Origin of the sequence: Amycolatopsis sp. NPDC102389 (assembly GCF_044765885.1) — a bacterium.
GTDB lineage: Bacteria > Actinomycetota > Actinomycetes > Mycobacteriales > Pseudonocardiaceae > Amycolatopsis.
On the sequence record NZ_JBIWKX010000008.1, the window covers coordinates 57672 to 111506 of the forward strand.

Genomic DNA, 53835 nt, shown 5'->3' on the forward strand with positions numbered 1-53835 from the left:
CAACCAGGCAATCACCCCGGCAGCGGCCACCACGAGAAGGAACACCTGACCGGTATCTCGCTCAGTGATCCAGCCGACGACTTCGGGGAAGGCCGGCACGTGGTCAGGCAAGAAGACCGGCTTGAACGTCCACACGAGGAGCGGCGGCCCGACGACGAGCAGCACGAGACCCAAGACACCGAGGAGGATTCGCGCGAACCTTCTCATAGCGGTGCTCCTATCCGTCGGAAACCAGATCGGCGGCGCCGTGGCCGCGCACGGAGAACTCCGAGACTCCGATGACGCTGAGGAAGATGGTGGTTCTGGTGATCGTGGTGTCGACGACGATCCGGTTGCCCTGCACGACAACAGTTCCGGCAGTGCCCGTCGCCGCGAGGTAGCGCTCCGCTTCGGCGACGGCTTGCTGTGGGTTGACGTCTGCGGCGTGGCCAGCTGCGAGAGCCTGAACGCGGAGCGCCTGCCCGGCGGCGCGCGCGGCTTCTTCGGCGACCGACGTCGCCTCCGAATGGGCGTGCGCTTTGCGACTACCGTCGACCGCCCATCCGATCGCGATGATCAGGGCGATGCTCAGCCCGACCAGCCACACGGAGACGGACCCGCGTTCACCACGCAAGCGGATCATCGGCGGGCTCCGTAGCGATCGATCGGTGATCGGAACTCGGAAGCAGTGAGTCGTGAGCCTGGGATCATGAGGTCGCCGAACGTGATCTGACAGCTGACGGTGGCGATCACGTAGCCGGTCTCGCCCAGCGGCTTGGCAAAATCTCGAGCATCGACAGCGATCTTGAGCTGGGCACAGTTCAAGCCCTGCTGAGCGATGACAGCTCGTGCCCGTGCCTCGGCTATCGACGCCGCCGCATGGCCATCGCGGGCGATGGAAGCCGCACGTGCGGCAGAGCGGGCGGGCTCGTCCACCGCGGATTCCGCGGTGATGACACGCATTCCAACCAAAGCGAGTCCGAAAAAGACGATCAGCGCCGACACGCCGATCACGACTTCGACGTTCACATCGCCGCGATCCTCGCCCTTCATGGCGTCAGCTGCTCGATCGGCCCGGACGCACGTTGGCTCACCGAGAACCGTGCGAACGGTACGAGTGAGGCGGCCTCCGCGGTAACGATGACGGTGACGTTCCTGCCGTCGCTGGTGGCTTCAGCGTTCACATTGGACAGCCAACTGCTGGTCACCCGGTTGACGTAGTTCTTTGCGTGTTGCTCAGCGGCCGCCACGTCGACGGGCGGCAGCCGAGCAGCGTTGACCCCATCACGCGCCGCTTCCAAGGCCACGTTCCGCCCCAGAAAGAGCACAACGACTTGCAGGACGAACCACGTGACCAAGAGAAGTGCTCCGAGCCCGAGGAAACGCGGCGGAGTTCTCGTACTCGGCCAGGTCGGTGGGATGGGTACGGTCGGGCAGTTGACGACGGTGAGGGCATCGGTCGTGTCGGTCGAGGTCTCCGGCTCGTCTGCGGGTTCGTCCGACGAGCCACTGGGAGGAGCATCGGCGGCGAGGATGATTTCGGACAGTTCCGCCCAGCCAGCCGGAAAGTGAGCTTCGCGGAGATCTCCGCGCGAAGATTATCCCCATCACTCGCTTTGTCCGCTTTGACCAGTACTCGGTCCACGGTTGCGAGCATTTCGGCCTCGTCGTGCCAGGGCAGAGATAGGTGTTGTCGACGCCGTCGAGCACCATGGCACGGATCTTCTCCGGGAACCGGTCGGCGTACAACTGCCCGATCCGTGTGCCGCAGGAGTAGCCGAGATAGTTCAGTTTCTCCTGGCCGGTGACCACCCGCAGGACGTCGAGGTCGCTGACGACGTCTTCGGTGCCCAGGTGCCGCAGCACGTTCTCCCCGGTGTTCTTCAGGCACGCTTCGGCGTATTGGCGGGCCTTCGGGACCTCGGCGCCGATCAGCGGCAGGTAGTCCACGGGCACGGTCAGCTTCGTCCACTTTGGTCACCGGCGCCGGGTTTCCTTGCGACGTACTACGTCCCGCGGGGACCAGGCCGAAAAACATACCCACGAGCAGTGAGATCCAGACCACACGATCGGGTCGTGACGATCTCCGCGCGGCTGGGTCTATGGAGTGTGGAAGCGAAAGAACTTCCACCGCAGGCAACGGAATCCGAACCGAGGAGATCGCGATGACGAACACCGCTACCACCGCCACCACCGCCAAGCCGAACTCGAACTCCACCGCCCCCGCCGAGAACAGCGCGCTCGTCTCCACGCAGGGCGTGACCACGATCGCCGACACGGTCGTGCAGAAGGTCGCGGGCCTCGCGACCCGTGAGATCACCGGTGTCCACGCGCTGGGCGGCGGCGCCGTGCGGGCGTTCAACGCGCTGCGCGAGCGCATCCCGGGCGCCACCGCGTCCGCCGGGCAGGGCGTCTCCGTCGAGGTCGGCGAGCGCCAGGCCGCGGTCGACCTGCAGATCGTCGTCGAATACGGCGTCGCGATCGCGGATCTCGCGAAATCGGTGCGCCGCAACGTGATCGGCGCGGTCGAGCAGATGACCGGGCTCGAGGTCGTCGAGGTCAACATCAACGTGTCCGACGTGCACATCCCGGGCGACGACGACGCCGACGAGGGTACCGAGTCCGGCCGCGTCCAGTGACCATCGGCGCCGGTCCGCGCCAGACAGCAAGGAGAACGTTCATGAACGCCACCCAACTCGGCCTGTTGACCGGTCTCGTGCTCGGCGTGGCCGGCGCGTTCGGCGGCTTCGGTGCCTTCCTCGTCGTGCTCGTGCTCGCCGCACTCGGCCTGCTGGTCGGCCGGTTCCTCGACGGCAAGCTCGACCTTTCGGCCCTGGCGGGCCGCGACAGGGGCTGATCGCCATGACGACCATGACCGCCGCCGCGCCCGGAACGGACGGGCGCGGCGGGCTGACCGTGGCCGACGGCGCCGTCGAACGAATCGCCGCCCGGGCCATCACCGAACTCGAAGGCGTCGGCGGCGCGGCCTCCCGGGTGCTCGGGATCGCGGTCGGCGGCGAGGACCTCGACCAGGGCGCCAAGGTGAGCGCGCACGTCACCGGTTCGACGACCACTTTGGACGTCCGGCTCTCGGTGAAATACCCGCTTTCGGTGCGCGCCACCACCGAGAGCGTGCGAGAGCATCTGATCCGCCGCGTCGGCGGGCTTTCGGGCCTGGCCGTCACGCGGGTCGACATCACCGTCACGGCCCTGCATTCCGCCGAGACCGAAACGAGGAGGGTCCGATGAAACGGCGCCCCCGCCGCAGTGTCCCGGCCGTGCTGGTCGCCCTCGTGGTGCTCGCCGGCAGTGTCCTGGCCGCCGTCGTCGCGGTCCAGACGATCCTCGGGGAGAAACCGTGGATCGGCTACGACGCCGTCGCGTCCGCGCTGCACGGCATCCGGTGGGGTGATCCCCTTCCGGCGATCGCCGGCGGCGTGGTCGCTCTTCTCGGGCTGCTGCTCCTCGTGAGCGCGATCGTCCCGGGGAGGCCCACCGTGCTGCCGCTCGAAGGCGGCACGGATTCAGGCGCCTCCCGGCGCGGCTACCGGTCGACGCTGCGCACCGCGGCATCCACTGTGGACGGTGTCTCGGCGGCGAAGCTGAAGGTGAAGCGGCGCGCGATCGTCTCGGTGGTGACCACCGGGCGGACGAACACCGCCGGGCTCGCCGACGCCGTCCGCTCCGCCATCGAACACCGCCTCGCCCAGATCGGTCCCGCCACCGTTCCCGCCGTGCGGGTCCGGGTCAAGGCCACCAGGAGCGCGTCATGACCGACCTCAACCGTCCCGCCCGGCTGAACCGCACCCTGCTGGTGCTGACCGGGGTCGTGCTGCTCGCCGGTGGCGGATTCGCCGTCGGCACCCATTTCGGCCGGATCCCGCTGCTCGACCCCGGCACCACGCTCGTCCCCGGCACCGCCATGCCACCCGGATGGGTCTGGTACGCCGTCGCCGCGGGCGCGGTGGTCCTCGGCCTGCTGGCGCTGCGCTGGCTCGTCGCGCAGTCCGCCCGCAAACCCAAGTCCCACACCTGGCGCTTCGAGCAGGACACCGGCCGGACCGCGCTGGCCGCGAGCACCGCGGTGGAACCCTTCACGGCGGAAGTCTCGGCCTATCCCGGCGTCCACGCCGCGCACGCCACGCTCGGCGGCACCCAGGACACGCCGGTGCTGGCCGTGGTGCTGAGCGCCGAACAGGACGCCGATCTCGCCGCGATCCGCGAACGGATCACCGAGGAGGGTTTGCCGAGGCTGCGTCAGGCACTGGATCTCGGCGAGCTTCCGATGACCGTCGAGTTCCGCTTCTCCGCGAAGGCAGGGCCCCGCATCCAGTAAGAGGTTTCCGCCGCGGGCTCGCCGGGAAGACGCGTACTACGACCGATGAGGAGAACCGCATGTCCATCGTGACGCGAGCCGCCGACACCGTGCTCGACCGGACCCTGCTCGGGTACGGCAACATCGGATACCTCCTGCGCCGGAAGTGGTGGCCCGCGGATCCCGCGCCGGACGCGCTCGCGGGCAAGGTCGCCGTGGTGACCGGTGCGAAGGCGGGCCTGGGCAAGGCGACGGCCATCGGCCTGGCGAAGCTGGGCGCGACCGTCCGCATCGCGATCCGGGGCGACGGTGACGCCGCCCGCGCCGAGATCGAGCGCGCCGTTCCCGGTGCGCGGATCATCGTCGACCAGTGCGATGTCAGCCTGATCTCGTCCGTACGCGACTACACCAAGAACCTCGACGGCGAGGTCGACGTGCTCGTGCACAATGCCGGGGTCATGCCCGCGGACCGCACGGAGACGGCCGAGGGCAACGAGCTCATGCTGGCCACGCACGTGCTCGGCCCTCATCTGCTGACCGCGTCGCTCCGGCCGAAACTCGCCGGCGGCGCGCGGGTGGTCTGGGTCAGCTCCGGTGGTATGTACGGGCAGCCGCTGCGCGCCGACGATCTGCAGTACCGCCACGACGAGTACAAACCGGCCGCCGGATACGCGCGCACCAAACGGATGCAGGTGGTGCTCGCCGAACTCTGGGCGGACCGGCTGGACGGCTCCGGGGTCACCGTGCACGCCGCCCACCCCGGCTGGGCCGACACGCCCGGGGTCGCGACCTCCCTGCCGGCGTTCCGGAAGGTGACGCGACCGCTCCTGCGCGATCCCGAGCAGGGCGCGGACACGTTCGTCTGGCTCGCCGCCGCCGGGGAACCGGGCGAGTACAACGGCATGTTCTGGCACGACCGTGCCCAGCGCCCGACGCACTACCTCGGCAAGACCAGGGAAACCGCCGCGCAGCGCCAGGAACTCTGGCAGGCCTGCGCGCGGCTGACCGGTCTTTAAGTCAAGTCCACCATGACGACCGCCGGAACGGTCGGCGCGGGCGAGCCGCCGTCGGGTTCCGCGGTGATGCCGACCCGGTCGACGCCGCGCGGCAGGTCCGCGAGCACCGGACGAGTCCGATGTGGACCGTCCGATGCGAGCAGTCCGGCGGAATGCACGCCGCTCGCCCCGATGAGCCAGACCTGGTACTCCTTGCCGGGCGCCAGCGGCGGGAGGTCACCGGCCAGTACGACGATCTTGCCCTGGCTCGACGAGGTCACGACCGTGGTCGTCCCGCGTTCGGCGCCCTTGACCGTGGACGCGTCGGGCGCGGTGAGCACGGCGTTGACGGAGGCCAGTTGCTCTTGCACGGGCTCGGTGTTCGTGGTGACCAGGCCGAAAACCAGCGCCCCGGCGGCGGCCGCCGCGGCACCCCACAGGGCGACCCGCGTCTTCAGCACCCCGCCGCGACGCGCGACCAAGGGCGGCCACTGACGGGTTCGGGCGACCCGCGCGAGAGTCGCTTGCCGCAACCTCGGCGGTGGCGTGGTGGCGAGCGCCGCCCCCAAACGCGCGGTGGTCTCGCGGAGTTCCCGGACCTCCTGGCCGCACGCGGGACAACCCCGCAGGTGCCGTTCGAACGCGGCGGCTTCTTCCTCTGGGACGGCGTCAGCGGCGTATGCCCCGGTCAGCGTGTGCAGTTCCGCCGTCATTGGCCCACTCCCAGGCAGTCACGCAGCCGGATCAGGCCGTCGCGGATGCGGGTCTTCACCGTGCCGGGCGCGGTGTCGAGCACTTCCGCGACCTCCGGGTACGTGTACCCGTTGTAATAGGCCAGCACCACCGATTCGCGTTGCAGCTCGGTCAGCGCGGACAGGCATTGGCGCACCCGCTGCTGCTCCAGGTTGCTGATCGTCGACTCGGCGACCTCGTCGAAGGGGCGCCGGAAATCCAGCCTGCCCGCGCGATCGTCCCGGTCGAGGGCTGCCTGATGCGAACGCACCCGGTCCACCGCCCTCCGGTGCGCGATGGTGAGCACCCAGGCCAGCGTGCTCCCCTTGCCCGGTTTGAACCGCGCCGCCGTCCGCCACACCTCCACCAGGACCTCTTGGGTGACCTCCTCGGCGAACGTGCCGTTACGCACGACCCTGTTCACCACACCCCACACCGGTCCCGCCACGACGTCGTACAGATCGGCGAACGCCTGTTCGTCGCCTGCCGCGACCCGTTGCATCAAGCTCGTCTCGGCGGGCTCCGTCCCGGTGCCGCCGCTTCCGCGCGGACTCGTCCGCACACCCTCGACCATCAAGCTGCCTCCACCTCACCCGACGCCCGGCTACGCGGTTCCATGGCGTCCGGGAGGCATTCGGTGCCGAGAGCGGATCGGACTGGTCCGGGTCTATCCCTGTTCTTCGAGCACTTCGTCCATTGTGGACTTCAGATGCCGCAGAAAGGCCTCGAACCGTTCGATCTCCTGCGCCGGGTACTCCGCCACCAGCGCCGCGAGCCCGGCGCTGAACGGGCCGAAGAACTCTCGCGCGGGCCCCTGGATGTCGGGACCGCTGCGCAGGGTCACCATCCGGCGGTCGGCGTTCTCCCTGGTCCGCACCACGTAGCCGAGGTTTTCCAGCCGGTTCAGCAGGTTCGTGGTCGCGCCGGAGGTCAGCGCGATGCGTTCGCCGAGCCGGGCCGGGGACAACGGCGAGCCGGTGTCTTCGGCGTAGAGGATCTCCACCAGCGCGGCGGCGTCGGTGGCGTGCAGGCCGAGCCAGTCCGCGAAACGCCGGGTGAACTCGGTGTAGTTCGCCCCGAAGCTCCGGAGTCCGTCCAGCAGCGACGCGGTCCGCGCCGCGACGTCATCCGCCATCACCCCTCCTCGATTCCGTGCTTTGACAACCTACCGGCCGCAAATATACCTTCATGGTGAAGCTACTTTCTCATGAAGGAGTTGTAGTGCTCCCCGATCCGTTCGCCGCGACGACCCGCGGCATCACCGAACCCGACCTCGTCCGCCCCGCGCTGCGCGCCGCCGGCCCCCTCGTCGAAGTGGCCGCCCCCGAGGGCGGAAGCGCGTGGATCGTCACCGAGGAGGAGCTGGCCCGCGAAGTCCTCTCCGATCCCCGCATCGCCAAGGATCCGGCGCTGGCCCCCGAGGGCTGGACGGCGCTCGAACAGACCGCCGCCGAGCAGCCGTCACTGACCACATTGGACGGCCCCGACCACATCCGGCTCAGGCGCGCGCACGCGCCACTGCTGAGCGCCAAACGGATCCAGGCACAAGCGGGCCGGATCCACGAGATCGCGCGAGAACTGCTGACGGGACTCGGAAAGGGACCCGTCGACCTGATGGACGGTTTCTCCACCCGGTTCCCGCTGACGGTGCTGCTCGACCTGCTCGGCATCCCGCTGGACCGGCTCGACGCCGCCGTGGACGCCTGCCGCCGGATGTCCAGCCCGGAACCGGGCGCGCAGGGCAAGGCGATCGCCGCGATCGCGGATCTCGCGGCGGCGGGGCTGACGCCGGATCGGCAAGGGCTCGCGGCCGAACTGCGTGACCGCGTCCCGCCAGGGACGACCGAAGACGACCTGAGGTATCACCTGTTCGCGTTGATCTTCGCGGGTCAGCTGACCACCGACGCGGCGATCGGCTTCCTGATCTCACGGCTGCTGAACGGGGACAAGGCGTCCGAGGACGACCTCGTCCGCGAGACACTCCGGGACCATCCGCCCGCGCCGTTCACGCTCTGGCGGTTCACCACCGTCGAACTCGACCTCGCCGGGGTCCGGCTCCCCGCCGGAGCGCCCGTCCTCGTCGACATCCAGGGCGTCAACACCGACCCCGGCCGCCGCCCCGGCCCGGATCTGGCCTTCGGCGCGGGACCGCACTTCTGTGTCGGGGCCCAGCTCGCGCAGCTCGAATTGCGCGCGGTGGCGACGGTTCTTCGCACGGACTTCCCCGAAGCCCGGCTCACCGTGCCGTACGCCGAGCTCCGGCAAACGTTCCTCGGCGGCATCCAGGGCACGCGGCTCACGAGCCTGCCCGTACTTCCGCACGGCTGAAAAACGGGCCGGGGCGCGGAAATCCGTCGCCCCGGCCCGGAAGGACCGCTACTTCTTGAAGGTGTCGCGGATCTTGTCCGCCGCGTCACCGACGGCGTCCTTCACGTTTTCGACGGCGCCCTTGAGACCGGCCTTCGCCTGGTCCGCCTGGCCTTCCGCACGCAGTTCCTCGTTGCCGGTGGCGTCGCCGGCGGCCTCCTTGGCCTTACCGCCGAACTCTTCGGCCTTGTTGCTGATCTTGTCGCCCAACGACATCGGGTCCTCCTCCGTCCGTGGCGCCCGGATCGTGCGCCGTACGAAGGAAGGACAACCGGTCACCGGGATTCGTCATGCGCACGGACAGGTGATCACCCTCACTGAAGCGGGAATCAGCCGGACCAGCCGCTCAACCGGGTCAAAAGCCGTTCCAGGACTTCGGGATCGGCGCCGACCGGCTCGCCGGAGACGGGTTCGTCCACCAGCGTGCGCCGGTCGCCTCGCCTCGGCAGCCGGACCTGTCCGGCGGACAGGCCACCGGGCAGCGGCAGCTCGCACCAGAAGGTCACGCCGCCGCTCTCGCTCGGCGCCACCCCGGTCCGCTCACCCGGTGCGGGCGTCGGCACGGTGAGCCCGTCCAGCTCGTGGTCGACCTCGATGGCCAGCACGTCCGACCGCAGGCGCAGTCTCAGCGTCAGGAACGGCGGCTCCTTCGGATCGGCCGCGTCGACCAGCGTGCCCACCAGTCTGGCGGCGGCGGTCTTCGCCTGATCGAGCAACGGCCGCAAGGACCAATCCGACAAGATGAGACGGACGAAGAGCTCGGAACACAACACGGCGTTCGGTTGTGCCACCAGCCGTAGGTCGTCCATCTGGGAAGTGCGCGCGCTCAAACCAAGGCCTTCCTCGTCGACGTGCGAGCGTGCATCATGCCACTCCATCCGGTGAACGCCTCAGGCCGCCTCACCCAACTCTTTGGTCCAGTGGAGTGGCGCGGGTTTGGCTCTGTCCATCGGGCCAAACAGCGCGCACAGTGATCACGTGAGCATCGCCTTCCTGATCACCACGCTGGTCGTGGTCGCCACGCCCGGCACCGGCGTGGTCTACACCCTTTCCGCCGGACTGGCCCGGGGAAGGCGCGCGAGCGTCATCGCCGCGACCGCCTGCACCCTCGGCATCGTCCCCCACATGATCGCCGCGGTCACCGGCCTCGCGGCGCTGCTGCACGCGAGCGCGGTGGCGTTCGAGATCCTCAAATACCTCGGTGTGGCCTACCTGCTCTACATGGCGTGGGCGACGCTGAAGGACCGGGAAGCCATCGTCGTGGAGGGCGATCCCGAACCCGCGTCGACCCTGCGGACGATCACCTCCGGCGTGCTGATCAACGTCCTGAACCCGAAGCTGACACTGTTCTTCTTCGCGTTCCTGCCCCAGTTCGTCCCGACGGGCGAGCCCGGTTCGATCCCTCGGATGCTGCTGCTGAGCGGGGTGTTCATGCTGGCGACGTTCGTGGTGTTCAGCGTGTACGGCGTCCTCGCCGCCGGTGTGCGGCACCACGTCCTGTCCCGGCCGCGCGTGCTCGCCTGGCTCCGGCGGATCTTCGCCGGTTCCTTCGCCGCGCTCGGCGCCAAACTCGCGTTCACCACCCAGTAGACAGGTCCGAAATGCGACTCCAGCACCACCCAGAGATCCGTTCCGCCCACCCCGGCCTCACCGTCGGCACGCTCCAAGCCACCGGGATCACCCCGGAACTGCCGGTCGACCTCGAGAAGTTCGTCGCGCGGGCGACGCGGCGGCTCGCGGACGGCCCGGAATCGGAATTCCCCGAGATCCAGGCGTGGCGGCGGGCGTTCGCCAAAATGGGCCTGAAGCCGACGCAGTACCGCTGCGCGTCGGAGTCCTTGCTGCGCAGGCTGCGGAAAGAAGGCTCGCTCCCCCGCATCCATCCGGTGATCGACCTCTGCAACGCGGTTTCGGTCGCCTACGCCATCCCGGTCGCGGTGCTCGACATCGCGAAGATCGGCGGCTCGCTGGAGGTCCGTCACGCGCGAGGCGACGAGAAGTACGTGACCTTCGCCGGCACGGTCGAGCAGCCGAACCCCGGCGAGGTGATCTTCGCCGACGAGGACGGTCAAGCCCACGCGCGGCGATGGACGAACCGGCAGAGCGGGCACTCCGCGGTCTCCGCCACGACGTCCGACGTGCTGATCGTTTCCGAAGGGCTGCACGCGACGGCGGCCGAGGACGTCCGGCTGCTGATCGAGGCCATCGCGGGCGAACTCGCGGCGGCAGGCGTCGTCACGAGGCCTTGAGCGCCTTCTCCAGTCCGGCGCGGGTCATCTTCGACCGTCCCTTGATGTCCCGTTCCCGCGCCAGCTTCTCCAGATCCGCCTTCGACAACGAAGACAAGTCCTTCTTGGGCGCGGGCTTCTTCGCCCCGGACTTCTTCTTGGCCTTTCCGCTCTCCACGCTCTTCGAAAGCGCCTCGAACAGGTCGACGACCTTCGTCGGCTCCCCGGGCTCGGTGGCCGGCGTGATGGTGTCGCCCTTCTTCTTGGCCTCGATCAGCTCCCGGACCCGGTCGGTGTAGGTGTCGCGGTACTCCTCGGGCCGCCAGTCGTCGCTCATCGCGTCGATCAGGTTGACGGCCATGTCGAGCTCCTTGCCGCGCGCCTTCGCCTTGCCCGGGAGGCCCGGCAGCTGCTCGGCGGGATCCCGCAGGTCGGCCGCGAAATGGAGGGTGTTGAGCACCATCACGCCGTCCCCGGACCGGACCAGCGCCAGGTACTCGCGGCCGCGCATGACGAACTTGGCGATCCCGGCCTTGCCGGACGAGTCCATCGCCTCGAGCAGCAGCGCGTACGGACGCTCGAACTCGTCCTTCGCGGGCGCGAGCCAATACGTCTTGTCGAAGAACATCGGGTCGATGGCGTCCAGCTCGACGAAGCTCTCGATGTCGAGCGACTTCGACCGGCCGGGGGCGATCTCGTCCAGTTCCTCCGGCTCGACGACGACGTACTCGCCGCCACCGAGTTCGTACCCCTTGACGATGTCTTCGTAGCCGACTTCCTTGCCGGTGCGCTCGTTCACCCGCCGGTACCGGATGCGGTCCTCGGTGCCCCGCTGGAATTGGCGGAAACGCACCGAATGGTCTTCGACCGCGCTGTACAGGCGGACCGGCACCGTCACCAGACCGAGCGAAAGCGAACCGCTCCAGACCGGGCGCATGGGCACACACTCCTCTCCTCCAGCGAGCTGGTACCCGGAATCGCGGAGGATCACACCTGGTCAGAGGCCGAAGGCGAGGAGCTGGAAGCAAAAAAGGGCTACCAGGGCGGTTGGCCACCCCCAGTACGAAGGCCAACCGCCGCGGAGCCCCTACACGGTTCGGCACGCTGCCCCGTCGCGCCGACCCGCCAGCTTCGCCTTCAGCTTTCCAAGGGCCTGCATCGGAATTACATCGGCTCTCCACCGCCGGACATCCGCGCAGTTCAGGGGCGGCGGGGCGTAGAATCGGGACGGTTTCAGGGCAGGCCCGCGCACGTCGGTTAGGCCGAATGCAGTACGGCGTACCCCGCGCCGATCTGGCTGGAGGCCGAAGCGGTGGGTTAGGGTGCCGATCAGCCGGCGAACGGACTGGAGGTAGTGCGTGAGCACGCTCACGGCCTCGGACGACATAGTCGCATATGACCGCTGATCGTTTACCCGATTCGGCGGGATCGCCCCGAATCCCCGGCGATCCGAAGCACCCAGGCCAGCCCGCGCAGCTCGGCTTCTCCGTTCTCGGCCCGCTCGAAGCCGAGGTCGACGGCGTCCCCGTCCGGCTGGGCGGACGCCGTGAACAGCGCCTCCTCGCCGCCCTGCTGATCAACGCGGGCAGGCTCGTCCCGGTGTCGTACCTGATCGGCACGATGTGGCCGGAAAATCCGCCGAAGACCGCGGTCCGTCAGGTCAGCAACGCGATCGCGCGGCTGCGGCACGACCTCGGGGTGGCCAGGTCCGCCGTGGTCACGACCGGTTCGGCGTACCGCGTCGTCATCAGCAGCGCCTCGCTCGACTCTGCCCGCTTCGAAGCCGACTACAACCAGGGCGCCGAACTCCTGGCGGCCGGGCTGATCTCCCAGGCGGCCGCCAAACTGGCCGACGCGCTCTCGCTCTGGCGCGGCCCGGCGTTCGACGGTCTCGAAGGCGACGCCATCGAGCAGACGGCGCGACGCCTCGACGAAGAACGCCTCGCCGCCTGCGAACTCCTCATCGGCGCCAGGCTCCGGCTCGGCGAGACCGAAGCGGCGGCTCGCGAGGCTTACGACCTCGCCGCCTGGCATCCCACCCGCGAGACCCTGCAGTGCCTCACCATGCTCGCGCTCTACCGGGCGGGCCGCGGCGCCGACGCGCTCCGGACGTTCGACCGGACCAGGATCGCGCTCGCCGAGGAGCTCGGCGTCGACCCGAGCGCCGAACTGAGCGCGCTCCACCAGCAGATCCTGCGGGCCGACGCCGAACTGATGGAGGACGGCGCCCTCGTCCGGTACGGCGTCGGCGGGCTACGGGCCGGGATGGACACCGGTGGGCGACGCGAGGACGCGGACGCGCAGAAGGCGCTCTTCCCCCGTCCCGCGCAGCTGCCCGCGGATCTCCCCGCGTTCGGCGGCCGCGCCACGGAGCTGCGGACCGTCCTCGAGATCGGCCAGGACGACTCCTCGGCCGGGCCGCGGCTGATCGCGATCGACGGCATGCCCGGGGTCGGCAAGACCGCGCTGGCCGTCCACGCCGCGCACCGGCTCGCCCCGCTGTTCCCGGACGGGCAGCTGTTCGTGAACCTCGAAGGGTTCTCGCCGGCGGGAGACCCGGTCGACCCGGGGACCGCGCTCGAGGCGCTGCTGCGGTCGCTCGGCATCCAGGGTTCGGACATTCCCGCCGGGACAGAGCAGCGCGCGGCGTTGTTCCGCAGCTGCCTCGCCGGCAAACGGGTGCTCCTGGTGCTGGACAACGCCATCGGGGCGACGCAGGTGAGCCCGCTGCTGCCCGGTTCGGCGAGCTGCTGCGTGCTGATCACCAGCCGCACCCGGCTCGTGGATCTTGACGGCGCCGAACTGCTCTCGCTGGAACCGTTCAGCCGGGCCGACGCGGTGGACCTGCTCGGCCGGATCGTCGGGCCCTCCCGGTTGAAGAGGGAGTCCCCGGACGCGGCCGACCAGGTCGCGAGCCTGTGCGGCGATCTCCCGCTCGCGCTGGCCGTCACGGCGAGCAGGCTGCGCGCGCGGGCGTCGTGGACGCTCGACTTCGTCGCCAGGCAGCTGCGCGACGAGCGGAACCGGTTCGGCGAGCTCACCGCCGGGGAACGCGACGTCGCGGGCGCGTTCCGGGTGTCCTATCTGAACTTGACGGAGACCGAACGCCGGGTGTTCCGCCGGTTGAGCCATCACCCCGGTGCCGCGTTCGATCTCCACTCGACGGCGGCACTGGCCGAAGTCGACCTCAGCGAGGCCCGCCGCCTCGCCGAACGTCTCGTCGACGTGAACCTCCTGCGCCAGCCGTCGATGGACCGGTACGAGATGCACGACCTCCTCCGCAGCTACGGTCGCGAGCTCCTGCTCGCCGAGGAGCCCGAGCACCAGCGCGAGGCGATGATGCGGCGGCTGTTCGACTACTACCGCAGCAGCGTCGCGGCCGCGATGGAGTTCATCGACCCGGACTCCGAAGACGAACCGGGCGGCCTCGAGGTCCCGAAGAGCGAGTTCGGGCAGTCGTTCGCCGACTACGACCAGGCGGCGCACTGGATGGACGCGCAATGGCAGAACGTGCTGCCGGTGGCCGTCGCGATGAACAACCATCAGCAGTACTCGGACCTCGTGCCCTTCTGTTCGGCGGTGTGGCGCTACTTCGACAACCGCGGCTACTACCGGCAGGCCAGGGAGCTGGAGACCCTCGCCCTGTCCGCCGCGCGGGTCACCGGGAACGTGGTCCTCGAGTACCAGGCCCTGCACATGTACGCGCTGACCCTGTGGCGGCTCAACGAGTTCACCGAAGCGAACCGGCTGTTCAACGAGGTGTTCGAACTGGCCGCGACCACCGGCGACGTCCGGATGCAGTGCCGGGCCAGGGGCAACTCGGGCGTCACCCACTGGCTCAAGGGCGAGTCGGACGAGGCGATCGAGCATCTCGGCTGGGTCCGCGAGACCGCCCACGCCCACGGCAGCGTGCTCATCGAAGCCCGCGCCCGGCACCGGATCGGCCTGATCCACACCGAGAACAGGCGTTATCCCGAAGCCGCCGAGGAACTCGACCAGGCACTGAGACTGGCGCAGGAGAACGAATCACCCGATCTCGAGGCGGAATGCTTTCTCGCCCTCGGTATCAATTCGCGCGGACTCGGCGACGGCGCGCTCGCGGTCAGCCAGTTGACGACGGCGGTGGAAGTGCTCGAATCGACCGGGAATCGCAGCATGCTGCCCATCGCCCACAAGGAGATGGCGTTCGCGTTCGACATTCTCGGTGAGCGACTGAATGCGGACCGTCATCGCCGCTTCGCATTGCGGCTCTACACCGATCTCGGCATTTCGGAGTCGCCTGAGGTTCGTGAACTCAAACAGCGTTTGACCGATTACTCGGCGTAATTAGCCGTTCTGCTCCGGTACTCTGTTGGCGTAGGTATATTCGCTTGACCGGAGTAACCGTTCACGGAGAGGATCAACGGCATGCACGATGAAGACGACGACGAGTTCTTGTACGAGCTCGAAGCGGAGTACAAGGCACAGAGCACCTGGGGCGGCTTCGAGCCGCCGCCGCACGGCGGGCCTCCTTTCCGCTCGCGACGCTGAATGACCTGACGTATTCGGAAAGTATTACTGGGGACTGGGGCGCAAGACATTCGATGCTGGTCAGGGTTTCCTCATGCGGAACGCTCTATTGGTCCGATGGTGACGTCGTCTGGGACGACCACCTCGGCCATCGCCAGCTCAAACTCGCCGAAGGAACCGAACGCGTCCTGCGATGGTTCAGTTCTTGGCGAGAACCGGAATCGGTCCGCGAAGCTGATGAGAATCCCGAGATCAGGGAAAGGCTCGTCCGTATCGCGCGCGCGATGATCCGGTACGACGTGTTGGTGGTCAAAGGTTCTCACCGGCACCAACGCGAAGAAGAGATCCTTCGGGATTGGGGTCCATGGGGAACGTCCGCGCGGGCGTTTCACTTCGGCACCCGCTCACTGCGCGAGACCGAGTTCACGACCAGTGAAACGACGGCGAAAACCTTGCTGGAGAAGGCGAAGGTCAGCCCTCCGCCTTCTCCGGTGAGGCCTGCGAGCGAGTACGACGCGATAGCTCTGCCCGAACCGTCACCGGAACCGCTGAACACGATCGGGCTCGGCGACGCGCTGAGCCGGCGCAGAAGCGTCCGCGAGTTCGGCGAAGAACCCTTGCGGCTGCGCGATTTGAGCGCGCTTCTCACGGCGGCCAGGCCGACTAGGCCGGAAACGCATCCCGACATCCCCGCCACCGGCAACGTCTTCAAGACCAGCCCGTCGGGCGGGGCCAGGCATCCGACAGAGGTGTACGTCTACGCGAGGAACGTCGAGGGCTTGGACCCCGGCGTCTATCACTACGACGGCTTCCGGCACGGCCTCACGCCGCTGGACGGCAAGCTCGACGACGACCAGCTGATCGCGCTCGCCGGCGACCAGGAATGGACCGGGAACGCCGGCGCGCTGCTGATCTATACCAGCGTCATCGAGCGGAACCAATGGAAGTACCCGGTGAGCCGCACGTATCGCGTGCTGCTGATGGACGTCGGCCACCTCAGCCAAACCGTGTACCTCCTGGCGACCGCGCTGGGACTGAACGTCACGTTCACCGCCGCGCTTCGCGACGAACTGGTCGAAGACCTCCTCGGCTGCGATCCGGCGAACGAACTGGTGCTCGGCATGTCGGTGGTCGGCAATCGCCTGTGAGGCGTGTGGTCGTTCTTGGGGGTGGTCGTTTTTCGGCGACGGCGCCGAGTAGTGGCCAGCCAGTCAGCGGCACGTGATGACCTCAGTTCCCCTGCGGTCCCAAGCGAACGTTCCCATCGCCGATTATCGGCAACACTGACGACCGCAGCCCCACGACACCGTGGCCGTTTTCTGACGACGGCACCGAGCGTTGGCCAGCCAGTCAGTGGCACGGAATGACATCGGCAACCCTGAGGTCACACGCGGCAACACCGACGACCGCGGACCCAAAACACCGTCGCCACTTCCCGGCAACAGCACCGAGCCGCGACCAGCCAACGGCACGAACACATCGATCACCCCGAGACCTCCAGACGAACCTCTCCGAGCCATCGCCGATTTCCGGCAACCCACCCACAGCACCAGGCACAGTTTCACCGCGACAGCGCAGAGCGGCAGCCAGCCAGTGGCGACGAAGTCAGGGATGAAAGCGCCGATCACGCGGCACCGTAGCCGTTTTTCGGCGATGGACTCAGAACGGTGGCGGTTCGTCCGCCCGGGGTTCGTGCAGCGGCGGTGGCGTGCTGTCGTAGCTCTGCCCTGTAGGCGTGGTGATCGTGAGAGTCCCATCGGAAGTGAGCCGGTAGTTCCAGCCGGGTTCGTCTTTCAGCCGGTGGTCGCGGCGGCAGAGGTCGACCAGCTCGGTGTCGGCGGTATGGCCGCCGTGTTGCCAGGGCAGCGCGTGGTCGAGATCGCACGCCTGCGCGACACGGTGGCAGCCGGGTCTTCGGCACTCACGGTCCCGCACCCGGACGAACTCGTCGAGACCGGCGGTGGGGCGATACCGGTCGCGGCCCAGGTCGAGGACCTGCCCCGACAGCGGGTCGGTGATGATCCGCCGCAGCACCGTGTTCGGCCCGGATGCGATGTGCCGGGCCAGCGGAGCCGGGATGTGGCCGTGCCCGGCCAGCTCCGCGGGGTCGTCGTTCAGCCCGAGATAGGTGTGCAGGTCCATGTACAAGAACACCTCACACCGTTCGCTCTTCCCGCCCTGCCCGCCCAGCAGGAGATCCAACGCGACGTCGGCACGCAACTGGTCCAAAGTCCGGGTCTCCCCGCCGGCCCGCAGCGCGCGGGCTTCACGATCGATCCGGGTATAGGCGGCGGCGACCTTCTCCACCGGGCCGTCTTCGACCTCGATCGACGCCACCCCGGTCTCGCCTTGCCGCAGCGACAACCGGCGTCCGGCGCGGTGTCGTTCCGCGCGGCGGGCGGCGCCGTCACGGTCGGCCATCATCGCCGCATGGTTCGCCGCTTTCCGGATCTGATCGGCGTTCCTACCCGGCAACCGGTCTTCCAATACCGCGTCCACCGCGCGGGCGTCGTCGTCGGACAGCCAGGCGGTGGCCGTGGCGACTTTCATCGCCCCGTAACCGCCCACCTGTCCGCGGTCCAGCAGTCCGAGTGTGCGGGGCAGGCGGGTGGTCAACGCCTGGGCGGTGGAGACCAGCCCGGCCGCGTGACCGTCCACAACAGACAGAGCCAGCGCCACCTCCTGAACCACACTGACAGCGCCGTCGCGATGACGGCTCAGTTGCGACAGAGCACGGAACCGCACCGCCTCCAACCGCGTGATCCCTTCCGACGCCGCGACCGCCGCGGCGACGGCATCGTTGTCCCCCAATGAATCCAGCGAAGCATTGACATCCTGAAACACGTCGGACTCGGTGATTTCCTTGAGTAGCGCCACAGTGGCGTTGAGAGTGTCCACAACACAGAACGTACAACCGACCACCGACAGTTTCCGGAACCCAAGAGGCAACGGCCAGGCTCAATCCACACCCGAAGCCAAAACTGCGGCACAGCAACACAATCCACCTGTTCCGCCAACCAAAGATCCGACTCCTCAACGGAAATCGCCCCCACTCGGACAGCGACCTCCGCCAGCCCGCGAAAGAACGAGTGCCCGCCGAGAAAACCGACGACACCCTCCAGTGCGACGTCACGAAAACCGCACCCGACGAGTAGCCGCCGAAATCCGCGCGCGATCCTGGGCGCGGTGACCACCGAGGCACGGGCACGCACCCCGCGACGACAACGACCTCTACCGGATCGCGATCCTCGACTGCGCGCTCGGGTGCGAGCACGACGACTTCACGCGGTGCGCGCACTTCCGAGAAGCGGTGGCACGGGCCGGGTGAACCAAGCCCGTGCCACCGTCCGGCTCAGCCGAGCAGCCCGCGCATCTCGGTGATCTCGGCCTGCTGACCGTCGATCACCTTCTGCGCCAAGGCCTTCACCTCGGCGTTGCTGCCCTGTTGCAGCGCGGTCTTCGCCATCTCAAGCGCGCCCTCGTGATGTTTGACCATCATTTCCAGCCACTGCTTGTCGAAGGCGGCGTCCTTGGCCTTGCCGAGTTTCGCGAGATCGTCCTCGGTCATCATTCCGGACGCCGAGCCGTGCCCGGAGTGCTCGCCCGACGGCGCCACTCCCCAGCCCTTCAACAATCCGTTCAGCTGCTGGATTTCCGGGTCCTGCGCCTGCCGGATCCGGGCGGCGAGGTCGACGACCTTCGCGTTCCGGGTGCGGCCGTCGACGAGTTTCGCCATCTCGAGCGCCTGCTCGTGATGCGGGATCATCCCTTGCGCGAACGTGACGTCGGCCTGATTGTGGTCCGCCTGCTGCTGGGGATCCGGCGCCTTCACCGTGGACATGTCGTGCCCGGTGGAGGCGGTGTCGGAACTGGCGCAGCCGGTGAGCACGGCGAAGGAGGCCAGGGCCGCGAGCGCGGCCCCGACCAGTTTCCTGCTGGTCATGGTTTCTTCCTCGAGTCTGTTACGGGCAGGGCGGGACGAACCCGCCTGTCACACCCGCAACACGCAAAGGAAGGACAACTTCTCCGGTACCGGTCTCCAGCGCGGCGGATCACGGCCGGACGCCGAACCACCGCCCCGGCGCGACTTCCACGTCGCCACCGTCCGTCCATTCCGGACGAGAAGCCAGGTGACGATCAGCAGTACCGCCGCGGCGAGCACCGCGAGACACAGGTGCAGTCCACTGTGTCCACCGTCGTCGTGTGAAGGTGTGTCCGCACAACATGGATCCGCCATCGCGACAGCGGAGTGCCCCGCACCGTGGCCGGATTCGGCGACGACGTGGTGCATGCCGACCAGACCCAGCGCCACCACGCACAGCAGCAGCCACCGCAGGGCGGCCGGGTACGAGGACTGGGTCATGGCTCCACCGTAGCCGGATTCAGTGCGCCGCCGGACGGTGGGGTTTCGCCGTCGAATGCAGTGCCGGGATGTCGCGATCGATGTGGTCGGCATGGAACAGCGCCTGCGCGAGCAGGCCCCGGACGTGGTCGTTGGCGGCCGAGTAGTAGACGAACGTCCCCTCCCGGCGGCCCTTCACCAGACCCGCGAGCCGCAGTTTCGCGAGATGCTGGCTGACCGCCGTCGGCGCCGCGCCCGCCAGCTCCGCGAGACAGGCGACCGAGGATTCACCCTGCAGGAGCGCCCAGAGGACCTTGATCCTCGTCGGATCCGCGAGCAGCCGGAACGTCTCCGCGGCCAGGTGGACCTGCTCCTCGGTGGGCATCTCGAAATCCGGGACCGACTCGTGCATGCCAGGAGGATAACCGCTACCCTTCCATCTGCGTATCTGCATGACTGCGCAGATATCAGAACAGTGAGGTGAACGATGACCGGCCACGGGCATGGACACAGTCACGGCCACCAGCACGGGAAGAGCCGTCTCCGGCACCTTCTGACGCCGCACAGCCACGACAGTGCCGACCGCGTCGACACCGCGCTGGAGACCAGCAAACGCGGGGTCCGGACGCTGATCTGGTCGTTCGCCGCCCTGTTCGTCACCGCCGTCGCCCAGCTCGCGCTCGTGCTGATCACCGGTTCGGTGGCCCTGCTCGGCGACACGATCCACAACTTCGCCGACGCCTTGACCGCGCTCCCGCTCGGCATCGCCTTCCTGCTCGGCCGCCGCGCCGCGACCCGCCGCTACACCTACGGGCTCGGCCGCGCCGAGGATCTGGCCGGTGTGCTCGTCGTCCTGCTCATCGCCGCCTCGGCCTTCCTCGCCGGGTACGAATCCTTTCAGCGGCTGCTCGATCCGCGCCCGGTCCAGCATCTGTGGGTGGTCGCCGCGGCGGGGGTCATCGGCTTCGCGGGCAACGAACTCGTGGCCCGGTACCGGATCATCGTCGGCCGGGAGATCGGGTCGGCCGCGCTGGTCGCGGACGGTCTGCATGCCCGCACCGACGGGTTCACGTCGCTCGCGGTCGTGCTCGGCGCCGCCGGTGTCGCGTTCGGCTTCCCGATGGCCGACCCGATCATCGGCCTCGCCATCACGGTCGCGATCCTGTTCGTCCTGCGCGACGCGGCCAAGGAGGTCTTCCGCCGTCTGATGGACGCCGTCGACCCGGCCGATGTCGATCGCGCCGAACGCGCGGCCGCCGAGGTCCCTGGCGTGCTCGGTACACGGGACCTGCGGATGCGCTGGATCGGGCACAGCCTGCGCGCGGAACTGGCGGTGTCGGTCGAGGCCGGGCTGACCGTCACCGAGGCGCACCATCTGGCCCATCGTGTCGAGGAACGGCTCCGCGAAGTCCTCCCGCGGCTCGCGGAAGCGGTCGTGCACACCGAACCGGCGCACGCCCATGAGATCGTCAGCGGGTGACACTGTCCGACAACGAGATCCGCGCCGTCCGTGCCCGCGCGCAACTGTTGACCGCGCCGGCCGCGGACGTGCTCACCGTGGCCGGATCCGTCGCCGCCGTCCAGGCGCAGTCGACGCCCGCCGCACGGCTCGCGTTCCGGGCCCGTAGCCGGGGGCTGACCGCGCAGGACGTCGACGCGTCCCGTGAGGTGACGCGCACCTGGCTGATGCGCAAGACGCTCCACTTGGTGCCGACGGCGGATCTCCGCTGGCTGAACCGGCTCTTCGGACCGCGTAACGTCCAGGCGGGCCAGGGACGCCGCAAGCAGCTCGGCCTCACCGAGGAACTCTGCGGACGCGCGCTCGAGAAGCTCCAGGATCTCTTGTCCGGCAAGACACTCACCCGGCACGAGATCCTGGACGGCTTGGCCGCCGACGGCATCGCGCTCGACGCGAGGTCCCAAGCGCCGGCCCATCTCCTGGCGTACGCGGCCAATCGCGGGCTGCTGTGCCGAGGCCGGGACGCCGGAACGGAGCCGACGTACGTGCTCCTCGACGAATGGACCGCCGAAGACCACGACCCGGCGGAACCGCATACGGAACTCGCCCACCGGTACCTGACCGCGTATGGCATCGCGACCGCCGAGGACTTCAGTACCTGGTCCGGGCTCCCGCTCGGCCTCTGCCGCAAGGCTTTCGCCGCATTGGAGCTCGTGCCCGCCGGTCAAGGCTTCGCACTGCCGGAGACCGAGCTTTCCGCTCTCCCTTGTCCTCCGCGTCTGCTCGGCGCCTTCGACACGTACCTGCTGGGCTACCGCGACCGCGATCTGCTCCTCGACCCGGCCGACGCGAAACGCGTGAACTCCGGCGGCGGGATGATCGCGCCGACCGTGCTGGTCGACGGCCGGATCGCCGGAACCTGGCACACCAAGCGGACCGCGAAGCAGACGAAGGTCGTTCTCGAGCCCTTCGCCACGCTTCCGCGGTCCGCCATCACCGGCCTGGAGTCCGAAGTGGACGATTACGGCCGCTTCCTCGGGGAGACTGCCGTCCTCGTCATTTGAGCGACCGGAAGAACTCCCGTACGTCCGCGACCAGGATCTCGGGCTCCTCCAACGCCGCGAAATGCCCGCCGCGATCGACGTCGGTCCACCGCACGATCGTGTGGGCGTCCTCGGAGTACCGCCGGATCCCGACATCGTGCGCGAAGATCAGCGCCGCCGTCGGGACGCCCGAGTTCTTCTCGACGGCTCCCCAGGTTTCCGCCTGCGCGTAGCCGACGTACGCGGACGAAGCCGCTGTGCCGGTCAGCCAGGTGAACATGACGTTGGTCAGCAACCGGTCCTTGCCGACGATCTCCTCCGGCAGGGCCGGGCGCGGATGCGTCCACTCGCGGAACTTGTCCATGATCCAGGCCAGCTGCGCGACCGGGGAATCGACGAGTCCGTAGCCGAGGGTCTGCGGCCGCGTCGACTGGATCGCGATGTAGCCGAACTCCTCCCGCATGAACGCACCGATCCGCTTGATGCGATCGCGTTCGACGTCGCTGAGCGAAGCGAGTTCCTCGTCCGGCAACGACATCGGGGGCATCGGGGTGAGCCCGCCGTTGACGTGCACGCCGATCACCTTGTCCGGCGCGAACCTGGCCACCTCCGGCGACACGGAAGCGCCGAGGTCGCCACCCTGCACGCCGTAGCGTTCGTAGCCGAGCCGGCGCATCAGCTCCGCCCATGTCCGGCCGATCCGCGGCATGGTCCACCCGGAATCCGAGACAGGGCCCGAAAAGCCGAAGCCCGGAAGCGACGGGATCACGAGATGGAACGCGTCCGCCGGGTCGCCGCCGTAAGCTTTCGGGTCCGTGAGCGGACCGATGACGTCGAGGAACTCGACCACCGAACCCGGCCAGCCGTGCGTGAGGATCAGCGGCGTGGCGCCGGCTTCGGGCGAGCGGACGTGCAGGAAGTGGATCCGCTGTCCGTCGATGACCGTGGTGAACTGCGGATGGCGGTTGATCTCGCGTTCGGCGGCACGCCAGTCGTAGCCATCGCGCCAGTATTCGGCGAGTCCGCGCAGCCACGCCACCGGCACTCCGGTGTCCCAGCCGTCACCGGGGAGCGGAGCGGGCCAGCGCGCGCTGTCGAGCTTCGCGTGCAGCTCGTCCAGCTGCTCCTGCGGGACGTCGAGGCGGAAGGGGCGGATCTCGGTGTTTTCCATGAAGCCCACGTTATGAGGCATTGCGGACAGGTTCGGTCCTCGATCAGGAAGGCATTCCGGATACGGGAAGATTCGCTCGTGACGGACAAATACTTGGCCTACGGCCGGCTCATCCGCGACGGGAAGATCCTCTTCATCAGACGGCAGCCTGCGTCGTTCCTGGGCGGCCGCTGGGAATTGCCGGGCGGGACCGTCGAGCCGGGCGAGCGACCCGACGAGACCGTGGTCCGGGAGTTCGCCGAGGAGACCGGGCTGGCCGTCCGTGTCACCGGCGACCGCGGCACCCACAGCTGGGACGACGTCGCGGGCAGGCCGATGCGGATCCACGCCGCGGTGTACACGCTCGCCGAGGCGGACCCGAGCGAAGTCGTGCTCGATCCCGAGGAACACGACGCCTTCATCTGGTGCGCGCGGGAAGAAACCGCCGAACTCGACCTCGCCGAGCACTTCAGGCGAGCACTGGAGGACTGACTTCGAGACCGGGCTCCGGCCTGGTCCACTCCGCCCAGCGGACGGCGGGCGCGGTGAGCGTCCCCGCCAGCAGGAACAATCCGCCGAGCACCACCCAGCCGGCCATTCCGCCGACCAGGATCAGCCCGGTCAGCAGGAGCGGGCCGAGCATGCGGGCGATGGCCGTCCCCGCACCGAAAAGCCCTTGGTACTGCCCCTGTTTGCCGTCGGGTGCGAGGCCGAAGCCGATCTCCCAGGAGCCCGCCGCCTGCGCCATCTCCCCCACCACCTGCAACGCGGCCCCCGCGAGCAGGACCAGCGCCGCCGCCCACCCGGAATCGCTCATGGCGGAGAAGGAGAAGATCAGGCAGGAGACGAAAAGCAGCAGCCCCGCGTACCGGATGTAGCGGGAGGCACTGCGAAGCCCGGTCACGCCGCGCGCCACCCGGACCTGGAAGACCACCACGCTCGCGGTGTTGAGCACCAGCATCGCCGAGACCAGCCAGCTCGGCGCCGCGGTCCGGGTCGAGATCCACAGCGGGAGGACCAGGCTGAACAGCGGCATGTAAAGCAGCATGATCATGTTGAGCAGCGCCAGCAGCGCGTACGGGCGATCGCGGAGGACAGCGACGGACGGCTCGCCCGCCCGCACCGGCACCGGAGCCACCGAAGGCACCTTGCGGAGCACGAAAGCCGCGGCGACGAAGGCCAGCGCGTCGACGACGAACACCGTCAGGAACGCTTCTCGCGTCCCGATCGCCAGCGCGATCCCGCCGAGCGCCGCGCCGATCGCGATCCCCGCGTTGGACAACGCCTGCAACCGGGCACGGAACTTCGTGCGCCCGGCGGGGTCGATCAGGCCCGCGAGCAGCGCCTGCCTCGCCGCGCCGAGACCGCATTGGAAGCAGGCGTAGACACAGGCCGCGATCACGAACGCGAAGACCGAATTTACGAAGAGGAACGCCGTGACCGACGCGGCCGTGCCCAGCGCCAGCAGGACGGCCGTGCCCTTCGGCCCGCGGCGGTCGGCCAGCTGCCCCAGCGCGACCCCGGCCACCGAGCCGACCGCCCAGCCCACGGTGAGGCCGAGTCCCACCTGCGCGGGTGACAGCCCGACGATCAGCGTGAAGTACAGGGCCGAGCTGACGTAGTAGGCACCGTCGCCGACGGAGCTGATCAGCTGGGCCGAGGTCAGTCGCTTCATATGCTCAAGTTAGGCGCCGGATTGGCCACATCCCAGTTCCAATATCCGGCATTCGGATTGGGCCAATATAGGCTCGGGGCGTGCCGTTCCACATCAGCCTCGACGGGCATACCGACCTGGCCGCGCGGATCTACCGCCAGCTCCGCGACGGCATCCTCGACGGCCGCCTGCGCGCCGGGGAACGCCTGCCGCCGACCAGGGAACTGGCCCGCGAGCTCGACGTCTCGCGCAACACCGTCGCGGTCGCCTACGAACGGCTCACCGCGGAAGGCTTCCTCGTCAGCCATGTCGGACGCGGGACTTTCGTCAGCGCCGACCCGGTGGCGCGCTCGAAACGCGCCGCGCCCGCGGGCAGCGGAGTGCGGCCCATCGCCCGCTGGCGTGCGGTGCAGGCCCCTCCCGATGACGACCGGACCTCCCCCGCCTTCGATTTCCGCGTCGGCGCTCCGGATCCGGCTCTGTTCCCGTTGCGGACTTGGCGACGGTTGGTCAGCCAGGCACTCCGGCCGTCGCTGCTGCCGTCATCGGGCTACGCCGACCCTGCCGGGCTCGAGGCACTGCGGGTGGCGATCGCCCGGCACATCGGCGCCGCCCGATCCGTCCGAGCCGGCGCCGAGGACGTCCTGGTCACCCAGGGCGCGCAGCAAGCCCTCGACCTGATCGGCCGCGTCCTGATCGAACCCGGCACCCGTGTCGCCGTCGAAGACCCCGGCTATCCCCCGGCCGAACGGCTCTTCACCGCCCACGGCGCCCGGGTCGCGAAGGTACCGGTGGACGCCGAAGGCCTCGACGTCACCGCGCTCGCGAAGGGCACCCGTTTGATCTATACGACGCCCTCGCACCAGTTCCCGCTCGGCACGCCGATGTCACTCGCCAGGAGGACGGCGTTGCTGGCGTGGGCGGAGCGGAACGACGCGGTGATCATCGAGGACGATTACGACAGCGAGTACCGGTTCTCGGATCGGCCGCTCGAACCGCTCCAAAGCCTGGACCACGACGGCAGGGTGCTCTACGTCGGATCCTTCTCCAAGACCTTGCTTCCCTTGCTGCGTCTGGGTTTCCTGGTCGCTCCCACTTCGCTGCGCCCGGCGTTGCGGCAGGCGAAGCAGCTCATGGACTGGCACGGCGACCTCGTCACGCAATCGGCGTTGGCGAGTTTCATCGACGAGGGCCTGCTGGCCCGCCACGTGCGCAAGGCCACCCGTGAGTATTCGATGCGACGCGACCGGATTTCGGCCTTCGTGCGCGACGAGCTACGGGACTCGCTGGAGATCGTCCCTTCCAGTGCCGGACTCCATCTGTGCGCGCCGGTCTCTCCACATGCGACGGTCACTGTGGACAGTGCGATCGCCGAAGCGGCCCGGGCCGGGGTGGCCGTCGAAAGCCTGTCCAGGTACGGAGGAACGCGTGGCGGCCTGGTGATCGGCTACGGGCTGGTCGGTTCCGACCGCGTCGGCGAAGGGCTCGCCAGGCTCGGCGAGTGCGTTTCGGCCGCCGGCAGGTCATGACAGGTCCGTTCGGGGCACTTTCGGCTTGAACGGACCTGTCACGACATCCGATCGCCACGGGACGCCGAAAACTGTCGTACCCCGGTGGTCTCCTCTTCCCAGGCGACAGCGGGCCCGGCCGGGTCCGCGCGCGGAAGCAGAGGAGGAAAGTCCCATGGCCGGAGAAACGGTGCTCACGGTGATCGGCAACCTGACGACCGACCCGGAGCTGAAGTTCACCCCGTCGGGAGCCGCGGTCGCGAACTTCACGGTCGCGTCGACGCCACGCGTCCTGGACCGCGCGAGCGGGGAATGGCGTGACGGAGACCCGCTGTTCCTGCGTTGCGCGCTGTGGAAGCAGGCCGCGGAGAACCTGGCCGAGTCACTCACCAGGGGTACGAGGGTGATCGTGCAGGGCAGGCTGAAACAGCGATCGTTCGAGACCAAGGAAGGTGAGAAACGCACGGTGGTGGAGCTCGACGTCGACGAGATCGGCCCGTCGCTGCGGTATGCCACGGCGAAGGTGAACAAGGCGGGCCGGAGTTCGGCGGGCACGCCGTCGGACGGCGCGTGGGAGCGAACGCCGGTGGCCGCCGGAAATCCGGAGCCGCCCTTCTGACCGGTCGTCGGCCTTTCGGCGTTCGTGGTCGACCGCGGCGAATAGGTCCACCATGCCCCTGACCAGGGTTACAGTGGCGGAATGACCACCGAAACCCTGGGAAACGTCGAAGGCCGCGACATCGGCTCCGGAGTCTCGATCATCCGCGAACGGACCGACGTCGATGGTTCCGGGCCGCGCCTGCACCAGCATCCGTATCCCGAAACCTTCGTCATCATCCGCGGGCGGGCCAGGTTCACCATCGGCGGCTCCGAACGCGAAGGCGGGGCGGGCGACGTCCTGGTCGTGCCCGCGGAGACCCCGCACAAGTTCGCCGTGATCGGCCCGGAAATCTACGAAGCCGTCCACATCCACGAAAGCGACCACTTCATCACCGAATGGCTCGAATAATTCTGTCGCACGCCAGAAAACCCATCCCCGGTCTAGAATCCGACGACGTGCTCGTAGCCGGCGGGCACCCGAGGCGACGGGGAACCGGGAACTGTGACCGACGTGGCGGACCGCAGCGGTGACGAAACCCGCCAGGTGGACAGATTCGACCAACGGCGCGCGCAGCTGGCGATGTCGGCGCTGGTCACGTTGTCCGAACTGGGCTACGCGCGCACGAGCCTGCGGGAGATAGCGCAGAACTCCGAGTTCTCCCATGGAGTGCTGCACTACTACTTCCGCAACAAGGCCGAGCTGATCACCTATTGCGTCAAGCAGTACAAGGCCGAATGCGTCACCCGGTACGACCGGTTGGCCGAAACCGCGGAAACGGCCGAAGAGCTGAAGACGGCCTTCGGTGCCGCGACGGCCGCCACGCTGCGGGAAAACGCCCGGCTGCACCGGCTCTGGTACGACCTGCGCAACCAGAGCCTGTTCGAGAAGCTGTTCCAGACCGACGTGCTGGCCATCGACGAGACACTCGAACTGATGATCTGGCGGGTCGTTTCCCGGTACGCGGAGCTGCTGGGCAAGCCGACGGATTTCGCACCATCGACGACGTACGCGCTCTTCGACGGCCTGTTCCAGCAAGGCCTGCTGAAACACCTCGCCGGCCGGGAGGACGCGGCGAGGTGCCTTCAGGACTCGGTGGAGCAGGTGCTGGCGCGGCTTTTCACCACTTGATGGTCGGGTACCAGATGACGCCGGTCCGGCCGAGCACCCGCAGGTCCCAGTACAGCAGCGTGAACGTGCCGGCGACCAGCAACGCGGCGCCGGTCACCACGGCGATCCTGGTGGGCTTCGCGAGCATCCATCGCTGCAGCCGCCCGCCCGTGCCGTGAGTGAGCAGAAGGAACAACAGCGCCATCACCAGGATGTTGCCGACCGACTGCAGGGCGAACGCGGCGGCGCCGTAGAAGACGTTGTGGCTTTCGGCGGCGCTGCGGAACATGATCCGGAACAGCGGGAACGGCCTGCCGATCAGGAAACCGCCGATGAGCGCGCCCATCAGGACGAGCGGCGCGGGCGGGAACCGGTGGGCGAGGCCGGCGATCGGATTGCGGACGAGGCCGACGGAAGCCAGGCCCAGCACGATGAACACGATCCCGATCACGCCGTAGACGATCATCGACTGGATGTTGCGCGGCGTGAGCCCGCTTGGTGACGAAACCGTCGAGAACTGCGGCATCCGGGTGCCCACGAGCGCGACGATGACGCCGTACACCACGGAAACCGTCAGCATTCCCGCCGCGATCCAGCCCAGCGGCTTCAGGGTCTGGGTGAATTTGGGCCGCCCCGTGCTTCCTCCCCCGACAAGCGGGGCGACGGCACCGAAGGCGGCGATGTTGCACGCGGTGAACGTTCCGGCGAGGCCCGAGACGAACGCGAAGAACGTTCCGGCCAGCACGCCGCCGATCGGGGTCGCCTTGGCGTCGTGTCCCAGGAGCGTGTTGGCGACGCTGTCGCCGATCACACTGTCCACAAAGGGCGCCGACCAGATCACCGTCAACACGAAACCGGCGAGGACGGCCCAGAGGACCACGCGCCCTCTGTGTTCCGGATACGGTCCCGAGCCGAGGAAATGGGCTTGCGGGGAAACGGGAGCGCGTTCGGTCACGGACATGCGTACCTCCAGCGGCTGATGGCTTCCCCCGATGCTCATCGTTGTTCCGTCATCCGGGTCGCGCCACCTCCAAAGTGCCGATCTACCCTTGGTCCGACCGGCTCCGGGCAATCCGCTGGGTGAGTGGAGTGTCACCGGGTAAAAGGTGAAAGCCGCGGAGTCTCGTGGGATCATCGTCGGACGCGTACGGCTACTGAACCTGCGGAGGGTAATGGACTTCGACGAGGTCGCGGACGAGCTCTACGCCGGCGATCCGGCCGAGTTCGTGTCTGTGCGCAACCAACGGGCGAAAGAGGCCAAAGCGGCGGGCGAAGCCGCCTTGGCCGAGCGTATCCGCGCCCTCCGGAAACCCACGCTCGCGGCCACGATCGTCAATCGCCGCGCCGGCTCCCCCGAGCTGGCGGAGCTGGCCAGGCTGGGCGACGATCTGCGCAAGGCGCATTCGGCGCTGGCGGGCGAGGACCTTCGCAAGCTCGCCCGGCGGCGCCAGGAACTGGTGAATCGGATCCTGCGAGACGAACGGTCGATGAGCGAGTCCGTCACCCGCGACGTCGAAGCGACCCTCGAAGCCGTCGTGGCCGATCCCGAAGTGGCGGCGCTCGCGCTGGCCGGACGGCTGAGCAGCGGCGCGGACAGCTCGGGCGACCAATGGCTGACCAGCGGGTTCACCCCGCAACCGAAGCGGAAACCCGCGCCGGAGCGCGAAAAACCCGCCACTGTGTCGCATTTGGACGATCGGCGGAAAGCGAAGCGCGCGGCCGCCGAGAAAGCCGAACAGGAGCGGATCGACAAGGCCCGCGAAGAGGCCGAACGCGAGCAGGAACGGGTGGCCGAGTTCAACCGGCTCCGGCGCGAGGCGGCCGATCTCGCGAAGGCCCGCAAGCAGGCCGAGATCGATCTTTCCCGCGCCGAACGCCGGGCCGAGAAGGCCACGGAGAAGGCGAACGAACTCCGGCGGCGGCTCGCCGACGCCGAACTCGAGGAAGAAACGGCGAACGGTGAGACCGCGGCCGCGCAGACCGTCTTGGACGATCTGCGCGCCGAGGCCGAGCGGGTCGACGAAGCCCTCGAACAGTTCTAAGCCGGCTGCCGCTCACGAAGCCGCGTGACCGTCACCCGGCGTCCGTACGGTGTCTTGCCGCCCGGCTTGTACACCGACAGCACGGTCATGGTCACGTACATCGTCGTGGACACGATGATCGGATAGAACCCGTCCACGCGACGCCCCGCTTCCACGAACACACCGTCCATTGTGGACTCGGCCGCGGCCGCCAGTTCCCTGATCCCCGGCAGCAGGGAGAACAGCGTCAACCCGGCGGCGATCAGGGTCAGCACGAGTTTGATCGCGACCCACTTGTACCGGATCAGCCCCCATTTCGTGCCGACGCTGAGCACGATTCCGCTGACCAGGGCGGTCAAGCTGACCGGCAGCAGGAGATAGCCGCCGATCTGCTCCATCATCAGGATTGCCGCGTGCTGACGCCGCGCGTCGTCGGTGAACACGGAGGTGAAGGTCAGGACGGCGTTCACCATGGTGATGCCGAGCCAGCCGAGTGACGAAACGACATGGACGACGAGGACGAGCTTCCGCCACCGCGGGGTGAGCGTCATCGGCGGCCGCCGCACTGTGGAAGTACTCATGCGACCAGTGTTTCCGCCGCCCGGGCTCCCGTCGTCCGTCGTGGAGCGGCACCTCGGCTACGTATCGCGGAGTACGAGCCCGCGCACGTACGCCGCTTGCCCGGCGTGCTGGAGATCGTCGGAAAGCACGCTGACCAGGCGAACACCGAGGCTGACGGGCGGATCCCACGCCTCGTCGACGATACGGTCGAGGTCGGCCTCGCCGAGTTTCGCGACCCAAGACGCCGTCGCCTCGTGCACCGCGTCGTAGTACCCGGTCAGCAGGTCGGCGGAGTCGACACGGACCGCCTCGACGTCCTCGGGACGATGCCCGTAACCGGTGTCCGACGCCGGGAAAGGCAATTCGAAGCGGCCGACCCAGTCCTGCGCGGTCCAGATCTGCTCGGTGCCCATCAGGTCGGCCACATGATCGTCCTGCACCCGGGCCAGATGCCAGACCAGCCAAGCGATCGTGTTCGCGCCCGGTGCCGGGCTCGCGGTCAGCTGGTCGGCGTTCAGGCCCTCGACGGCGCCGTGCACGACTTCCTGGACGCGGCCGAACCCGTCGGCCACCACTTCGGGCAGTTTCATCGATTCTCCTTCCGTCCTCTCCCGCCCACGATGCCACCGCGAGGTGACCCCGGCCTTACAACCTTGACTTATATAAGCCCAGGCCGTGATAGTTGCCGGATGCACGCGTTCGACGTCCTCGGGGATCCGGTGCGCCGCCGGATCCTGGAACTGCTGGCGGGCGGGGAACAGAGTTCCGGCGACGTGACCACGGTGGTCCGCGCCGAATTCGGGATCTCGCAGCCCGCGGTCTCCCAGCATCTGCGCGTCCTGCGCGAAAACGGCTTCACCACGGTCCGCGCCGAGGGCGCGCGACGGCTGTACTCGGTCGATCCGGGCCCGCTCAAGGAGATCGACGGCTGGCTGGAGCAGTACCGGCGATTCTGGACCGGGCCGCTCGACGCGCTCGCCACCGAGATCGCCCGCGGCCGCCGCGAACGCCGAAAGGCCGCCGAAGACTAGGCGCGCGGGGACTGTCGGACCCCGCCCCTAGAATCGTCCGGGTGGCAGCCCCCGACATCGGTACCTCGGAAGCCCTGGAAACGCTGAACCGCGTCTTCGGCTACGACGACTTCCGCGGCGACCAGCACGCCATCGTCGACCACGTCATCGCAGGCGGTGACGCGCTCGTCCTCATGCCCACCGGCGGCGGGAAGTCGCTGTGCTACCAGATCCCCGCGCTGGTGCGGCCGGGCGTCGGCGTGGTGATCTCGCCGCTGATCGCGTTGATGCAGGACCAGGTCGACGCGCTGCGCAACCTCGGCGTGCGTGCGGGGTTCCTGAACTCGACGCAGGACCACACCGAGCGGAACAGGGTCGAGGCCGCGTTCCTCTCCGGCGAGCTGGACCTGCTGTACCTGGCGCCGGAGCGGCTTTCGGTCGAATCGACGGTGCGGCTGCTCGACCGCGGCAAGATCTCGCTGTTCGCGATCGACGAGGCGCACTGTGTCTCCCAGTGGGGGCACGACTTCCGGCCCGACTACCTGATGCTGTCCGCGGTGCACGAGCGCTGGCCGGACGTGCCGAGGATCGCGCTCACCGCCACCGCCACCAAGGCGACGCACGCCGAGATCGCGTCCCGGCTCAACCTGGAGGACGCGCGGCATTTCGTCGCGAGCTTCGACCGCCCGAACATCCAGTACCGGATCGTCGGCAAGAACTCGCCGCAGCGGCAGCTGCTGGAGCTGCTGCGCACCGAGCACAAGGGCGACGCGGGGATCGTCTACTGCCTGTCGCGGAACTCGGTCGAGAAGACCGCGGATTTCCTGGTGGAGAACGGGATTCCGGCGGTGCCGTATCACGCCGGGCTCGACGCGCGCACCCGCGCGAAGCACCAGTCGCGGTTCCTGCGCGAAGACGGGCTGATCGTCGTCGCGACCATCGCGTTCGGCATGGGCATCGACAAGCCGGACGTACGGTTCGTCGCGCATCTGGACCTGCCGAAGTCGGTCGAGGGCTACTACCAGGAGACCGGTCGCGCGGGCCGCGACGGGCTGCCGTCGACTGCATGGCTGGCGTACGGCCTCCAAGACGTCGTCCAGCAACGGAAGATGATCGACACCTCGGAAGGGTCTGACGCGCACAAGCGGCAGCTGAGCGCCCATCTCAACGCGATGCTGGCGCTGTGCGAGACGGTCGAATGCCGCCGCGTTCAGGTGCTGAGCTACTTCGGGCAGCGGAGCGAGCCTTGCGGCAACTGCGACACCTGCCTGGCGCCGCCGGAGACCTGGGACGGCACGATCCCGGCGCAGAAGCTCCTTTCGACCATCGTCCGGCTGCAGAACGAGCGGCGGCAGAAGTTCGGCGCGGGCCAGATCATCGACATCCTGCTCGGCAAGTCGACCCCGAAGGTGACCCAGCACCGGCACGACTCGTTGAAGGTCTTCGGGATCGGCACGGAGCTGAAGGAGCCCGAGTGGCGCGCCGTCGTGCGGCAACTCCTGGCACAGGGGCTCGCGGCGGTCGAGGGCGACTACGGCTCGCTCGTGCTGACCGAGGGCAGCGCCGAGGTGCTCAACGGGGAGCGGAAGGTCCAGTTGCGGCGTGAGCCGGAGCGGGCGGCGAAGGCCGCGGCCCGGTCGAGCGCGAAGAAGGCCGCGGCCGCCGACATGCCGGCCGAGGCGGCTCCGGTGTTCGAGCTGCTGCGCTCGTGGCGGGCCGCGGCGGCGAAGGAGCAGGGAGTGCCCGCGTACGTGATCTTCCACGACGCGACCCTGCGCCAGATCGCCACGAAACGGCCCACCACGCTGCAGGAGCTGGGCACGGTCAGCGGCGTCGGCGAGAACAAGCTCGCGAAGTACGGCGAGCAGATCCTCGAGACGCTCGCCGAGGCTTAGGGCTGGTAGGGGCGGCCCGGCGGTCGCCCGGTCATCCCGTCGACCTTGCGCACCGCGCCGTCGATCTGGCTGTGGTACTTGCCCTTGGTCTTGTGGTCGACGAAGGTCGCGGCCTTGTTCACGGCCTTGGAGACCTTCTCGGGGTTCTTCCGCACGTACGCGCGCACGGCCGTGGCGGTGCCGGCCAGGGCGGTCAACTTCCGCAGTAGAGCCACGATGGTCCCTTTCCTCGGGGTCGTCTGGTCGCCTGCTCAACGACCGGTGATGGCTCCTGGGTTCCCCGTGGCGAGCCGAATCACTCATTTCGGATACCGGCCGCCCGAAAACGGGACGCGCGACGAGGGTCGCGGACACTATGTTCGGGCTCATGCGGGATCTTTCTCTGCTGCCCAAGGCCCATCTGCACGTCCACCTCGAGAGCACCATCCGGCCGGACACGCTCCGTGACATCGGCGAGGCGAACGGCATCGCCGTACCCGCGGAACAACCCGTGTTCGACGGATTCCGCGCGTTCGGTGACTACAACGGGCTGCTGCGGTCCTGCCTGCGGAGGCCGGAGGACTTCGAACGGGTGGCACGCGAGTTCTGCGAGGACCAGGTCGCGGACGGCGTCCGCTACGCCGAAGTCACCTTCACGGCGGCTTCGCACGGCGAACGACTGGGCGAGCCGGACATGCCGCTGTCATCCGTCCTCAAAGGACTATCGGCCGGTGCCGCCGAGCACGGGCTCCACTGGCGGATGATCCTGGACCACTCGCGCCGCCGTACGGTCGAACGCGCCCGGCTCACCCTCGACCTGGCCCGTCGGTACGCGCCGGACGGGGTGTTCGCGATCGGTCTCGCCGGGGAGGAGAAGTACCCGCTCGCGCCGTTCGCGGGGATCTGCGACGAGGCCGAGGAGGCCGGGCTGCACCTGATCCACCACGCCGGTGAGGACGCCGGCCCGGCCAGTATCCGCGAGGCCTTGGAAGTCGGGCACAGCGAACGGATCGGCCACGGCATCCGGATCCTGGAGGACATGGCGCTCGTCGCCGAGGTGCGGGAACGCGGTATCCCGCTGGAGGTCTGCCCGTCGTCGAACGTGACGCTCGGGCTCGTGCCGTCGTTCGAGGAGCACCCGCTCCCCCGGCTGGTCGACGCCGGGCTCGTGGTCACCCTCAGCACCGACGTCCCTTCGATCACCGGGACGACACTGACCGACGAGTTCCTGCGCACCCGCGAGGCGTTCGCCTACGACGATCACGCGCTCGCCGACCTCGCCAGGGCGTCCGTCGACGCGTCCTTCGCCCCGGCCGAGCTCAAGCGTTCGGTCCATCAGGAGATCGACGCCTGGCTCGCGTAACGCGTTCAGTCCTCTGAATGCGGTAGTTGCACGCGCAAGGACCGCATTCAGAGGACGAAACGCGGTCGTGGGCCGCATCACCCGGACGGCGGGCCACACAAGTTCTCCACATTCGTCACGTACCGTGGAACCGGTGACCGCTTCGTCCCCTTCGGCCCTGGACCTCATGGACCAGTGGCAACCACCGCCCGAGAAACGCGGCCCGCGCGGCTGCGTGATGCTCGCGCTCCTGGTCGTCGGCGCCTTGGTCGCCGGTGCCGTCTGGGTCGTGATCAGCCTCAACGACCGTGAGCCGGTGCCGGTCAAGCCGGAATTCGTGGTCCCCGCGCTCAAGCCCGCCCCGCGTTCGGCCGTCCCCGGTGACGCCGGGCCGCTGCCCGCGGAGCCCGCGAAGGACGCCTGGATCGCGAAGGTGTCGGAGAACACGGACATCCCTTCGCGCACTCTGCGGGCGTACGTGAACGCGGCCGAGAAGACCGCGAAGACCACTCCGCGTTGCGAGATCACTTGGGCGACCATCGCCGGGATCGGCCGGACCGAGTCCCAGCACGCCCGGCATGACGGTTCCCGCGCCGGAGAGGACGGCGTCGTGACGCCGCCGATCATCGGTATCCCGCTCGACGGCTCCCCCGGTGTGCTGGCCGTCGTCGACACCGACAAGGGCGCCCTCGACGGCGACCCGAAATGGGACCGCGCGGTCGGGCCGATGCAGTTCCTGCCCGCCACCTGGAAGCGGTACGGCGTCCGCGCGAGCGGCGACGGCGCCGCGCCGGACCCGCAGAACATCGACGACGCCGCGATGACGACGGCACGCTACATGTGTGCGAAGGGCGGCGACCTCGGCGAGCCCACCGGCTGGTGGAACGCGGCGCTGACCTACAACAACTCCGCCGCGTACGGGCAAGAAGTGTTCAGCAACGCCGACGCCTACGGCAAGGCAGCACTGAAGCCCTAGGCAGGCAAAAGGCGTGTCACCAGCCGCGTCAACTGGTGCACGTTCCGGCATTCGTGCATCTCGACGACTTGGGCGTACGCATGCGCCTCGGAGTCCCCGGTGGACCACAGCGCGGTCCGCTCGGGATTGAGCCAGTACGTATGCCTCGCGGCGGCGGCGATCCCGCGCACCGCCTCCAGGTTCGGGTCGCCGCCGTTGGTCCTGGCGTCCCCGAGGATGAGCATGGATGTCTTGGGCCCCACGGCATCCGAGTACCGCTCGACGAACTCGCCGAGCGCGTGCCCGTAGTCGCTGTGCCCGTCCCAGCGGGTCAGTTCCGCGTCGGCGAGGATGCGCGCGCCGAGGTCCTCCGGATCTGCGGCGCCGGTGTCGACGAGGTGGGTGATCTCGTCGCAGGCGTCGATGAACGCGAACACCCGCACCTTGCTGAACTGGTCACGCAGGGCCTGCACCAGCAGCATGGTGAAGTTCGCGAATCCGGCCACCGATCCCGACATGTCGCACAGCAGCACGATTTCCGGCCGCCCCGGCCGGTGCCGCCGGTACGACGGCCGCATCGGGACGCCGCCGGTGGACAGCGAACGCCGCAGCGTCCGGCGCAGATCGATCTGCCCGCGCGCGTGCCGCCGTCGACGGGCGGCCAGCCGGGTGGCGAGCTTGCGCGACAACGGCTGGACGACCCGGCGGAGTTCGGCGAGCTGGGCGCGGCTGGCGAGCAGGAAGTCGACGCGGTCGGCGGCGGGCGGGACGGCGTGCCGCGAAACCCGTTCCCTGCCACGGACTTCCGCCACGCGCCGCCGTGCTTCGGTCCGCACGAGACCCCGGAAGCCTTCCACCCGGCGGCGGACGTCGTCCCGGTCCAGCCTGTCGGTGAAATCGTCCAAAGCGCCGGCGCGGATCGCTTCGAGCACGCGGACCACCAGCGTCTGCGGCTGAAGCCGTTCCAGCGTCTGATGGGCCGACCAGCCGCCGCTGCCCGTCGTGCCGCCGTACTCCCCCAGCATGTCGACGGCGAGCCCGGCCAGTTGCGTCAGTTCCGTCTGGTCGTTCGCCGCGAGCGCCGCGGCGAGGCGATCGCGCAGCGCGGCCAGGTCTTCGACGGGGTCCTGCGACGGCGCGCCGATGCCGAGCGGGAAGTAGATGTCGAACGTCGCGTCGAACACCGCGCGCTGGCCGCCGCGCCGGACCAGCGCCGCCGCGAGCCCTTCCCGCATCTGCTCGCGGGAGGCGAGGCCCAGCACTTCGAGTGCCGCGGCGGCGTCGACCGTCTCGCTGGGCCCCGCCGGGATCCCGTGTTCCCGCAACGCTTCCACGAATTCGACGAGCCTGCCCGGCACGCCGCTCACGAGTCGAGGACCTTGCCGAGTTCCAGCCGCGCGTCCGCCTTCACGACGTCGTCCTGGTGTTTGAGGATGACGCCGAGGCTCGCGCGGACGACGTCCTCGCCGAGGGTGTCCGCGCCGAGCGCCAGCAGGGTCCGCGCCCAGTCGATGGTTTCGGCGACCGACGGGGCCTTCCGCAGTTCCATCGCCCGCAGCGCGGTGATCACCTTGACCACGGACGCGGCGAGCGCGTCGTCGACGCCCGGCACCTTGAGCCGCACGATGCGCTGTTCCAGTGCCGCGTCGGGGAAGTCGATGTGCAGGAACAGGCACCGGCGGCGCAGCGCCTCGGAAAGTTCCCGCGTCGCGTTGGAGGTCAGCACCACGAACGGGGTGCGGCCGGCGGTGATCGTGCCGAGTTCCGGGACGGTGATCTGGAAGTCGCCGAGCACCTCCAGGAGGAGCCCCTCGATCTCGACGTCGGCCTTGTCGGTCTCGTCGATGAGCAGGACGGTCGGCTCGTCGCCCTTGATCGCCGTCAGCAGCGGCCTGGCCAGCAGGAACTCTTCACCGAAGATGTCGTTGCGGGCTTCGTCCCACGTCTCGTCCTTGCCGGCGGTGATCCGGAGAAGCTGCTTCGCGTGGTTCCACTCGTACAGCGCACGCGACTCGTCGACGCCTTCGTAACACTGCAATCGCACGAGCCGCGAGCCACTCGCCTGCGCGACCGCCTTCGCCAGTTCGGTCTTGCCGACCCCCGCGGGGCCCTCGATCAGCAACGGCTTGCCGAGGGCGTCCGCGAGGAACACCGTGGTGGCGACGGCCGCCGAAGCCAGGTAACCGGTGTCGGCGAGCTTCGCCGTCACGTCTTCGACGGAAGTGAAGTATCCGGTCCCAGCCACGCGGCCTCCCAGCTCGATCGCCTACCCGGCCGACTCTACGTCGCGGATCCGCTTCGGCAGGAGGAACCCGACCGCGAACGTGAGCATCACCATCACCGCGACCACCCAGAACGTCCGCTGGGCGGCGGCGGTCGGATCGGCGGTCCCGGCGTCGAAGAACACCGTGCCCAGCAGCGCGAGCCCCAGCGCGCCGCCGACCTGCTGGAGCGAGGTCAGCGCGCCCGACGCCGATCCGGCCTCGGCCGGTTCCACTCCGGACAGCGCGATCTCGAAGTACGGCCCCATGATCAGCCCGGAGCCGATCCCGACCACCAGCAACGCGGGGGCGATCAGCCACGGACCGGTCTCCGGGCCGAGGAGCAGCAGCAGGGCGACCACCCCGGCGGTCATGATCAGCGCGCCGGTGTGCAGCACCTTGCGGCCGTGCTTGCGCACCACCTGCACCAGGCCCATCCCGACGATCATCCCCAGCGACATCGGCACCCCGGTCAGCCCGGCCTTGAGCGGCGAGAAACCGAGCCCGAGCTGCAGGTACAGCGTGAAGACGAGACCGAAACCGGAGAACGCCGCGAAGTAGATCGTGCCGGTCGCCATCCCGGCGAGGAAGCTGCGCTTGCGGAACAGGCTCGGCTCGACCAGCGGGTCACCGCCGCGGCGGCTCTTGCGCTTCTCGAACCACGCGAACACCCCGAACACCACGACCGCGGCGGCCATCATCGCGAACGCCCACAGCGGCCAGCCGTATTCACGCCCCTGCACCAGCGGGAAGACGATCAGCAGCGCGCCGGTCGTGGCGAGCAGCGCACCGGGGATGTCGAGTTTGAGCGACCCGCCCGGCCGATTGGCGGGCAGGAACTTCACCGCGGCGAGCACGGCCAGCGCACCGATCGGCAGGTTGATCAGGAAGATCATCCGCCAGCCGGTGCCGAAGAGATCGGCGTCGACCAGCCAGCCCGCGAGGATCGGGCCGCCGACCGCGGCGAGGCCCATCACCGGGCCGAACATGCCGAACGCGGACTGCAGTTCCTTGCCGGAGAACATCTCCTTCATCATGCCGAGGCCCTGCGGGACCATCGCGGCGCCGAACAGGCCCTGCACCACTCGCGCGGTGATGATCATTTCGGGGCTCACCGCGACCGCGCAGAGCAGCGAACCGGCGACGAAGCCGATCGCGCCGATCAGGAACATGCGCTTGCGGCCGAAGATGTCGCCGAGCCGTCCGCCGGTGAGCAGGCCGGACACCATCGCGAGGGTGTAGGCGACGCCGAGCCACTGGATCATCGCCGTGCCGCCGCCGAGCGACGCCCGCATGACCGGCCCGGCGATGCTCGTGACCGTCATGTCGAGCAGTTCCATCACCGAGCCGGTCAGGATCACGAACAGCGCGGGCCAGCGCCAGCGGTAGGACTTCTCCACGTTTTCCGTGGTCACACCGCTCGGGGTGTCCAGTGTCATCGTCATGAGAACAACGCTAAAGTCAATTCCGGCCACTTTCTGACCGGAATCGGAGCGAACCTGGATTCATGGCGAACACGAGTGCGCGGATGCTGCGGCTGCTGTCCCTGCTGCAGACACACCGCTTCTGGTCGGGGATCGAGCTGAGCGACAAGCTCGAAGTGAGCGAACGGACGCTGCGACGCGACGTCGAACGGCTCCGAGAGCTGGGCTATCCGGTCAACGCGAGCCGCGGCGTCGCGGGCGGCTATCAGCTGCGGTCGGGCACGGTCATGCCGCCGCTGCTGCTGGACGACGAGGAGGCCGTGGCGATCGCGGTCGGCCTGCGGACGGCGGCGGGCGGTTCGGTGGAGGGCATCGAGGAGACCTCGGTCCGGGCGCTGACGAAGGTCGTCCAGGTGATGCCGCCCCGGCTGCGCAGGCGTGTCGACGCGCTCCAGGCGTACACGACGCCGGCGGCCGTCACGGGTCCCCGGGTCAACGCCGCGAGCCTGACGGTGATCGCCCAGGCGTGCCGGGACGACGAGCGGCTGAAATTCGACTACTCGGCACGCGGCGGCGAGGAGTCCGCGCGGCTGGTCGAGCCGCACCGGCTCGTCTCACTCGGCCGCCGCTGGTACCTGGTGGCGTGGGACCTCGACAGGGTGGACTGGCGGACTTTCCGCGTCGACAGGCTGAGCGACCCGCGCACCACGGGCGCCCGCTACCGGCCACGCGAGATCCCCGGCGGCGACGCGGTCAAGTTCGTCGAGGCCCAGATCAAGGCGAGGCCGACCACGCACACGCTGGTCGTCCGGGTCGAGGCACCGAAGGACCAGGTCGAATCGGCGGTGCGGTATCTCGGCGGCGCGCTCGAAGCGGTCGACGAGACGTCCTGCCGCCTGACGATGAACGTCGACACCTTCGACTGGCCCGTGCTGATCCTCGCCGCCATCGGGGCGCCCTTCGAGGTCGAGAGCCCTCCGGCGTTCAAAGATCACCTCGCGTCCGTCGCCGCCCTCTTCAAGACGGCTAGCATCGGGCCGTGAGCACCTATGTCGCGGCCGAGGGCCGATACGAGAGCATCCCCTACCGCCGCACCGGGCGCAGCGGCCTGAAGCTGCCCGCGATCTCGCTGGGCCTGTGGCACAACTTCGGCAACGACAAGCCACTGGGCACGCAGCGGGACATCGCGCGGCGCGCGTTCGACCTCGGCATCACCCATTTCGACCTCGCCAACAACTACGGCCCGCCCTACGGCTCGGCCGAGGAGAACTTCGGCAGGCTGCTGGCTTCGGACTTCAAGCCGTACCGTGACGAGCTGGTCATTTCGACCAAGGCGGGCTACGACATGTGGCCGGGCCCGTACGGCGAATGGGGCTCCCGCAAGTACCTGCTGTCCTCTTTGGACCAATCGCTCGGCCGGATGGGCCTGGACTACGTCGACATCTTCTACTCGCACCGCTTCGACCCCGAGACGCCGCTCGAAGAGACGGTCGGCGCGCTCGACACCGCCGTCCGCTCCGGGCGCGCGCTGTACGTCGGCATCTCGTCGTACTCGTCGGAGAAGACCGCCGAGGCCGCCCGGCTCCTGCGCGAACTGGGCACCCCGCTGCTGATCCACCAGCCGTCGTACTCCATGTTCAACCGCTGGCTCGAAGGCGACGAACTGCTCGACACGCTCGAAGCCGAAGGTGCGGGCTGCATCGCCTTCTCGCCGCTGGCGCAGGGCCTGCTGACCAGCCGCTACCTCGACGGCGTCCCCGAGAATTCCCGTGCCGCGCAAGGAAAGTCGCTCAATCCGGACACGATCACCGAGAACACCCTCGGCAAGATCCGGGCGCTGAACGAGATCGCTCGGCGACGCGGTCAGACGCTGGCGCAGCTCGCGCTCGCGTGGGGACTGCGCGACCCGCGGATGACGTCGGTGCTGCTCGGCGCGAGCAGCGTCGCCCAGCTTGAGGACAACGTCGGCGCGCTGAAGAACCTGCACTTCACCAACGAGGAGCTGGCCGAGATCGACCGCTACGCCACCGAGGCCGACATCAACCTCTGGAAGCGCTCGACCGACGCCGGATGAGACCCGAAATCGCGTTGCCCCACCAAGCCCGGGGGCCGAGACTGCGGACATGACTTTCGAAGATCTACTCGCCGAGGGAGAGGCCGTCCCGGTCGAAGGCTGGGATTTCTCGTGGTTCGAGGGCCGGGCCACGGAGGAACGGCCGCCGTGGGGCTACTCCCGGCTGCTCGGCGAGCGGATGGCGGCGGCTTCGGCGGGGCTGGACCTGCAGACCGGCGGCGGCGAGGTGCTCGCGGGCATCCCGAAACCGCCGCCGGTCCTCGCCGCCACCGAAGGCTGGCCGCCGAACGTCGAGGTAGCACGAAGGAATCTCGCGCCGCTGGGCGGCGAGGTGGTCGAGGCCGAGTACGACGCGCCGCTGCCGTTCCCGGACGAGTCCTTCGACCTGGTGAGCAGCCGCCACCCGATCGAGAACCCGTGGCGGGAGATCGCCCGTGTGCTGCGTCCGGGCGGAACCTTTCTGTCGCAACAGATCGGCGCCGGCACCGTGAGGGAGCTGAAGGAGTTCTTCCTCGGCCCGCAGGACTACGGCGGCTGGACGCCCGACGTGCTGCGCGTCGAGGCGGAATCCGTCGGGCTGAGGGTGGAGCGGCTGGAACCGGCGAAACTGCGGATGGAGTTCTTCGATCTGGCCGCGGTCGTCCACTTCCTCCGGAAGGTGATCTGGATCGTGCCGGGGTTCGAGGTGGAGAAGTACCGCGACAAGCTCGCGGAACTCCATCGGATGATCGAGACCGACGGGAAGTTCGTCGCGCACTCCCGGCGGGTGCTCGTGGAGGCCGTCAAGCCCCGCCACACCTTCGGGTGATCGCCGCCTTCGTGTCTTGAGCCGGCCCGCCCGCGGGTGCGATACCTGCGGGCGTGTCCAGCTCCGCACCGCGCCAGCTGGCGCTCACCTCCGCCGCGCAGATCCTCGCCATGGGACTGTGGTTCTCCGCCTCGAGCGTCGTCCCCGCCCTGCGCGCGGAATGGGCGCTCTCCACTCAGGGGACCGTGCTGCTCACCGCTTCGGTACAGGTCGGCTTCGCGGCGGGCGCGCTGCTCTCGGCCGTCACCAACCTCGCGGACCGGCTCCGGCCCGACCGGCTGCTGGCCGCGAGTGCCGCGACAGGCGCCCTGCTGACGTTGCTGCTTCCGTTGTGCGGTAACCACTTCTGGCTCGCCGTACTACTGCGGGCCGGTACCGGGATGGCGCTGGCCGGGGTCTATCCGGTCGGGATGAAGATCGTCGTCTCATGGTTCCCGAACAGCCGCGGTCTCGCGCTCGGCGTGCTGCTGGCCGCGCTCGCGCTCGGCTCGGCGTCACCTCATCTGCTGGCCGGGAACCTTCCGGATTGGCGGACGGTGCTCGCCGCCGCCGCCCTTCTCGCCCTCGGCGCGGCGGCGCTGGCCGCGTTCTTCGTCCGCGCCGGCCCGGCCGCCCGGCGTTCGCCGCCCTGGGAACCGGCGTACCTGATCACGATGGCGCGCGACCGGCGGCAACGGCTGATCGCGCTCGGCTACTTCGGCCACATGTGGGAGCTCTACGCGTTCTGGACCTGGATCCCCGCCTACGCGGCCGCGGCGTCGAAGGGCTCGCCGGGCATGGTCAGCCTGCTCGCGTTCACCGTCATCGGTGTCGGCGGGGCGATCGGCTGCCTGCTCGGCGGCGCGCTCTCGGACCGGTTCGGGCGGATCGACGTCGCGCTCGTGGCGCTGGCCGTCAGCGGGGCGTGCTGCCTGGTCTCGGTGTTCGCCTTCGACGCTCACCCAGCGGTGCTGGGCGCCTTGCTGTTCGTCTGGGGTGTCGCCGCGATCGCCGACTCCGGCCAGTTCTCCGCCGCGTTGAGCGAAGCCGCGGATCCCCGCTACGTCGGCACCGCGCTCACCGCGCAGACGGCGATCGGATTCCTGATCAGCGCGCTGACCATCCAAGGCCTGCCGGTGCTCGCCGACGCCGTCGGCTGGCGGGCCGCGGCGCCGGCCCTGGCGATCGGGCCGCTGCTGGGCGTGGTCGCCATGGTGAGACTCCGCGGCCAAAGACACCTGGGAGCGTTCGCCTCGTGAGCGAACCTAGCGCAGCGGACCCCTCGGCGAGGGCAGATGCGACGTGTCCGGGAACATGTGGAGCGCGCGCAGGGCCGCGCCGAGTTCGGCGATGTCGGCCGGATCGGTCAGCGAACGGCCCAGTTCCTCGGAGATCCGCTTCAGGCGGTGCCGGATCGTGTTGGGGTGACAGAACATCCGCTCCGACGTCAGCTTCGTGGAGCCCTGGCATTCGAACCACGCCCGCAACGTCAGCAGCAGCACGTTCCGGTCGTCGCCGGGCAGGTCCAGGATCGGCCGGAGCACGTGGTGCGCGAGCTGGACCGACGCCTCCGGGGCGCTGGCGACGAGACCGGCGAGCGGGGATTCGTTGAACTGCACCATTCCCGTCGTCCCCGGCATCATGCTGGAGAGCGCGACCCGCGCGAGATGCAGGGCGCGGGAGGTGTTCCCGAGGCCGGTGAACACCGGGCTGACGCCGATCCGGCCGGTCTGGTTCTCCCGCAGCAGCCCGATGATCACCTGGGACGCCGCCGGATCCCGCATCGAGACGACACCGACCTGCAGGTCGGGCGTGAGCCGCCAGGCGGACGCGTGATGTCGTTCGCGAAGCCGGTTTTCGATCTGTGGCAACGGTTCGTGCCCGACACGCGGGGTTTCCGCCGCGACGACCACATACGTCCCGTCGAGCGAGAGTTCCAGCACGCGCGCGATGTCCCACAGCGTGCCTTCGGTGGCCGCGCCGCCGGCGAACAGCGCCTCGACCAACGCCGAGCGCCGGCTTTGGTGCGCCAGCATGACTTCGGCGGTGGTGTCGCGGTAGGTCGTGGTCAGCGCCTCGGCGTAGTCGTCGATCAGCGCCCAGATCGCCGACGTCGCGGCGACGAGGCCGCGGAGGTCCTGATGGTCGCCCGAAGCGGTCAGTTCGACGAACCGGTTCCACACTTCGGTGAGCCCGATCCGATAGGCCCGCAGGAGTTCCGGCAGCGGCGCGCCCTGCAGCGCCCGCGCGCGCCCGGTCGCCCGCGCCTGCGCGAGATCGGGTTCCTCCGTGCCGCGCAGGGTCCGCATGACGAACTCGAGATTGTTCCGCACCGACGTCCGCAGTTCGGCGAGGGTGACGAACCGCGCTTCGCGGTACACCGGCATTTCGGCGCGGATCTGCTCGACGGTGGCGTCGATGAGCCCGGGCAGCTGCTTTTCGACCTCACCCGCCAGTTCGGCGACGATGACGGCCGAGCCTTCGCGGAGCACAGTTTCGTAGTGCATGGACGTCCTCCGGGGCAGGGACTCCTCGTCGAGTCCCTGGGGCCGTCATCTAACACGACTTCCCCGGAGGTGGCCTGTCGAAGCCGCATGGCTCCGCCGGTGCGGCGGGAAATCGGGATTCCCGCCGCACCAGCGGTATTTTCACATCTTCGCGGCCGCGCTCTTGATGGCTTCGCGGATCCGGAAGTAGGTGCCGCACCGGCAGACGTTCTGGATCGCGTCGATCTCGGCGTCGGTCGGGTTCTTCGTCTTCTTCAGCAGCGCCACCGCGGCCATGATCTGCCCCGGCTGGCAGTAGCCGCACTGCGCGACGTCCTGCTCCAGCCAGGCCTCCTGCACCGGGTGCAGGTCCTCGCCGTCGGCGAGGCCTTCGATCGTGGTGACCTCCTTGCCCGAGCAGTCGGACACCGGCGTCACGCACGGGTTGAACGCCTCACCGTCGAGATGACTGGTGCAGGCCTTGCAGACGTTGATCCCGCAGCCGTACTTCGGGCCGCGGACGCCGAGCTTGTCCCGCAGCGCCCACAGCATGGGCAGATCCGCGGGCGCGTCGACGGTGACGGTCTTCCCGTTCACCGTGAAGGTGTAATTGGGCATCGGAACTCCTTGGCGGGGAAGGAAAGTCAGCGAGGGAAGGGTTCGAAGTCGACGGGGAAGTTGATCGGGAAGCTGCGCGGTTTGATCCCGGTGGCGCGCGCGTAGGCGTTCCCGATCGCACCGACCGGCGCGGGCACGCCGAGCTCCCCGGCGCCGCCGATCTCGCCCGTCTCCGGCATCACGAACACCTTGACGTCCATCGGCGAGTTCTTCTGCCGTGCGTAGTGGAACTGCGAGTAGCTGCCTTCCAGCGGCAGCCCCTTGTCGATGTGCAGGCCCGCGGTCAGCGTGGTGGAGATGCCGTCGGTCAGGCCGCCGAGCATCTGCGCCTCGATCCCGCGCGGGTTGATCGGCTTGCCGACGTCGACGGCGATGGTCGCCTTGGTGACACGCGGCTTCTTCGGGTCGCGGGCGTCCATTTCGACGAGGCAGGCAGTGTACGACTTGTATTCGCCGTGCACGGCGACACCCTGCGCGAAGCCCTTGGGCATCTGCTTGCCCCACTCGCCGAGTTCCGCGACCTTGTCCAGCACGGCGCGCTGCCGGTCGTTCTTGATGAACTCGCGCCGGAACTCCACCGGGTCCTTGCCGAGCTTCGCGGCGATCTCGTCGACCATCATCTCTTCAGCGCCGCGCGTACTCGACGAGTACACCGACCGCCAGGCACCGGTGTGGAAGTCCACCGGCACCTCGTTGAGCAGCTGCGTGGTGACGCCGAAGTTGTACGGCGACTTCACGGTCAGCAGGAACACCGTCTGCGCGAAGCTCAGGTTGCCACCGACCGGGAGTTCGGCGGCGAATGCGGTCAGGACCTCTCCTAGCCCGTGGCTCCAGTCGGTCTCCACGCTGGCGACGCGGTGTTCGAAGGTGAGCACCTGGCCGAGGGCGAAGGTGGCACGGATCTTGTGGTGGCTCGCGGCGCGGGCGCGCCCGTGGCGCATGTCGTCGATACGGCTCCACATCAGCCGCACCGGGCGCTTGAACGCCTTGGAGGCGCGCGCGGCTTCGATGGCGCCGTCGGAGAACAGCCTCCGGCCGAACGATCCGCCCGCCTGCTGGACGTGCACGGTGACCTTGTTCTCCGGCAGTCCGAGCTCCTGCGCGATGTTCTGCTTCGCGAGGATCGGCACCTTCATGCCGGACCAGATGGTCGCGCTGTCCTCGCGGACGTCGGCGACCGCCGAGTTGGTCTCCAGCGGGGCGTGGCTCGCGAAGGCGAAGTCGAACTCGCCGTCGACGTACTGGGTCAGCAGCGGCGGTACGACGAATGGCAGCGCCGCGGCCTGCAGCTTCTTCTTGATCGTCGCGTTGTTCTCACCGTCGACGGTGCCGCCGTTCCAGCTGACGTCGAGGGCGTTCTTGCCGTCCAGAGCCTGGCCGAAGGTCTCGGCCATCACCGCGACGCCGGTCTTGATGACGGCGATGTCGATGATGCCGGGCATCGCGCGCACGGCGGCCTCGTTGTTGACCTTCGCGACCGTGCCGTTGATCGTCGGCGGGCGGCGGACCATGACCGGCTTCGCGCCGGGGATGTCGAGGTCGAGCGTGTATTTCAGCTGCCCGGTGACCATCGCGCGGGCGTCCTTGCGCGATTGCGGCGTGCCGACCAGCTTGTGCGTGGACTCCGCCTTCGGGGTCGCGGTGAGCTTGCCGAGGTCGGCGCGCGCGGCGGGCTTGGCCAGGGCGCCGTAGCCGGCACGGCGGCCGTCGGGCGCGATCACCGCGCCGTCCCTGGTGGACAGCCGGTCCGCCTTGGCACCCCACTGCTGCGCTGCGGTCGCCACCAGGCGGGCGCGGGCGGCGGCCGCCGCGGTCCGCACCGGGGTGTAGAGCGAGCGCATCGTGTTGGAACCGCCGGTCAGCTGGTTGAACAGCAGTTCCGACCGGGCGTCGGAGAGGACGACGTCGACCCGGTCGAGCGGCAGGTCCATCTCTTCGGCGACCAGCATCGCGTTCGCCGTGGTGATGCCCTGGCCGACCTCGGTCCGCGGCAGCTCCAGCCGCACCCGGCCGTCTTCGCGGACTTCGAGGACGAGCAGGTTGGCGGTGGGGGCGTTCGACAGGATCAGCACGTCGCCGAGGTCGAGGATCTCGGCCGGGCCGGGCGGCGTCGGGATGACGGCTTCGGCCTCTTCGGGCGCGACGGTGTCGATCCCGATCTTCGTGGCGATCGTGAGGGTGGGCGCCGCGACGAGGAAGGTCAGGAACCGGCGGCGGCCGAGGCCTCCGGGGTCCTGGGTCTCGCCTGGCGTTCCAGTGGTGGGACTGGCCATCGGGAAGATCCCTTCGAGAGCGCGCGGAGAAGGCGGGAACCCTCGCGCGGCCTGGGGTCGGATGGCGACACGCTAGGCATCGGCATTCGGCCTAGTCAACGCGGAGTAGTCGTGTCAGCCCATGTGTGTGACGAGGTGACAGCGGACAAGCCCAAATGTGTGACGCGCCACAGCGAGCCCTAGATGGAGTCGCGCTCCCGGCCCGCTTCAAGCAGGTCTTCGCGGGCGCGCGCGACGCGCGAACGCACGGTGCCGACCGGGCAGCCGCAGATCTCGGCGGCCTCGGCATAGGAAAGCCCCAGCACCTGGGTGAGGACGAGGACCTCACGCCGCTCCGGGTCGAGCCCGTCTAGCAGCATCCGCAGTTCCACCAGGTCTTCGAACCCGGCGAACCGCTCGGCCTGGCGGGCGCCGCGGCGTTCGGCGGTGGCCTCCCAGTCGACGTCGGCGAGCTTCGGGCGCGCCGAAGCCGCCCGGATGCGGTCGACGACCACGCGGCGCGCGATCGACAGGAGCCAGGTCCGCGAGGAGGACCGGCCGGCGAACCGGCGCAGGCTGCCGAACGCGCGCAGGTACGTCTCCTGGGTGAGATCGTCGGCGGCGCCGACGTCGGCGAGGTGCGCGACGAAGCGCCAGACGTCGGCCTGGGTGGCACGCACCCAGTCCTCGAGTGCCCGCCGGTCGCCGCGGGCGGCGGCGAGAGCGAGCTCGGTCACCCGCTCGTCGTCATGATTGCGCGGCCCGGCCATACGAGAAACGTAGCAGCGTCGCGGGAACCGGGGCAGGCCCGCGCCCGACAAATGAGATGTGAAGTGCGAGACCTGCCGCGAGGCCTTGTCGGCCCGGCTCGACGGCGAAACCGAACCCGCCCCGCCCGAGGTGGTCGATCGGCATGTGGCCGGCTGCGCCGCCTGCCGGTCCTGGCTCTCGCGCGCCGAACGGCTGCACCGGACGATGCTGCTGCGCCCGGCGCCCCCGGTCCCGGACCTCACCGCCGTCATCCTCGAACGCACTCCCGCCCCGCCGAGCGAGGGCTGGCCCGCCAGGATCGCGCTCGCGCTGGTCGCCATCGCGCAGCTCGGCCTCGCCTTCGCCCAGCTGCTGGGCGTCGAAGACCACACCGCCGGCCACGGCACGGAATCCCTGATCGGGCACCTTTCCCACGAAAGCAGCGCGTGGAACCTCGCCGTCGGCGTGGGACTCGGCTGGGCGGCCGTCCGCACGAAGGCGGCGGCCGGGCAACTGCCCGCGCTGACCGGTTTCGTCGCGCTTCTCCTGGCGTTGTCGGCAGGCGACCTCGTCACCGGGCAGGTCACCGCCGGGCGGGTGCTCACCCACGGGCTGGTCGTCGCCGGCCTTCTGTTGCTCTACGTCGTCAACCGGCAGCACCGGCTGCGCAACCGCCCCAGCCCGGCGACGACGGCCGACTATCCGGGTTCCCTCACCGCGGAAACGGATCACGAAACCGGAGAAGCCCCCGAACGGCCCCGCCAGCACAGGGGTTTCCGGCGGCCCGCGAGCCGTCACGTGGCCTGATTCTTCTGGTCTAGACCATTACCGGTCACTGGGAGCACGCGTCCGGATACCGGGTGAATCACGGTTTTTCGCGCGCGGCGTGCGCGATTCGTGCCGCGGACACCTTTATCGTCGCCTGGGACCATCGAATGTAAACCTTCTTGCCCATTTGCGGCCGGAGGCGGATAACTTTGGTGGAACACCTTGGTTCGACAGGAGGCGAAGCTCGTGGTTGGCGCAGAAAACCCGCCCGTCGGCACCCCCGCCGGGATGCGGAAGATCAATCAGCGCGCCGTGCTGGACCTCCTGCGCCGCAGCGGCCCGGCGACGCGGCCTCAGGTCGCCAAGGACACCGGTCTTTCGAAACCCACGGTGAGCCAAGCGTTACTGGCCCTCGAAGCGGCCGGCCTCGCCAGGGCGACCGGGCACACCTCGACCGGCACCGGCCGGTCCGCCGTCCTCTACGAAGCGGATCCCACGGCAGGCTATGTCCTCGGTGTCGACATCGGACGCGAGCATCTCCGCGTCGCCGTCTCGGATCTCGGCCACACCGTGGTCGCCCGCCGTGACGAGCGGAACACCTCGCGTTCGGGCACCGCGCTCGTCAGCGCCGTGGGCGCCCTCGCCGCGGCGACCGTGCGCGAAGCGGGACTGTCCCAGGCCGACATCGTCGTGCGGGTCCTCGGCTCGCCTGGCGTCGCCGACCCGGACAAACGCTGCTTCCGGCACGCGCCGAACCTGCCCGGCTGGGGCAAGGCGGGCCTGCTCGACGAACTCGAAGGCGTCCTCGGCCCGGACCTCATGGTCGAGAACGACGCGAACCTCACCGCCGTCGGCGAATGGGAACGCGGTGCCGCGCGCGGCGCGTCCGTGTTCGGCTGCATCACCATCGGCACCGGTGTCGGGATGGGCGTGATGGTCAACGGCCAGGTCTTCCGCGGCGCGACGGGCGCGGCGGGCGAGATCGGCTACCTGCCCTACGGCCAGTCCCACGCGGCGAGTGAGGGCGAGGACGCCCCGCCGGTCCGCGGCCACCTCGAAGAGGCGACGGCGGCGCAGTCCGTCGTGCGCGGCGCGCGTGAACTCGGCCTCGGCACGGCGAAATCCGCCCGCGAGGTCTTCCGGCTCGCCCGCGACGGTGACGAGCTCGCGCTGCGCGCCGTCGAAGCGGAGGCCGACAGGCTCGCGTACACCGTGGCGTCGGTGGCGGCGGTGATCGACCCCGAACTGATCGTGCTCGGCGGCGGGATCGGCACCGCGGCCGATCTGCTGCTCGACCCGATCGACCGCGCGCTGCGCTCGTTCACTCCCCTGGTCCCGTCGGTCGTCCAGGGCGAACTGGGCGACGACGGGGTGCTGACCGGGGCGATCAGCGTCGGGCTGCGCGCCGCCGAGGGCCTGGTCTTCGAACGCAAGGTCGGCGCGGCCTGAGCCGGGCGGAAGTGTTCTAGGGCTGCATGATCAGGCAGGTGCTCGACGCGGTCGCGAGCACCTTGCCCTGCCCGTCGCGGATGTCGCCCTCGGCGAACGCGACGCGCGAACCGGCCTTCACCACCCAGCCGTGCGCGCGGATCTCCCCCACCGAACCGGAAATGGCGCGCAGGTAGTTCACCTTCAGCTCCACCGAGGTGTACCCGACACCGGCGGGCAAGGTCGAATGCACCGCACACGCCACCGCCGAATCCAGCATGGTCGCCGCGACCCCGCCGTGCACGGTGCCGATCGGGTTGTAGAGCGACTCGTCCGGCGTCGCGGCGAGTACGACGTCCCCTTCGGCCACGCTCACCCAGCGCATGCCGAAATGCGCCGAGATCGGCGGCGGCGGGATCCGGCCCTCGGCGATGCCGGACAGGTACTCGAGCCCGGACAGCTCCCGGCCGAGCCGGGCGGTGGGCAGCGGATCCTGCCAGGTCACGGTCTTCTGCCTGGTCTCTCCGGTGACGTCGATGGTCATGGCTGCCTCCTAAGACGGTCGTCCTAGGCTTTCCTAAGACGATCGTCCTAGTCAAGGGCTATGCTGGGACACGTGTCCGACACCACCACTCGCGAGCGGATGATCTCGACCGCGATGACGCTCTTCCGCCGCGAGGGTTACCAGGCGACCTCGTGGCGGCGGCTGGTCGAGCAGGCCGGGACGCCGTGGGGATCGGCGTACCACCACTTCCCCGGCGGCAAGGAGCAGCTCGCGGTCGCCGCGATCGAGCTCGGCACCGCCGTCGTGGCGAAGACGGTCCGCCGCGCCTTCGAGCGCAACGAGACCGTCGAAGACGCCGTGGCCTGGTGGTATCGCAAGGCGGGTGAGGCGCTGGCCGCCGACGACTACCGCGGCGGCTGCCCGCTCGCCACGATCACGCTGGAGATGGCGCACGCCTCGCCCGCGATCACCAAGGCGTGCCAGGACGCGTTCGCCGCCTGGCACACACTGCTCGTCGAACTGCTCAGTGATATCGGTGAGGTCGAGGATCCCGAAGACGTCGCCACGGCCATCATGAACAACCTCGAGGGCGCACTGCTGGTGAGCCGGGTCCGCCGGTCACCGGAACCGCTGGAACGGGCCGCGCGACACGTCGCACTCGTGACCCGCGCGAGTACCGGCGAGCGGGGGTAGCGTTCGGAGGCATGATCGGTCTGCCCGACACCATCACGGCCTGTCTCTTCGACCTCGACGGCGTGCTGACCGGAACCGCGGCCCAGCATCGCGAAGCGTGGAAGCGCACGTTCGACGAGTTCCTGCGCGCCCGCGACGGCGACGCGTTCTCGCCGTTCACCGACACCGACTACGCGGCCTACGTCGACGGAAGGCCGAGGGCCGACGGCGTCCGCACCTTCCTCACCTCCCGCGGGATCGAGCTGCCCGAGGGGAGCCCCGACGACGACATCGACGCCGCCACCGTCAACGGGGTCGGGAACCGGAAGAACCAGCTGGTGCTGAAGATCATCGACGAAGAAGGGGTGACGCCGTACCCGGGTTCCGTCCGGTATCTGGAGGCGGCGAAGGCGGCCGGCTTGCGCATCGGCGTCGTCACCTCGTCGGCCAACGGCGCGAAGGTGCTCGACGCGGCCGACCTGACCAAGTTCGTCGAAGCGCGCATCGACGGAATCGTGATCGCCGAGAAGAACCTGCGCGGCAAACCCGCCCCCGATTCCTTCCTCGCCGGCGCCGAGGCGTTCGGTGTCGCGCCGGAGAACGCGGCCGTCTTCGAGGACGCGCTCGCGGGCGTGCAGGCGGGCAAGGACGGCGGTTTCGGTTACGTGGTCGGGGTGAACCGCGCGCACCAGGCCGGCGAACTGCTCGCGCACGGTGCCGACGTCGTGGTGGACGACCTCGCCGAACTCCTGGAGGACCGCAAGTGACGGAATCGCTTTTCCGCGGCTACGAGGTCGCGCCCTGGGAGCTGCGCTGGCACGGGATGGACGTCGACGCGTTGCAGCGCACCGAATCGGCGTTCGCGGTGTCCAACGGGCACATCGGCCTGCGCGGCACGCTGGAGGAGGCGGAGCCGCGCGGCCTGCCGGGCACCTACCTCAACGGTTTCTACGAACAGCACGATCTTCCTTACGCGGAAACCGGTTACGGCTACCCCGAAGAGGGCCAGACCGTCGTCAACGTGACCGACGGCAAGATCCTCCGGCTGCTCGTCGAGGACGAACCGCTCGACATGCGCTACGGCCAGGCGACCGAGCACGACCGGGTGCTCGACTTCCGCAAGGGCACCCTCGCGCGCGACACCGTCTGGTCTTCCCCGACCGGCCGCCGGGTGCGGGTGAAGACCGAACGCCTGGTCTCCTTCACCCAGCGTGCGGTCGCCGCGATCCGGTACGACGTCGAGCCCCTCGACGACGATCTCCAGCTGGTGGTGCAGTCGGATCTGCTGGCGAACGAACCGATCGAGTCGGACACGCGCGATCCGCGGGTCGCCGCGGCGCTGGAGTCGCCGCTGATCGGCGAATACCACCACGCGGAGGCGTATCACGCGGTGCTGGTGCACCAGACCCGGCGATCCGGGTTGCGGATGGCCGCCGCGATGGACCACAAGATCGACGTCTCCGACGGCGTGCGCACGCATATCGAGGCCGAGGAAGACCTGGCGCGGCTCACCATCGCCGTCGACGTGCCCAAGGGCGGGCGGCTGCGGATCACGAAGTTCCTCGCCTACGGATGGTCCGCGCAGCGTTCGGTGCCCGCCGTGCGCGCGCAGGTGGAGGCCGCGCTTGCCGGGGCCCGGCAGACCGGCTGGAAGGGACTGCTCGCCGAACAGAAGGAGTTCCTCGACGACTTCTGGGAGACCTCGGACATCGAGATCGAAGGTGATCCGGAACTGCAGCAGGCCGTGCGGTTCGCGCTCTTCCATCTCCTGCAGGCCGGAGCCCGCGGTGAGACGAGGGCGTTGGCGGGCAAGGGTTTGACCGGCCCCGGTTACGACGGGCACGCGTTCTGGGACACGGAGACCTTCGTCCTGCCCGTGCTCACCTACAGCATCCCGGACGCCGCCCGCGACGCGCTGCGCTGGCGGCACTCCACTTTGGACAAAGCACGGGAAAGGGCGGCACAGCTGGGTTTACGCGGCGCCGCGTTCCCCTGGCGCTCCATCAACGGCGCGGAATGTTCGGCGTACTGGCCGGCGGGCACGGCGGCGTTCCACGT

The 53835-nt window shown here is 69.1% G+C and carries 62 protein-coding genes (2 of these 62 running past the window's edge); 33 read left to right on the forward strand and 29 right to left on the reverse strand.

The window, feature by feature from the left end:
• The 5 genes in view from ACIRGA_RS09825 to ACIRGA_RS09845 are tightly spaced (at most 52 nt apart) and all read right to left on the reverse strand, a layout consistent with a single transcriptional unit that may run on beyond the window.
• On the reverse strand, positions 1 to 165 hold the start of the coding sequence (locus ACIRGA_RS09825; protein WP_400938779.1) for a LysM peptidoglycan-binding domain-containing protein. It extends 465 nt beyond the left edge of the window; 165 of the gene's 630 nt are visible here — the first part of the coding sequence; its start codon is at positions 163 to 165; the stop codon falls past the left edge of the window.
• A 52-nt stretch (positions 166 to 217) separates the two neighbouring features.
• The gene (locus tag ACIRGA_RS09830; protein ID WP_400938780.1) at positions 218 to 622 is read right to left on the reverse strand and encodes a pilus assembly protein TadG-related protein; all 405 of its coding nucleotides are present in this window, start codon (positions 620 to 622) and stop codon (positions 218 to 220) included.
• On the reverse strand, positions 619 to 1032 hold the full coding sequence (locus tag ACIRGA_RS09835) for a hypothetical protein (protein WP_400938782.1): 414 nt from the start codon (positions 1030 to 1032) through the stop codon (positions 619 to 621). Before ACIRGA_RS09835 ends, ACIRGA_RS09830 begins: the two co-directional genes overlap by 4 nt.
• Positions 1029 to 1286, reverse strand: coding sequence for a hypothetical protein (locus ACIRGA_RS09840; protein ID WP_400938783.1), 258 nt, complete (start codon positions 1284 to 1286; stop codon positions 1029 to 1031). Before ACIRGA_RS09840 ends, ACIRGA_RS09835 begins: the two co-directional genes overlap by 4 nt.
• The gene (locus ACIRGA_RS09845) at positions 1264 to 1935 is read right to left on the reverse strand and encodes an alpha/beta fold hydrolase (RefSeq protein ID WP_400938785.1); all 672 of its coding nucleotides are present in this window, start codon (positions 1933 to 1935) and stop codon (positions 1264 to 1266) included. The genes ACIRGA_RS09840 and ACIRGA_RS09845 overlap by 23 nt, the downstream gene beginning before the upstream one ends.
• A gap of 209 nt (positions 1936 to 2144) precedes the next feature.
• Between ACIRGA_RS09845 and ACIRGA_RS09850 the strand changes: the two genes are divergently transcribed.
• Genes ACIRGA_RS09850 through ACIRGA_RS09875 form a run of 6 tightly spaced genes read left to right on the forward strand, consistent with a single transcriptional unit; the run spans position 2145 to position 5310 of the window.
• Positions 2145 to 2618, forward strand: coding sequence for an Asp23/Gls24 family envelope stress response protein (locus ACIRGA_RS09850; RefSeq protein WP_400938787.1), 474 nt, complete (start codon positions 2145 to 2147; stop codon positions 2616 to 2618).
• Between the two features lie 41 nt (positions 2619 to 2659).
• Positions 2660 to 2836, forward strand: coding sequence for a hypothetical protein (locus tag ACIRGA_RS09855; RefSeq protein WP_016335849.1), 177 nt, complete (start codon positions 2660 to 2662; stop codon positions 2834 to 2836).
• Positions 2837 to 2841: 5 nt separating this feature from the next.
• Positions 2842 to 3228: an Asp23/Gls24 family envelope stress response protein gene (locus tag ACIRGA_RS09860; protein WP_400938789.1), complete on the forward strand. Its 387-nt coding sequence runs from the start codon at positions 2842 to 2844 to the stop codon at positions 3226 to 3228.
• Positions 3225 to 3752 carry a DUF6286 domain-containing protein gene (locus ACIRGA_RS09865; RefSeq protein ID WP_400938792.1) on the forward strand — a complete coding sequence of 176 codons (528 nt, stop codon included), beginning with the start codon at positions 3225 to 3227 and terminating at the stop codon, positions 3750 to 3752. The genes ACIRGA_RS09860 and ACIRGA_RS09865 overlap by 4 nt, the downstream gene beginning before the upstream one ends.
• Positions 3749 to 4315, forward strand: a complete 567-nt coding sequence (locus ACIRGA_RS09870; RefSeq protein ID WP_400938794.1) for an alkaline shock response membrane anchor protein AmaP — start codon at positions 3749 to 3751, stop codon at positions 4313 to 4315. Before ACIRGA_RS09865 ends, ACIRGA_RS09870 begins: the two co-directional genes overlap by 4 nt.
• A gap of 59 nt (positions 4316 to 4374) precedes the next feature.
• Positions 4375 to 5310 carry an SDR family NAD(P)-dependent oxidoreductase gene (locus ACIRGA_RS09875; protein WP_400938797.1) on the forward strand — a complete coding sequence of 312 codons (936 nt, stop codon included), beginning with the start codon at positions 4375 to 4377 and terminating at the stop codon, positions 5308 to 5310.
• On the opposite strand, the gene ACIRGA_RS09880 is transcribed toward ACIRGA_RS09875, so the two are convergent.
• The 3 genes from ACIRGA_RS09880 to ACIRGA_RS09890 form a co-directional block, all read right to left on the reverse strand.
• Complete coding sequence (locus tag ACIRGA_RS09880; protein WP_400938800.1) at positions 5307 to 6002, reverse strand: anti-sigma factor domain-containing protein; 696 nt, start codon at positions 6000 to 6002, stop codon at positions 5307 to 5309. The genes ACIRGA_RS09875 and ACIRGA_RS09880 overlap by 4 nt on opposite strands.
• The gene (gene sigK / locus ACIRGA_RS09885; protein WP_400938802.1) at positions 5999 to 6595 is read right to left on the reverse strand and encodes an ECF RNA polymerase sigma factor SigK; all 597 of its coding nucleotides are present in this window, start codon (positions 6593 to 6595) and stop codon (positions 5999 to 6001) included. Before sigK ends, ACIRGA_RS09880 begins: the two co-directional genes overlap by 4 nt.
• A 93-nt stretch (positions 6596 to 6688) precedes the next feature.
• Complete coding sequence (locus ACIRGA_RS09890; protein ID WP_400938805.1) at positions 6689 to 7156, reverse strand: MarR family winged helix-turn-helix transcriptional regulator; 468 nt, start codon at positions 7154 to 7156, stop codon at positions 6689 to 6691.
• 86 nt (positions 7157 to 7242) lie between these two features.
• Between ACIRGA_RS09890 and ACIRGA_RS09895 the strand changes: the two genes are divergently transcribed.
• Positions 7243 to 8349 (forward strand): cytochrome P450, encoded by a 1107-nt coding sequence (locus tag ACIRGA_RS09895; RefSeq protein ID WP_400938807.1) that lies wholly within the window; start codon positions 7243 to 7245, stop codon positions 8347 to 8349.
• Positions 8350 to 8397: 48 nt separating this feature from the next.
• Here the strand turns inward: ACIRGA_RS09895 and ACIRGA_RS09900 are convergent, their stop codons facing one another.
• Both ACIRGA_RS09900 and ACIRGA_RS09905 read right to left on the reverse strand, forming a co-directional pair.
• A complete protein-coding gene (locus ACIRGA_RS09900) occupies positions 8398 to 8604 on the reverse strand; it encodes a CsbD family protein (RefSeq protein WP_044849933.1) in 207 nt (68 codons plus the stop codon).
• Between the two features lie 113 nt (positions 8605 to 8717).
• Entirely contained in the window at positions 8718 to 9218 is a 501-nt protein-coding gene (locus tag ACIRGA_RS09905) for an ATP-binding protein (RefSeq protein WP_400938811.1), read from the reverse strand.
• Positions 9219 to 9366: 148 nt separating this feature from the next.
• On the opposite strand from ACIRGA_RS09905, the gene ACIRGA_RS09910 reads away from it, so the two are divergent.
• A complete protein-coding gene (locus ACIRGA_RS09910) occupies positions 9367 to 9978 on the forward strand; it encodes a LysE family translocator (RefSeq protein WP_400938813.1) in 612 nt (203 codons plus the stop codon).
• An 11-nt stretch (positions 9979 to 9989) separates the two neighbouring features.
• The gene (locus tag ACIRGA_RS09915) at positions 9990 to 10637 is read left to right on the forward strand and encodes a B3/4 domain-containing protein (protein WP_400938815.1); all 648 of its coding nucleotides are present in this window, start codon (positions 9990 to 9992) and stop codon (positions 10635 to 10637) included.
• Here ACIRGA_RS09915 and ACIRGA_RS09920 read toward each other — a convergent pair.
• Complete coding sequence (locus tag ACIRGA_RS09920; protein WP_400938818.1) at positions 10624 to 11553, reverse strand: Ku protein; 930 nt, start codon at positions 11551 to 11553, stop codon at positions 10624 to 10626. The genes ACIRGA_RS09915 and ACIRGA_RS09920 overlap by 14 nt on opposite strands.
• Before the next feature lie 458 nt (positions 11554 to 12011).
• Between ACIRGA_RS09920 and ACIRGA_RS09925 the strand changes: the two genes are divergently transcribed.
• The 3 genes from ACIRGA_RS09925 to ACIRGA_RS09935 all read left to right on the forward strand — a co-directional run bounded on the left by ACIRGA_RS09925 (position 12012) and on the right by ACIRGA_RS09935 (position 16273).
• Positions 12012 to 14942 carry an AfsR/SARP family transcriptional regulator gene (locus tag ACIRGA_RS09925; RefSeq protein ID WP_400938820.1) on the forward strand — a complete coding sequence of 977 codons (2931 nt, stop codon included), beginning with the start codon at positions 12012 to 12014 and terminating at the stop codon, positions 14940 to 14942.
• An 81-nt stretch (positions 14943 to 15023) separates the two neighbouring features.
• Complete coding sequence (locus ACIRGA_RS09930) at positions 15024 to 15146, forward strand: hypothetical protein (protein WP_255432121.1); 123 nt, start codon at positions 15024 to 15026, stop codon at positions 15144 to 15146.
• 53 nt (positions 15147 to 15199) lie between these two features.
• Complete coding sequence (locus tag ACIRGA_RS09935) at positions 15200 to 16273, forward strand: SagB/ThcOx family dehydrogenase (RefSeq protein WP_400938823.1); 1074 nt, start codon at positions 15200 to 15202, stop codon at positions 16271 to 16273.
• Positions 16274 to 16784: 511 nt separating this feature from the next.
• On the opposite strand, the gene ACIRGA_RS09940 is transcribed toward ACIRGA_RS09935, so the two are convergent.
• The 4 genes from ACIRGA_RS09940 to ACIRGA_RS09955 all read right to left on the reverse strand — a co-directional run bounded on the left by ACIRGA_RS09940 (position 16785) and on the right by ACIRGA_RS09955 (position 19879).
• Complete coding sequence (locus ACIRGA_RS09940) at positions 16785 to 18023, reverse strand: DUF222 domain-containing protein (protein ID WP_400938825.1); 1239 nt, start codon at positions 18021 to 18023, stop codon at positions 16785 to 16787.
• A gap of 454 nt (positions 18024 to 18477) precedes the next feature.
• Complete coding sequence (locus tag ACIRGA_RS09945) at positions 18478 to 19068, reverse strand: DUF305 domain-containing protein (protein ID WP_400938827.1); 591 nt, start codon at positions 19066 to 19068, stop codon at positions 18478 to 18480.
• Positions 19069 to 19116: 48 nt separating this feature from the next.
• Entirely contained in the window at positions 19117 to 19488 is a 372-nt protein-coding gene (locus ACIRGA_RS09950) for a DUF6153 family protein (RefSeq protein WP_400938829.1), read from the reverse strand.
• Positions 19489 to 19507: 19 nt separating this feature from the next.
• Complete coding sequence (locus tag ACIRGA_RS09955; RefSeq protein ID WP_400938831.1) at positions 19508 to 19879, reverse strand: ArsR/SmtB family transcription factor; 372 nt, start codon at positions 19877 to 19879, stop codon at positions 19508 to 19510.
• 75 nt (positions 19880 to 19954) lie between these two features.
• Here ACIRGA_RS09955 and ACIRGA_RS09960 point away from each other — a divergent pair, with 75 nt between their 5' ends.
• Both ACIRGA_RS09960 and ACIRGA_RS09965 read left to right on the forward strand, forming a co-directional pair.
• A complete protein-coding gene (locus tag ACIRGA_RS09960; protein ID WP_400938834.1) occupies positions 19955 to 20947 on the forward strand; it encodes a cation diffusion facilitator family transporter in 993 nt (330 codons plus the stop codon).
• Positions 20944 to 21990 (forward strand): winged helix DNA-binding domain-containing protein, encoded by a 1047-nt coding sequence (locus ACIRGA_RS09965; protein ID WP_400938837.1) that lies wholly within the window; start codon positions 20944 to 20946, stop codon positions 21988 to 21990. The genes ACIRGA_RS09960 and ACIRGA_RS09965 overlap by 4 nt, the downstream gene beginning before the upstream one ends.
• On the opposite strand, the gene ACIRGA_RS09970 is transcribed toward ACIRGA_RS09965, so the two are convergent.
• Positions 21983 to 23140 (reverse strand): epoxide hydrolase family protein, encoded by a 1158-nt coding sequence (locus tag ACIRGA_RS09970; protein WP_400938839.1) that lies wholly within the window; start codon positions 23138 to 23140, stop codon positions 21983 to 21985. The genes ACIRGA_RS09965 and ACIRGA_RS09970 overlap by 8 nt on opposite strands.
• Positions 23141 to 23218: 78 nt before the next feature.
• On the opposite strand from ACIRGA_RS09970, the gene ACIRGA_RS09975 reads away from it, so the two are divergent.
• A complete protein-coding gene (locus ACIRGA_RS09975; protein WP_400938841.1) occupies positions 23219 to 23611 on the forward strand; it encodes an NUDIX domain-containing protein in 393 nt (130 codons plus the stop codon).
• On the opposite strand, the gene ACIRGA_RS09980 is transcribed toward ACIRGA_RS09975, so the two are convergent.
• Positions 23589 to 24794 carry an MFS transporter gene (locus ACIRGA_RS09980; RefSeq protein ID WP_400938843.1) on the reverse strand — a complete coding sequence of 402 codons (1206 nt, stop codon included), beginning with the start codon at positions 24792 to 24794 and terminating at the stop codon, positions 23589 to 23591. The genes ACIRGA_RS09975 and ACIRGA_RS09980 overlap by 23 nt on opposite strands.
• Before the next feature lie 80 nt (positions 24795 to 24874).
• On the opposite strand from ACIRGA_RS09980, the gene ACIRGA_RS09985 reads away from it, so the two are divergent.
• The 4 genes from ACIRGA_RS09985 (at position 24875) to ACIRGA_RS10000 (ending at position 28010) form a co-directional block, all read left to right on the forward strand.
• Positions 24875 to 26302 carry a PLP-dependent aminotransferase family protein gene (locus ACIRGA_RS09985; RefSeq protein WP_400938846.1) on the forward strand — a complete coding sequence of 476 codons (1428 nt, stop codon included), beginning with the start codon at positions 24875 to 24877 and terminating at the stop codon, positions 26300 to 26302.
• Between the two features lie 154 nt (positions 26303 to 26456).
• Entirely contained in the window at positions 26457 to 26900 is a 444-nt protein-coding gene (locus ACIRGA_RS09990; RefSeq protein ID WP_016335879.1) for a single-stranded DNA-binding protein, read from the forward strand.
• An 81-nt stretch (positions 26901 to 26981) separates the two neighbouring features.
• Entirely contained in the window at positions 26982 to 27290 is a 309-nt protein-coding gene (locus tag ACIRGA_RS09995) for a cupin domain-containing protein (protein WP_400938849.1), read from the forward strand.
• A 93-nt stretch (positions 27291 to 27383) separates the two neighbouring features.
• Positions 27384 to 28010, forward strand: a complete 627-nt coding sequence (locus ACIRGA_RS10000) for a TetR/AcrR family transcriptional regulator (RefSeq protein WP_400938851.1) — start codon at positions 27384 to 27386, stop codon at positions 28008 to 28010.
• On the opposite strand, the gene ACIRGA_RS10005 is transcribed toward ACIRGA_RS10000, so the two are convergent.
• Complete coding sequence (locus tag ACIRGA_RS10005; RefSeq protein WP_400939062.1) at positions 28000 to 28950, reverse strand: hypothetical protein; 951 nt, start codon at positions 28948 to 28950, stop codon at positions 28000 to 28002. The two genes, ACIRGA_RS10000 and ACIRGA_RS10005, sit on opposite strands and share 11 nt — an antisense overlap.
• A gap of 211 nt (positions 28951 to 29161) precedes the next feature.
• Here ACIRGA_RS10005 and ACIRGA_RS10010 point away from each other — a divergent pair, with 211 nt between their 5' ends.
• Positions 29162 to 30031 carry a hypothetical protein gene (locus ACIRGA_RS10010; protein ID WP_400938853.1) on the forward strand — a complete coding sequence of 290 codons (870 nt, stop codon included), beginning with the start codon at positions 29162 to 29164 and terminating at the stop codon, positions 30029 to 30031.
• Here the strand turns inward: ACIRGA_RS10010 and ACIRGA_RS10015 are convergent.
• Positions 30028 to 30591, reverse strand: a complete 564-nt coding sequence (locus ACIRGA_RS10015) for a hypothetical protein (protein ID WP_400938855.1) — start codon at positions 30589 to 30591, stop codon at positions 30028 to 30030. The two genes, ACIRGA_RS10010 and ACIRGA_RS10015, sit on opposite strands and share 4 nt — an antisense overlap.
• Before the next feature lie 57 nt (positions 30592 to 30648).
• Entirely contained in the window at positions 30649 to 31161 is a 513-nt protein-coding gene (locus ACIRGA_RS10020; protein ID WP_400938857.1) for a DUF664 domain-containing protein, read from the reverse strand.
• 99 nt (positions 31162 to 31260) lie between these two features.
• On the opposite strand from ACIRGA_RS10020, the gene ACIRGA_RS10025 reads away from it, so the two are divergent.
• Together ACIRGA_RS10025 and recQ are read left to right on the forward strand one after the other, a co-directional pair.
• Entirely contained in the window at positions 31261 to 31602 is a 342-nt protein-coding gene (locus tag ACIRGA_RS10025; RefSeq protein ID WP_016335887.1) for a helix-turn-helix transcriptional regulator, read from the forward strand.
• Between the two features lie 41 nt (positions 31603 to 31643).
• Positions 31644 to 33476, forward strand: coding sequence for a DNA helicase RecQ (gene recQ, locus ACIRGA_RS10030; protein ID WP_400938860.1), 1833 nt, complete (start codon positions 31644 to 31646; stop codon positions 33474 to 33476).
• Here recQ and ACIRGA_RS10035 read toward each other — a convergent pair.
• On the reverse strand, positions 33473 to 33691 hold the full coding sequence (locus ACIRGA_RS10035; RefSeq protein WP_400938862.1) for an antitoxin: 219 nt from the start codon (positions 33689 to 33691) through the stop codon (positions 33473 to 33475). The genes recQ and ACIRGA_RS10035 overlap by 4 nt on opposite strands.
• 152 nt (positions 33692 to 33843) lie before the next feature.
• Here ACIRGA_RS10035 and add point away from each other — a divergent pair, with 152 nt between their 5' ends.
• Positions 33844 to 34818 carry an adenosine deaminase gene (gene add, locus ACIRGA_RS10040; protein ID WP_400938864.1) on the forward strand — a complete coding sequence of 325 codons (975 nt, stop codon included), beginning with the start codon at positions 33844 to 33846 and terminating at the stop codon, positions 34816 to 34818.
• 133 nt (positions 34819 to 34951) lie between these two features.
• Complete coding sequence (locus ACIRGA_RS10045; protein WP_400938866.1) at positions 34952 to 35773, forward strand: lytic murein transglycosylase; 822 nt, start codon at positions 34952 to 34954, stop codon at positions 35771 to 35773.
• On the opposite strand, the gene ACIRGA_RS10050 is transcribed toward ACIRGA_RS10045, so the two are convergent.
• Genes ACIRGA_RS10050 through ACIRGA_RS10060 form a run of 3 tightly spaced genes read right to left on the reverse strand, consistent with a single transcriptional unit; the run spans position 35770 to position 39458 of the window.
• Entirely contained in the window at positions 35770 to 37119 is a 1350-nt protein-coding gene (locus ACIRGA_RS10050) for a VWA domain-containing protein (RefSeq protein WP_400938868.1), read from the reverse strand. The genes ACIRGA_RS10045 and ACIRGA_RS10050 overlap by 4 nt on opposite strands.
• Positions 37116 to 37997: an AAA family ATPase gene (locus ACIRGA_RS10055; RefSeq protein WP_400938871.1), complete on the reverse strand. Its 882-nt coding sequence runs from the start codon at positions 37995 to 37997 to the stop codon at positions 37116 to 37118. Before ACIRGA_RS10055 ends, ACIRGA_RS10050 begins: the two co-directional genes overlap by 4 nt.
• Before the next feature lie 21 nt (positions 37998 to 38018).
• Positions 38019 to 39458, reverse strand: coding sequence for an MFS transporter (locus ACIRGA_RS10060; RefSeq protein WP_400938873.1), 1440 nt, complete (start codon positions 39456 to 39458; stop codon positions 38019 to 38021).
• A gap of 62 nt (positions 39459 to 39520) precedes the next feature.
• On the opposite strand from ACIRGA_RS10060, the gene ACIRGA_RS10065 reads away from it, so the two are divergent.
• From ACIRGA_RS10065 to ACIRGA_RS10080, 4 genes are read left to right on the forward strand one after another with little or no spacing between them, the layout of a single operon-like run.
• Positions 39521 to 40480 carry a helix-turn-helix transcriptional regulator gene (locus ACIRGA_RS10065; protein ID WP_400938876.1) on the forward strand — a complete coding sequence of 320 codons (960 nt, stop codon included), beginning with the start codon at positions 39521 to 39523 and terminating at the stop codon, positions 40478 to 40480.
• Complete coding sequence (mgrA, locus tag ACIRGA_RS10070; protein WP_400938879.1) at positions 40477 to 41511, forward strand: L-glyceraldehyde 3-phosphate reductase; 1035 nt, start codon at positions 40477 to 40479, stop codon at positions 41509 to 41511. Before ACIRGA_RS10065 ends, mgrA begins: the two co-directional genes overlap by 4 nt.
• A gap of 49 nt (positions 41512 to 41560) precedes the next feature.
• Positions 41561 to 42319, forward strand: a complete 759-nt coding sequence (locus ACIRGA_RS10075) for a class I SAM-dependent methyltransferase (protein ID WP_400938882.1) — start codon at positions 41561 to 41563, stop codon at positions 42317 to 42319.
• A gap of 53 nt (positions 42320 to 42372) precedes the next feature.
• Positions 42373 to 43557: an MFS transporter gene (locus ACIRGA_RS10080; protein WP_400938884.1), complete on the forward strand. Its 1185-nt coding sequence runs from the start codon at positions 42373 to 42375 to the stop codon at positions 43555 to 43557.
• A 6-nt stretch (positions 43558 to 43563) separates the two neighbouring features.
• Here the strand turns inward: ACIRGA_RS10080 and ACIRGA_RS10085 are convergent, their stop codons facing one another.
• The 4 genes from ACIRGA_RS10085 to sigC all read right to left on the reverse strand — a co-directional run bounded on the left by ACIRGA_RS10085 (position 43564) and on the right by sigC (position 48424).
• Positions 43564 to 44805, reverse strand: a complete 1242-nt coding sequence (locus ACIRGA_RS10085) for a PucR family transcriptional regulator (RefSeq protein WP_400938886.1) — start codon at positions 44803 to 44805, stop codon at positions 43564 to 43566.
• A 141-nt stretch (positions 44806 to 44946) separates the two neighbouring features.
• Positions 44947 to 45402, reverse strand: coding sequence for a (2Fe-2S)-binding protein (locus ACIRGA_RS10090; RefSeq protein ID WP_007030011.1), 456 nt, complete (start codon positions 45400 to 45402; stop codon positions 44947 to 44949).
• Positions 45403 to 45428: 26 nt separating this feature from the next.
• A complete protein-coding gene (locus ACIRGA_RS10095; protein ID WP_400938889.1) occupies positions 45429 to 47675 on the reverse strand; it encodes a molybdopterin cofactor-binding domain-containing protein in 2247 nt (748 codons plus the stop codon).
• A 179-nt stretch (positions 47676 to 47854) separates the two neighbouring features.
• On the reverse strand, positions 47855 to 48424 hold the full coding sequence (gene sigC, locus ACIRGA_RS10100; RefSeq protein WP_400938892.1) for an RNA polymerase sigma factor SigC: 570 nt from the start codon (positions 48422 to 48424) through the stop codon (positions 47855 to 47857).
• A 58-nt stretch (positions 48425 to 48482) separates the two neighbouring features.
• Between sigC and ACIRGA_RS10105 the strand changes: the two genes are divergently transcribed.
• Positions 48483 to 49211: a zf-HC2 domain-containing protein gene (locus ACIRGA_RS10105; RefSeq protein ID WP_400938894.1), complete on the forward strand. Its 729-nt coding sequence runs from the start codon at positions 48483 to 48485 to the stop codon at positions 49209 to 49211.
• Positions 49212 to 49418: 207 nt separating this feature from the next.
• The gene (locus ACIRGA_RS10110; RefSeq protein ID WP_037344942.1) at positions 49419 to 50621 is read left to right on the forward strand and encodes an ROK family protein; all 1203 of its coding nucleotides are present in this window, start codon (positions 49419 to 49421) and stop codon (positions 50619 to 50621) included.
• Positions 50622 to 50637: 16 nt separating this feature from the next.
• Here ACIRGA_RS10110 and ACIRGA_RS10115 read toward each other — a convergent pair whose 3' ends face one another.
• The gene (locus ACIRGA_RS10115) at positions 50638 to 51144 is read right to left on the reverse strand and encodes a PaaI family thioesterase (RefSeq protein WP_400938897.1); all 507 of its coding nucleotides are present in this window, start codon (positions 51142 to 51144) and stop codon (positions 50638 to 50640) included.
• Between the two features lie 72 nt (positions 51145 to 51216).
• Between ACIRGA_RS10115 and ACIRGA_RS10120 the strand changes: the two genes are divergently transcribed.
• The 3 genes in view from ACIRGA_RS10120 to ACIRGA_RS10130 are tightly spaced (at most 11 nt apart) and all read left to right on the forward strand, a layout consistent with a single transcriptional unit that may run on beyond the window.
• Complete coding sequence (locus tag ACIRGA_RS10120) at positions 51217 to 51798, forward strand: TetR/AcrR family transcriptional regulator (RefSeq protein ID WP_400938900.1); 582 nt, start codon at positions 51217 to 51219, stop codon at positions 51796 to 51798.
• A gap of 11 nt (positions 51799 to 51809) precedes the next feature.
• Positions 51810 to 52544 (forward strand): HAD family hydrolase, encoded by a 735-nt coding sequence (locus ACIRGA_RS10125; RefSeq protein ID WP_400938902.1) that lies wholly within the window; start codon positions 51810 to 51812, stop codon positions 52542 to 52544.
• Positions 52541 to 53835 carry the 5' portion of a glycoside hydrolase family 65 protein gene (locus ACIRGA_RS10130; protein ID WP_400938904.1) on the forward strand. Its footprint extends 1066 nt past the window's final position, so 1295 of the gene's 2361 nt are visible here — the first part of the coding sequence; it begins with the start codon at positions 52541 to 52543; its stop codon lies off the right edge, out of view. Before ACIRGA_RS10125 ends, ACIRGA_RS10130 begins: the two co-directional genes overlap by 4 nt.

Excerpts from the sequence above, each read along its gene's own strand:
- ACIRGA_RS09830 (WP_400938780.1), bottom strand. The coding sequence starts at position 622 with ATGATCCGCTTGCGTGGTGAACGCGGGTCCGTCTCCGTGTGGCTGGTC.
- ACIRGA_RS09835 (WP_400938782.1), bottom strand. The coding sequence starts at position 1,032 with ATGAAGGGCGAGGATCGCGGCGATGTGAACGTCGAAGTCGTGATCGGC.
- ACIRGA_RS09850 (WP_400938787.1), top strand. The coding sequence starts at position 2,145 with ATGACGAACACCGCTACCACCGCCACCACCGCCAAGCCGAACTCGAAC.
- ACIRGA_RS09855 (WP_016335849.1), top strand. The coding sequence starts at position 2,660 with ATGAACGCCACCCAACTCGGCCTGTTGACCGGTCTCGTGCTCGGCGTG.
- ACIRGA_RS09860 (WP_400938789.1), top strand. The coding sequence starts at position 2,842 with ATGACGACCATGACCGCCGCCGCGCCCGGAACGGACGGGCGCGGCGGG.
- ACIRGA_RS09865 (WP_400938792.1), top strand. The coding sequence starts at position 3,225 with ATGAAACGGCGCCCCCGCCGCAGTGTCCCGGCCGTGCTGGTCGCCCTC.
- ACIRGA_RS09870 (WP_400938794.1), top strand. The coding sequence starts at position 3,749 with ATGACCGACCTCAACCGTCCCGCCCGGCTGAACCGCACCCTGCTGGTG.
- ACIRGA_RS09875 (WP_400938797.1), top strand. The coding sequence starts at position 4,375 with ATGTCCATCGTGACGCGAGCCGCCGACACCGTGCTCGACCGGACCCTG.
- ACIRGA_RS09880 (WP_400938800.1), bottom strand. The coding sequence starts at position 6,002 with ATGACGGCGGAACTGCACACGCTGACCGGGGCATACGCCGCTGACGCC.
- sigK (WP_400938802.1), bottom strand. The coding sequence starts at position 6,595 with ATGGTCGAGGGTGTGCGGACGAGTCCGCGCGGAAGCGGCGGCACCGGG.
- ACIRGA_RS09890 (WP_400938805.1), bottom strand. The coding sequence starts at position 7,156 with ATGGCGGATGACGTCGCGGCGCGGACCGCGTCGCTGCTGGACGGACTC.
- ACIRGA_RS09900 (WP_044849933.1), bottom strand. The coding sequence starts at position 8,604 with ATGTCGTTGGGCGACAAGATCAGCAACAAGGCCGAAGAGTTCGGCGGT.
- ACIRGA_RS09915 (WP_400938815.1), top strand. The coding sequence starts at position 9,990 with ATGCGACTCCAGCACCACCCAGAGATCCGTTCCGCCCACCCCGGCCTC.
- ACIRGA_RS09920 (WP_400938818.1), bottom strand. The coding sequence starts at position 11,553 with ATGCGCCCGGTCTGGAGCGGTTCGCTTTCGCTCGGTCTGGTGACGGTG.
- ACIRGA_RS09925 (WP_400938820.1), top strand. The coding sequence starts at position 12,012 with ATGACCGCTGATCGTTTACCCGATTCGGCGGGATCGCCCCGAATCCCC.
- ACIRGA_RS09930 (WP_255432121.1), top strand. The coding sequence starts at position 15,024 with ATGCACGATGAAGACGACGACGAGTTCTTGTACGAGCTCGAAGCGGAG.
- ACIRGA_RS09935 (WP_400938823.1), top strand. The coding sequence starts at position 15,200 with ATGCTGGTCAGGGTTTCCTCATGCGGAACGCTCTATTGGTCCGATGGT.
- ACIRGA_RS09945 (WP_400938827.1), bottom strand. The coding sequence starts at position 19,068 with ATGACCAGCAGGAAACTGGTCGGGGCCGCGCTCGCGGCCCTGGCCTCC.
- ACIRGA_RS09950 (WP_400938829.1), bottom strand. The coding sequence starts at position 19,488 with ATGACCCAGTCCTCGTACCCGGCCGCCCTGCGGTGGCTGCTGCTGTGC.
- ACIRGA_RS09955 (WP_400938831.1), bottom strand. The coding sequence starts at position 19,879 with ATGCACGAGTCGGTCCCGGATTTCGAGATGCCCACCGAGGAGCAGGTC.
- ACIRGA_RS09960 (WP_400938834.1), top strand. The coding sequence starts at position 19,955 with ATGACCGGCCACGGGCATGGACACAGTCACGGCCACCAGCACGGGAAG.
- ACIRGA_RS09970 (WP_400938839.1), bottom strand. The coding sequence starts at position 23,140 with ATGGAAAACACCGAGATCCGCCCCTTCCGCCTCGACGTCCCGCAGGAG.
- ACIRGA_RS09980 (WP_400938843.1), bottom strand. The coding sequence starts at position 24,794 with ATGAAGCGACTGACCTCGGCCCAGCTGATCAGCTCCGTCGGCGACGGT.
- ACIRGA_RS09990 (WP_016335879.1), top strand. The coding sequence starts at position 26,457 with ATGGCCGGAGAAACGGTGCTCACGGTGATCGGCAACCTGACGACCGAC.
- ACIRGA_RS09995 (WP_400938849.1), top strand. The coding sequence starts at position 26,982 with ATGACCACCGAAACCCTGGGAAACGTCGAAGGCCGCGACATCGGCTCC.
- ACIRGA_RS10005 (WP_400939062.1), bottom strand. The coding sequence starts at position 28,950 with ATGTCCGTGACCGAACGCGCTCCCGTTTCCCCGCAAGCCCATTTCCTC.
- ACIRGA_RS10010 (WP_400938853.1), top strand. The coding sequence starts at position 29,162 with ATGGACTTCGACGAGGTCGCGGACGAGCTCTACGCCGGCGATCCGGCC.
- ACIRGA_RS10015 (WP_400938855.1), bottom strand. The coding sequence starts at position 30,591 with ATGAGTACTTCCACAGTGCGGCGGCCGCCGATGACGCTCACCCCGCGG.
- ACIRGA_RS10020 (WP_400938857.1), bottom strand. The coding sequence starts at position 31,161 with ATGAAACTGCCCGAAGTGGTGGCCGACGGGTTCGGCCGCGTCCAGGAA.
- ACIRGA_RS10025 (WP_016335887.1), top strand. The coding sequence starts at position 31,261 with ATGCACGCGTTCGACGTCCTCGGGGATCCGGTGCGCCGCCGGATCCTG.
- add (WP_400938864.1), top strand. The coding sequence starts at position 33,844 with ATGCGGGATCTTTCTCTGCTGCCCAAGGCCCATCTGCACGTCCACCTC.
- ACIRGA_RS10060 (WP_400938873.1), bottom strand. The coding sequence starts at position 39,458 with ATGACGATGACACTGGACACCCCGAGCGGTGTGACCACGGAAAACGTG.
- ACIRGA_RS10065 (WP_400938876.1), top strand. The coding sequence starts at position 39,521 with ATGGCGAACACGAGTGCGCGGATGCTGCGGCTGCTGTCCCTGCTGCAG.
- ACIRGA_RS10075 (WP_400938882.1), top strand. The coding sequence starts at position 41,561 with ATGACTTTCGAAGATCTACTCGCCGAGGGAGAGGCCGTCCCGGTCGAA.
- ACIRGA_RS10085 (WP_400938886.1), bottom strand. The coding sequence starts at position 44,805 with ATGCACTACGAAACTGTGCTCCGCGAAGGCTCGGCCGTCATCGTCGCC.
- ACIRGA_RS10090 (WP_007030011.1), bottom strand. The coding sequence starts at position 45,402 with ATGCCCAATTACACCTTCACGGTGAACGGGAAGACCGTCACCGTCGAC.
- ACIRGA_RS10095 (WP_400938889.1), bottom strand. The coding sequence starts at position 47,675 with ATGGCCAGTCCCACCACTGGAACGCCAGGCGAGACCCAGGACCCCGGA.
- sigC (WP_400938892.1), bottom strand. The coding sequence starts at position 48,424 with ATGGCCGGGCCGCGCAATCATGACGACGAGCGGGTGACCGAGCTCGCT.
- ACIRGA_RS10115 (WP_400938897.1), bottom strand. The coding sequence starts at position 51,144 with ATGACCATCGACGTCACCGGAGAGACCAGGCAGAAGACCGTGACCTGG.
- ACIRGA_RS10125 (WP_400938902.1), top strand. The coding sequence starts at position 51,810 with ATGATCGGTCTGCCCGACACCATCACGGCCTGTCTCTTCGACCTCGAC.